Below are 57,671 nucleotides of genomic sequence, written 5' to 3'. Positions count from 1 at the left end.
TGTTCGCGGTGGGCCTGGGCCTGCTGCCGGCCGGGGGGCACGCCTCGCTGTTCGACGCGCCGGACCTGGCGGTGCAGTACCTGGCGCTGCCGGCGCTGTGCCTGGCGCTGCCGAGCGCGGCGATCCTGGCCCGCTACCTGCAGGACGGGCTGGAGCGGGCGCTCGGCGAGGACTACGTGCGCACCGCGACGGCGCTGGGCGTGCCGCGCCGCCGGATCCTGTGGCGGCACGCGCTGCCGAACGCGCTGCCGCCCGCCGTGACGGTGCTGGGCCTGCAGATCGGGCAGCTGATCGCGGGCGCGGTGGTGGTGGAACGGATCTTCGCCTGGCCGGGTCTCGGCCAGCTGATCGAGCAGGGCGTCTCGCGCCGCGACTACCCGGTGGTGCAGGACCTGCTGCTGCTGGTGGTGGCCGGCTACGTGGCCGTGCAACTGCTCACCGACCTGCTGTACTCCTGGCTCGACCCGCGCGTGCGGTGGGAGTGACGACACGATGACCACGATCTCCTTTCCCCTGGTTGCCCGTTCGCGCAACCGCTACGTGGCCGGGCTGCTGACCTGGCGGGGCGTCACCGGGCTGGTGCTGGTCGGGACGGTGGCGCTGGCCGGGCTGCTGGCGCCCTGGCTGACCGACGCCGACCCCGACGCGCAGGGCCCGCAGGCGTTGGCCGGCCCGAGCGGGGTGCACCCGCTGGGCACCGACGACATCGGGCGGGACCTGCTCAGCCGGATCCTGCACGGCATCCTCACCGACCTGTCGATCATCCTGACGGCCGTCCCGGCGGGCGCGCTGGCCGGTGCGGCGCTGGCCCTGCTGGCGGCCACCTCGCGGGCCGCCGACCTGGTGGTGCAGCGGCTGTTCGACCTGGTGCTGTCCTTTCCCGGGCTGATCCTCGGCCTGGCGGTGACGGCGATCCTCGGACCGGGCCGCTGGCCGGTGGTGATCATCATCGCGCTGGCCGAAGTGCCGTACTTCGGGCGGCAGTTGCGGGCCGGCGTGCTGGTGCAGCGGGAGCGCGAGTACGCGCTGGCCGCCCGGGTCGGCGGTGCGGGCCGGGCCCGGGTGCTGCTGCGGCACGTGCTGCCGAACGCGGTGGACCCGCTGATCGTGCAGGGCGCGGTCGCCCTGTCGGTGGGCGTGTTCATCGAGGGCGCGCTCAGCTTCCTCGGCCTGGGCGTCCGCCCGCCGGAGCCCACCCTGGGCAGCCTGATCAGCGGCTCGGTCGCCTACCTGGACACGAACCCGCTGCTGGCCGCCGCCCCGCTCGCCGTCACCACCGCACTCGTCCTCGGCTTCACCCTGCTGGCCGAGGCGCTGAACCGGGGAGCGCGCGCATGAGCACCGGAACCCGATCCGAGCCGGAGGGCAGCACGATGACCGAACTGATCGACCGTCCTCCACTGGAGGAGCAACCCCCCTCCCCCACCGCCGAGTTGCTGCGGGTGCGCGAGCTGCGCGTCTGCTTCGGGGAGCGGGCCGCGGTGCGCGGGGTGGACTTCGCGCTGGGCGCCGGGGAGAGCCTGGGGATCGTCGGCGAGTCCGGGTCCGGCAAGTCGACCACCGCGCTGGCGCTGCTGCGGATGCTGCCCGCCGGCGGCCGGATCACCGGCGGGGCGGTGGAGCTGGACGGGCAGGACCTGGCCGATCTGCCCGAGCAGGCGCTGCGGGCGGTGCGCGGCCGGCGGATCGCGATGATCTTCCAGGACCCGATGTCCTCGCTGAACCCGGTGCTCTCGGTCGGCCGCCAGCTGGACGAGGCGCTGCGGGCGCACGGCGGGCCCCGGGCGAAGGCCGAACGGGCGCTGCGGGCGGTGGAGTTGCTGGAGCTGGTGGGCGTGCCGAAGGCGGCGGACCGGCTGGGCGACTTCCCGCACCAGTTCTCCGGCGGCCAGCGCCAGCGCATCATGATCGCCCTGGCGCTGGCGCACGACGCCCAGGTGCTGGTCGCGGACGAGCCGACCACCGCGCTGGACCCGACCGTGCAGCGGCAGATCCTGCGCCTGCTGGCCCGGATCAACCGGGAGCGCGGCACCGCGCTGGTGGTGATCAGCCACGACCTGGGCGTGATCGCCGAGACCTGCTCCCGGCTGCTGGTGATGCGCGACGGCGAGGTGGTCGAACAGGGGCGCACCGAACGGCTGTTGACCGATCCCCGGCACGCCTACACCAAGTCCCTGCTGGCGGCGGTGCCCCGGCTGGACGCCCCGTCCCGGGCGGCCGCGAACAGCACCCCGGGCGCCGAACCGCTGCTGGTGGTACGGGGGTTGGCCAAGGGCTACGGCCCGCGCCGGCGGCGGACCGCCGCGCTGGAGTCGGTGGACCTCGAACTGCACCCGGGCGAGACGCTGGGCCTGGTCGGCGAGTCCGGCTCGGGCAAGTCGACGCTGGCCCGGGCCCTGGTGGGCGCGCACGCGCCCGACGCGGGCGGCATCACCTTCGCCGGGGAGCCGCTGGACGGCCGCCGGGCCCGGCGGGAGGTCCAGATGGTCTTCCAGGACCCGTACGCCTCGCTGAACCCGCGGCTGACGGTGGGCCGGATCATCGCCGAGCCGCTGATCGCGCACCGGATCGGCGACCGGGCGCAGCGGCAGGCCCGGGTGGCCGAACTGCTGGAGCAGGTGGGCCTGGAGGCGTCGGCGGCGGCCCGTTCGCCGCGCGAGTTCTCCGGCGGCCAGCGGCAGCGGATCGGCATCGCCCGGGCGCTGGCGCCGCAGCCGAGCGTGCTGGTCTGCGACGAGCCGGTGTCGGCGCTGGACGTGTCGATCCAGGCCCAGGTGATCGACCTGCTGGCGCGCCTGCAACGGGAGTTGGGCCTGGCGGTGCTGTTCATCGCGCACGACCTGGCGGTGGTCCGGCAGGTCAGCCACCGGATCGCGGTGCTGCACCGCGGCCGGATCGTGGAGAGCGGCCCGGCCGACCGGGTGATCACCGCTCCCGAACACCCTTACACGGCCGAGCTGTTGGCGGCCGTCCCGTCCCTTCCCACCACGACCCTTCCCACCACGACGTCCGGGAGCCTGCTGTGAGCGAGAGCGACGAGAGCGGCCGCACCCGCCGCGACCCGTACGAGGGCTTCCCCGGGCGGGTGGGGCGGACGTTCGGCGAGTCGGTGCCGTCCTGGCCGCGCCGGGTGCGGCCGCGCGCGGGGGCGCCGAACGTGGTGGTGGTGCTGGTGGACGACCTGGGCTACAGCGACATCGGGCCGTTCGGCTCGGAGGTGCCGACGCCGACCCTGGACTCGCTGGCCGAGCGGGGCGTGAAGCTCGCCAACTACCACACCATGCCGCTGTGCTCGCCGGCCCGGGCCGCGCTGCTGACCGGCCTGAACCCGCACCGGGTGGGGTACTCGTTCGTGGCCAACGCCGACCCCGGCTTCCCCGGGTACGGGATGGAGATCGCGGGCGATGTCCCCACCCTGGCGCAGACCCTGCACGACGCCGGGTACGCCACGTACGCGGTCGGCAAGTGGCACCTGACCCGGGACTCGGCCTCCTCGGCGGCCGACGACCGGGCCAACTGGCCGCTGCAGAAGGGCTTCGACCAGTACTACGGGGTGCTGGAGGGCCTGACCAGCCTGTTCCACCCGCACCAGCTGGTGCGGGACAACTCGCCGCTGGACATCGACGAGTTCCCGGACGGCTACTACTACACCGACGACATCACCGACCAGGCGATCGGCATGGTGAAGTCGCTGCGGGCGCACGACGCCGACAAGCCGTTCTTCCTCTACCTGGCGCACAACGCGGTGCACGGCCCGCTCCAGGCCAAGCCGGAGGACCTGGAACGGCACCGGGGCCGCTACGACGGCGGCTGGGACGAGCTGCGCGAGCGGCGCTTCGCCCGGCAGCTGGCGGCCGGGCACTTCCCGCCCGGCACCGAACTGCCGGAGCGCAACGGCGAGGCCGGGTACGAGGTCGGGGCCTGGGACGAACTCGACGAGGTGCAGCGGAAGTTGTACGCCCGCTACATGGAGGTGTACGCCGCGATGGTCGACAGCGTCGACCGGAACCTGGGCCGGCTGACCGACGTGCTGGAGCAGCTGGGCGAACTCGACAACACCATCGTGGTGTTCACCTCCGACAACGGCGGCACCGGCGAGGGCGGCGCGGAGGGCACCCGCAGCTACTTCAGCCGCTTCGTCCACCACCCGAACCTGCCCGCCGACTGGAACCCGGACGTGCAGCGGGAGATCGACCTGATCGGCGGCCCGCAGTCGCTGGTGCACTACCCGCGCGGCTGGGGCATGGCCTCCAACACGCCGTTCCGGCTGTACAAGGGCCAGACCTACGCGGGCGGCGTGCGCGTCCCGTTCGTGCTGTCCTGGCCGGCCGGGCTGCCGCGCGCGGCGGGCGACGACGGGGTGCGCGGCCAGTACCAGTACGTCACCGACCTGCTGCCCACGTTGCTCGAACTCGCGGGCGTGCAGCGGCCGGTGGAGCGCGGCGGGGTGCCGGTGCAGGAGCTGGACGGGGTGTCGTTCGCGTCCGTGCTGCGGGCCGCCGACGCGCCGTCCACCCACCGCGAGCAGTACTGCGAGATGACCGGCAACCGCTCGTACTACCGGGACGGCTGGAAGCTGGTGACCCTGCACCGGCCCGGCGCGCCCTACGACGACGGCGAGTGGGCGCTGTACGACCTGCGCACCGACCCGACCGAGATCCACGACCTGTCGGCCGAACACCCCGACCTGGTCAAGGAGTTGTCGCAGGCCTGGGAGGACGCGGCCTGGCGCAACGGGGTCTTCCCGCTGGCCGACGCCTCCGGCGGCTTCGTGCTGCGCAACCCGGAGGAGGAGGCGCTGCGCCGCCCGGTGACGCTGCTGGCCGGCACCCCGGAGTTGGAGCGCTACCGCTCCTCCCGGCTGGTGGCGTTCCGCTCCTTCACCGCGGAGGTCGCGCTCGACCGGCACGGCGCCGACGACCAGGGCGTGCTGCTCTCGCACGGCGACCAGGGCGGCGGCTACAGCCTGTACGTGGAGGACGGGCGGCTGCGGCTGGCGTACAACCAGTACGGCGAGCTGTTCGAGGCCGACGCGGGCGAACTGCCGCCCGGGGCGCACCTGGTGGCGCTGGAGGCGACGGCGGTGGCCGAGCTGAAGTGGACGTTCGAGGTGCGGGTGGACGGGGTGGTGACGGGCGCGCTCGGGCCGGTGCACCAGCTGATCGGGATGGCGCCGTTCCAGGGCATCAGCGTCGGCGTCGACCGCAAGTCCCCGGTGTCCTGGCCGGTCTGGGAGCGCCACCGCTCCTTCCGCTACACCGGCGGGCTGCGCTCGGTCACCTACCTGCCGGGCCCGGCCGCGCCGTACGACCCGGAGACGGTGGTGCGGGCGCTGCGCGAAGCGGCGGCGGCCTTCGAGTGAGGGCCCCGGAGCGCGGGGCGCCCGGCGGTCACCGGGTGCCCCGCCGCGGCCACCGGGCGCCCCGCCGCAGTCACGGGGCGCCCCGCCGGGGTCACGACGCGGGCCCGGCCGGGGCGTCCAGCGGCCTGGTCCAGCGGCGCCACTGGTCCTCCCGGCCGTAGCCGGCGGCCTTCCAGGCGGCCTGGCCGAGTTCGTTGTGCTCCAGGACCATCGCGTCGGACCGGCGGCCGCCGGCCTCGGCGAAACGGGCGTGGGCGGCGTCGAGCAGGGCGGTGCCGATGCCCCGGCGGCGGGCGGCGGGGTGGACGGCGAGGCGGTAGAGGTGGCAGCGCCAGCCGTCCCAGCCCGCGATGACGGTGCCGAGGATCGCGCCCGCGCGCTCGGCCAGGACCAGGGAGTGCGGGTCGCGCTCCAGCAGCCGGGCCACGCCCGCCCGGTCGTCGCTGATGCTGGTGCCCTCGGCGGCCTCGGCCCAGAACGCCAGCACCGCGTCGATGTCCTCGGGGCGCGCGGCCCGCAGTTCGTACTCGCTCATGCCACCGTTCCTATCACCCCAGCTCAGCGCCCTGCCAACGGGTTTACGCCCCCTCCCCGGCCCTGACGCGCCCCTCCCGGCGGCCCTCCCGACACCCTCCCGACGCCCTCCCGGCGGCCCCCTTGACGGCCCGGGCCCGGCCCGACAGGGTGTGGCGCACTCCCTCGCACCGCCCCCATCGACCTCCCCACCCTGGAGATGGCATGCGTGCACCCGTGCTCCGCCGACACCGGCCCCGCTCCCGCTCCCGCCGCGCGGGCGACGGCCTGCCGGTGGCCGCCGTGCTCGGCGCGGTCGCCCTGGCTGCCGCGACCACCCTCGGCCTCGGCGGTTCGGCGTCCGCCGAGCCGCCCCGGATCGAGGTGATCGGCGACGGCACCTTCACCGCGGCCCCGGCGCACACCGGCACCCCCGAGCACTGGCTCTGCCAGGACGACGTGTCCCTGCACGACGACCCGGCCGACGGGCGCCGGCTGGAGGGCAGCCCGACCCCGGACGACACCGCCTGGTGCGTCCAGCGGGTGACCGTACTGCCGAACTCGACGTACACGCTGAGCGCGAGCGTCCGCGGCTCGTACGTCTTCCTGGGCACCGAGGGCGGCGCGCCCGGCGAGACCGTGCAGAACTGGACGAACGGGCCGGACTGGAAGGTCCTCGGCCTCACCGTGACCACCGGGCCCGAGACCACCTCCCTGGTGGTGCGCCTGCACGGCTGGTACGGGCAGGCGCCCTACCAGGTCAGGTGGGTCTCGATGGTCGGCCCGGGCGTCCTGCCGTCCTGGTGCGTCCCGCCGTCCCCGATCGGCGTGCCGCTCAGCAGCGCGCCGCCCACCCGCACCAACACGGCCAGTCCCGGCAGCACCGAGAACGACACCGTCCCGCCGAGCCCCTCGCCGTCGTACCCCAGCTTCAGCCCCACCGGCCCGTGCCCCAGCCGGTACTGACCCGCCCCGTCTGACCGTTCGTCACCTTCCGGCCCGCACGCCTGCGGGGGCGGGCCGGAACCGGCCTTTACCAACCCTTGACGCGCGCCCGCGGCATCCCGCATGGTGAGGTCACTCCCGCGCACCGCCGCCCCGTTCACCTCCCCCACCCGGAGTTCCGGCATGCGTGCATCCCCACCCCGCCGCCGGCGCGGCGCCCTCGCCACGACCGTCCTGCCGCCCGGCTCGCGGCGGCAGAGCCCGGCGTTCGGCACCGCGCCGGTGCCGTCGGGCAGCGCGCCGACGCCCCGGCCGAGCGGGGCCTGACGCCGTGTCAGCCGCGCAGCGTCCACACCGTGGTGGCCTTCTCGGCCGCGTCCTCCAGGTCGGCGGCGACCGGGACGGTGTACTCGGCGAGCGCGGTGAAGCGCCCGCGCGGCAGGTAGGCCCGCCCGGGGTCGCCGACCACCACGGTCGCGCCCCGGGCCGCGGCCCGCTCCAGGAACGGCAGGAAGCGGGCCGCCATCGACCGCTCGTAGAACACGTCCCCCGCGAGCACCACCTCGTCCGGCCCGCCGTCCCCGTCCAGCACGTCGGCCAGTTCGGCCGCCACCGCGACGCCGTTCAGCTCCGCGTTCACCCCGATCGAGGCCACCGCGTACGCGTCGATCTCCGCCGCCCGGACGGCGGCCGCGCCGCTCAGCGCCGCCGCGACGGCCACCAGGCCGGAGCCCGCCGCCAGGTCCAGCACCCGGCGGCCCGCCACCAGTTCGGGGTGGTCCAGCACGTACCGGGCCACCGCCACGCCGCCCGCCCACGGGAACGCCCAGAACGGCGGCGGCAGCCCCTCCCGGCCGCGGGCCCGTTCGGTGGTCTCCCACAGCGCGATCGCGTCGTCCGCCATCCGCAGCCGCACCTCCGGCACGAACGGCACCGGCTCCGGCGAGGTGTGGGCGCGGACGAACTCGGTGTCGGCGGACCCGCTCTGACGCACGGCGGCCGTGTTGTTCCCCATGCGCCCAAGGGTAGGGGCAGCGGGCGGACGCCCCCTACCGCGACGCCGCCGCCACCGGGTCACCACGTGATCACGGACGACGTACCGTTTCGATACCGAAGCCGTTATGAGCTGCGGAAACGCTCGCCCCGCCGAGGGCCGCACGAGTACGATCCGGGCAGACGCCCCGTTCGAGGCACCCCACGGTGCCGGTCCGCGGGCGGCGGCTCCGCGCGGGCCCGCACCTGCCTCACCACGGTGGGAGGGACGACACCGCGCTCCACGGCACCGCGCGCCAGGGCAGTCGCGCGAAGCGGAAGGGCAGCGACTTGACGGACCGGCTCACCGGAGGGGACTCCTCACTGCTGCGGCGCATCAACGCGGCGGTCACCCTGCGGTCGTTGCGCGACGGGCAGGCCGTCACGCTCACCCAGCTCGTCGGCGACACCGGGCTGTCCCGGCCCACCGTCGAGGGCGTGATCGAGGGGCTGCTGGAGTCCGGACTGGTCGCCGAGGTCGAGCACGTCCAGGAGTCCGGCCGCCAACGCGGCCGCCCGGCCCGCTGGTTCCGCTTCCGCGCCGAGGCCGGGCACGTGCTGGGCATCGAGATCGGCGTCCACGACCTGCGGGTGGTGCTGGCCGACCTGGCCGGCGAGGTGCTGACCAGCCACGCCAAGGCGGTGGACGAGGCGCTGGAGGCCGAGGACCGCCTCACCCTGGTCCGCACCACCGTCGCCGAGGTGCTGCGCAAGGCCGGCGTCTCCCGCGACAGCCTGTGGGAGGTCGCCATCGGCACCCCCGGCATCGTCGACCGCGACGGCACCATCCGGCTCGGCACCGCGATGCCCGGCTGGACCGGCCTCGACCTCGGCACCCGGCTGCGGCGCTCCTTCCGCTGCCCGGTGGTGATCGAGAACGACGCCAACCTGGCCGCCATCGCCGAGCACTGGAAGGGCGCGGCCGTCGGCAAGGGCGACGTGGTGTTCGTGATGGCCGGGCTCAGCCCCGGCGCGGGCTCGCTGATCGGCGGCCGGCTGCACCGCGGCCACGGCGGCGCCGCCGGCGAGATCGGCGCGCTCCACCTGCTCGGCCAACAGGCCACCCCCGAGCGGCTGTTGTCCACCACCGGCAAGCCGCTCGACCCGCTGGACGAGGCCGCCGTGGCCCGGGTGCTGCGGCTGGCCCGGGAGGGCGACCAGGTCGCCCAGATCGCCATGGACCGCTTCCTGAGCCGGCTCGTCCACGACGTCACCGCGCTCGTCCTCGCCCTCGACCCGGAAATCGTCGTGGTCGGCGGCTGGGCCGCCGGTCTGGACGGCGTGCTGGAGCCGCTGCGCGAACAGCTCGCCCGCTACACGCTGCGCGCCCCCGAGGTCGCGCTCGCCGCGCTCGGCTCCGAGGTGGTCGCGATGGGCGCGCTGCGGGTCGCCCTCGACCACGTCGAGGAGCAACTGTTCGCCGTGGACCCGCCGACCGCGCGCTGAACGCGCGCGACCGGCGGGGGCCGGAAGCCGGGGGCTGCTACGGCTACGGCCATGGCTATGGCTATGACTAGGACGACGGCTACGGCAGGCAGAGCAGGTCGTACTCGCCCTTGAGCCGCCCCCGGGCGTGCGCCGCCATCCGGCTCGCGTACCGGGGGTCGTGCTTGAGCGAGTCGTAGCCCGGGCGGTCGTCGGGCGGCAGGACGCCCGCCGTCTCGGCGAGGTAGACGTCGAAGCCCGGGTACATCAGCACCGCGTAGGGCAGGTCGTCCACGTCGAGCGCGAACACCGGGTACTCGCCCAGTTCGTCGCGCTCGCCGTCCGGGCCGACCGAGAGGATCCGGCGCGAGTCGGAGCCGCCGGGCAGCAGGAAGCACTCGCCGAACAGCGCCGAGAACGGCTCGAAGCAGGAGCCCCAGCCCTCGCCGTACTCCTCGGTGGCTATCTCGCCCAGGGTGCGCGGCGCGAGCGCGCCGTGCTCGTCGAACCAGTCGTGCCGCTCCAGCATGCCGCTGTCGTACGCCAGCCAGGTGCGCAGGCTGGGCGGCAGCGGGTGGCCGCTCGGGAACGCCTCGACGTCCGGACGCGGGCGCAGCGGGCCCTCGACCCACGGGCCGGCGAACCGGTTGTAGCCGAGCACCGGACGGGACGGGTCCACCACGACCGCGGCGACCGCCCGGTCGACGAGCGCGCTGCCGTGCTCCGCCTCCGCCCGTTCCGGCGCCTGTTCCGACAGGTCGATCGAGTCCATCGCCGCTCCCCTGTTCACCGGTCGTCAGTGAGCAGGAGCGTAACCGGCGCCACCGACAACGGGCCTGACGGTCCGTCAGTCGATACGCCGGTCGATATGTCAGGCGGCCTGCCATAGCTGCCGGTGGTGGGCGGGTGACCGGTGGGTGACCGGGGACGGGCGAGCGACCGGGCGTGAGTGACCGGGGGCGGGCCGCCGGTCAGGAGACGGCGGCGGCCTTGACCCCGGCGGGGACCTGGACGGCCACGCCGGACTCGCCGAAGGTCAGCTTGCAGGTGTCGGCCCGGTAGGTGGAGACCGCGACCGCGGCCAGTCGACCGGCCGCCGCGTACTGGGTGGTGACCACCAGCACCGGGGTGCCCGGCGGGCGCTCCAGCAGCGCGGCCTCGGCGGACTCCGCGACGCCCAGCTCGACCGAGCGGGACTCGCCGTCGACGCCGACCCGCTCCAGCTGGCGCAGCACGCCGCGGGCCCGGTCGTTGCCGTCCACCACCACGGCCAGGTGCGGCAACGCGGCCGAGGGCACGTGCAGCGACTCGGCGGCGACCGTCACGCCCTGGACGACGCGCAGCCGACGCACGGTGTGCACCTGCTCGCCCTCGGCCAGGTTCAGGGTGCGGGCCAGCGCGGCGGAGGCCGGACCGGTGGTGCAGTCCACCACCTTCCACTCCTGCCCGCCGCGGACGGCGCCGGAGCGGCCGCCGTCCCGGCCCGCGACCGGGATGCCCACCCGCGGGGCGGCGACCAGCGTGCCGATCCCGCGGCGGCGCACCAGCCGGCCTTCCAGCTCCAGCTGGTCCAGGGCCTGCCGGAGGGTCGCCCGGGCGACCCCGAAGCGCGCCGAGAGCTCCCGCTCGTTGGGCAGCACCTGCCCGGTGGAGAACTCGGTGTCCATGGTGCGCAGCAGCACCGTGCGCAGGTGCCAGTACTTGGGCTCCGCGACCGCCGCGAGCGTTCCTTGCCCCACCGTGTCCTCCACCAGGAAAGGGACGACAGTCCACCGCGCACCCCCGTTTCGGCAGGTGGAGGAGGCGGGCTTTATCCGTCCTTCTTTATTAAAGGTCTTTGCAGTAAGCGACAGTAGGGGGTGGCGCCGGAGATGGTCAAGACCAATGGGGAAGCTTCCTTGCGGATCGCCCCCCGACCCGCTATGGCGCCCCGATTCGCCCGCAATGCCGCTTTTCCGCTCCGCCCGCCGACAAACCCCCGCCGACAAACCCCCGCCCACCCGGGCCGTCCGCAGACCCCCGCCCGGCCCTCGCCCGGCCCCGTACAGCCCCCGTACAGCCTCCGGCGAGGCCGGGGCCGGGGCGGTCCGGCTCCTCCGGGTGACACGGGTGGCTGCGGCGCCCGGAGGGCGGCCCGGTTCGGGTACCGTCGAGGGCTGCACGAGGCGCAGCCCCTCCGGGATGTCGCCGCAGCTCAAGGGGTACGATTGCGAACCGTCAGCACAGTCAACGTCAACGGGATCCGGGCAGCCGCCAAGAAGGGCTTCCTGGAGTGGATGGACGACACCAAGTCCGAGGTGGTCTGCCTCCAGGAGGTGCGCGCCGAGCCCGAGCAGTTCGCCGACGTGCTGGACCGCCTCGACGGGTGGCACGCCGTCTGGGCCCCCGCCGCCGCCAAGGGCCGGGCCGGGGTCGCCGTGCTCTCCCGACGCGCCCCCGACGCCACCCGGATCGGCTTCGGCTCCGCCGAGTTCGACGCCTCCGGCCGCTACGCCGAACTCGACCTGCCCGGCCTGACCGTCGCCTCGCTGTACCTCCCCTCCGGCGAGGTCGGCACCGAGCGGCAGGACGAGAAGGAACGCTTCATGGCCGAGTTCCTCATCCACCTCGGCGAGTTGCGCGCCCGCGCGGCCGCCGCCGGACGCGAGGTGCTGGTCTGCGGCGACTGGAACATCGCCCACCGCGAGGCCGACCTGCGCAACTGGAAGGCCAACCAGAAGAAGGCCGGCTTCCTCCCCGAGGAGCGCGCCTGGCTCTCCCGCGTCCTGGACGAGCACGGCTACGTCGACGTCCTGCGCCGCCACCACCCCGACCAGGACGGCCCCTACTCCTGGTGGTCCTACCGCGGCCGCGCCTTCGACAACGACGCGGGCTGGCGGATCGACTACCACATGGCCACCCCCGGCCTCGCCGCCCGCTGCACCGGCGCCCGGGTCGAGCGCGCCGCCACCCACGCGGAGCGGTGGAGCGACCACGCACCGGTCACCGCCGAGTTCGACGCGGAGTGACCCGGACCGGGCCGTCGCACCCCGGACCGCCGAAGTCCTCCCACACCCCGCCCCGACCGCCCGGAACACAACGGTGCGCCCACGACCGACCGTTGCGGCGCGGGCGAAGCGACGGCCCGATCCGCGCCGACACCGTTCCTGTACATTTCCCCCGCTAGGCGACTGAGGCGCCCAGTAAGTAGGATCGCTTGGCGAAGGATTGACTGAGTGTTGACTCCGGACACCGGAGCCTTCCTCCACCGGCCCTGCCGGGCGCACCGGGACGGGCCCGAATCCGGCCCTCCCCCGTGCGTCGCACGTCGTCCGACGCTGGTACCGAGAGAAGAGAGTTCGCTCGCGCGAACGCTGCCAAGGGGGATTGGCCTGTGTCGCTCATGCTGCCCGACAGCCTTGAGTGGGTCCTGGAGATGCTCGGCTTCGACTGGCCCAAGGCGGACGAGGACCGGATGCGCGAATGCGCGCAGGTCTGGCGGGACTTCGCGGACCAGGTCGACGAAGTCAACTACCAGGCGCTCGCCGCCGCGAACAGCGTCCGCTCCGCCAACGCGGGCGACGACGTCGACGCCTTCGGCAAGGCCTTCGACAAGTTCTCCACCGGCGGCGACGGCTACCTCGCCGACGCGGCCAGCGCCGCCCGGCTCATCGCCATGGCCTTCGACGCCGCCGCGATGATCGTGGTGGCCTGCAAGATCGCGGTGATCGCGCAGTTGGTGATCCTGGCCGCGGAAGTCATCGCGGCCCAGGCCGCCGCCCCCTTCACCTTCGGCCTCTCCGAGGTCGGCGCGCTCGGCGCCACCCAGGCCACCAAGATGATCGTGCGCCGCCTGCTGAAGGAGCTGCGCGAGGCACTCGTCGAGGCGATCCTCGAAACGCTGAAGGACCCGGTCGTTTCGGCCGTCCAGGGCATGATCAGCGACCTGATCTCGCAGACCGTCAACCAGAGCTTCGGCGCGCAGGACGGCTACGACCTGGGCCGCACCGCCAAGCGCGGCACCGACGACTTCAAGGACTCGGTCAAGAACGCCGGCCAGACCTTCACCGAGTCCCTCCGCGACGGCGTCGGCTCCCGCGCGGGCGGCCACGTCCGCAGCGGCCTCGACCACGCGGCCGGGCACGGCGGCAACGGCTCCGACAGCGGGTCCGGCTCCGGCTCCGGCTCCGGCAGCGGTAACGACAGCGGCAGCGGCAGCGGCAGCAACGGCGGCGAGAACGGGACCGGGAACGGTAGCCGCAGCGGCAGTGGCAGTTCCGACGGGAGCAGCACGAGCGGCAGGTCCAACGGGTCCAGCGGGACGGGGTCGACCGGCTCCACGGGATCGACCGGGTCCACCGAATCCACCGGGTCGACGCACTCCCCCAACTCGTCCGGTACGTCCGGTTCTTCGGGCAACTCGCACCCCTCGTCCACCGGGGACGGCGGCCCGTCCGGCCACCTCGCCTCGAACGGCAGCACCGGCGGCAACGGCTCCGACGGCACCGCGTCCGGCTCGCACCCGGACTCCGGCACCAGCGGCGGCAACGGTCCGACCCGTGCGGCGAGCGACAACGGCCGCTCCAACACCTCGCTGGACCCCTTCGGCACCCGGCTCACCACCGACCAGCCCCCCGCCCACACGGGCGACAACAGCGGTGCCGGCCAGCCGAGTTCGAACACCCCGCCCCACACGTCCACCGACAGCGCCCCCCGTCCGGACACCAGCACGGGCAACAACAGCAGCGCCAACAACGGTGCCGACCACCGCCCGCCGTCGCAGGACACCCCGCAGCACACGACTGGCGACAGCGCCCCCCGTCCGTCGCACGACGGCGCGGACACCCGCACCGACCACAGCACGACCACCGACAACGGCACCACCCGCCCGACCCACGACACCGCCGACCACCGGCCCCCGACCCACGACGGCGCCGACACCCGTACCGACGGCAGCAACCACCCCACCGGCGACAACAACAACGCCCGGCCGCCCCACGACGGGCCGCGCCACGACGGCGCCGAGACCCGCACCGACCACAGCACGGCCACCGACAACGGCACCACCCGCCCGACCCACGACGCCGCCGACCACCGGCCCCCGACCCACGACGGCGCGGACACCCGCCCGTCCCACGACGGGCCCCGGCACGATGGCGCCGCCGACCACCGAGCGCCGCACGAGGGTCCGCGGACGGCTCCCGACTCCGCGCCCGCCCCGACGCACGGCCCCGGTTCGGGTCACGACTCCGGTTCGGGCCACGGTCCCGACCGGCACGGGGACGGTTCCGGGTCCACGCCGTCGCACCACGGCGACGGGCAGGCTCCGCACCGGGGCGACGACTCTTCGCAGGGTGGGCCGGTGCCTCCGCAGCGGCACGAGTCGGGCGCCGAGAGTGCGCCGGACCAGCGGGGTCCGGTGGGCGGCGGCGGTGCGGTGCCGCACGGTGGCGGGGTGCCGCACGGCGGTGGCGGGGCGGAGCCGCGTCACGCGTCCGCCGGTACGCCTCCGCACGGGCCCGCTCCGGCCGCCGCGTCGCACCACGACCAGGACGACCGGGGGCCGGCCCGTCCGGCGTCCGTCGAGACCGCCTCGGTGGCCGTCGCCGACGCGCCGCCGAGCACGACGTCCCGGCCGTCCGGGCCCGACAGCGGCCCGGCCACCCCGACCGCCGGCCCCGCCTCGACCGGCCCGGTCTCCACCCCCGGTTTCGGTGGCGTCCCGACCGGCGGGGCCCACACCCCGGGCACCGGCAGCACCGGCACCGGCCCCCACACCGGGGGCACGACGCCGAACGCCGGCCGCCCGGCTGACGGGCCGTCGGGCAACCGCCCGAACGGCGTGCCGCCCCAGTCGACCGGCAACAACCGTCCGGACGCCCCGGTCCGGCTCGGCCAGCAGCCGTCCGGCGACCGCCCCACCCGGACGCCCGACGCCACCACCCGTCCCACCGCCGACCGTCCCGGCACGGACCGGCCCGGCACGGACCGGCCCGCCGCCGGACCGGCCCCCGTGCCGCACGCGGACCGTCAGACGCCCGACGCCGGGCCCGAGCACGGCAAGAACGACACGCCGTCGCGCCACGACGATCCGGCACGCCACGACGATCCGGCGCGCAACGAGAACCCGTCGCAGCACGAGAACCCGTCACACCACGAAGACGCGTCGCACCACGACACCCCGACGGACTCCGACACCCCGGAGAAGGGGGACGCGCCGGCCAAGGGCGACCACGACTCCTCCGTGCCGCCGCACGAGCGTCCGCTCTCGGAGAGCCGGCCGCACGACGTGCCCGGCGGTCTGGCCCCGGTCGACCCGCGGCACCAGCAGGACCTGGAGAGCCGGGTCCCGCGGAACCCGGACGGCACCCCGCAGCGGCACCCGGACCCGTACGGGGACTGGCCGGGCGCGGTCAACGGCGACGGCCACCGGGCGCCCGGGCGGGACAACAACTGCCTGGACGTGGCGCTCTCCAGCGCGGACACGTACAGCGGGCGCCCGACCGCGGCCGCCCCGCGCAGCGACGACGGCACCGGTGACGGCGAGCACGGCGGGCGGGCCCGGGCGGAGGACCGGTTGGGCGCGCCCTTCCGCGACCTCGGCAACGGGGACCAGGCGTTCCACCGGCTGGAGGACCAGCTCCGGCAGTCGGGGCACGGTTCGCAGGCGGTGATCGTCACCCAGGACGCCCACGGCCGGGCGCACGCCTGGAACGTGGTCAACCACAACGGCCGGATCACCTACCTGGACAACCAGACCGGTCAGCGCGGCGACCAGCCGCTGCACAACGGCGACCACGGCGTGTTCGCGGTCCCGCTCGACCGGGACCGCCGCCCGATCCCGTCCGACGGAACCACCGGGCCCGACGGGAGCACCCGGCCCGACGGCACCTCCTCCGACCGCGACACCGACCGCCGTCCCGCCGACCCCGCCGGCAAGCAGAAGAACGAGGCCGAGCACGAGGGCCCGGCCACCAAGAAGCAGAAGACCGACGACGACCCGACCGGGGACGGCTCCACCGGGAACCACCCGCCGCACCACACCTCTGACCCGGACGGCCCGGAGGGCTCCACGCCCTACGGCCAGGACCAGTCGAAGGACCACACCCACCGCAACATGCTCCCGGACGCGCAGCAGCAGGCGCTGCGCCAGCGGGAGAACGCCGAGGTCCGGCAGTGCGACCTCGACGTCGCGCACCAGTTCCTGCTGGACCGGGCCGAGGACAGGTCGCTCGGCGACTTCCTCCAGGAGACCGCGGACCGGGTCAACGCCAACGCCAAGCGCAAGCCGGACGAGCCGTTCCAGCTCGGCTTCGACCAGAAGGAGCTGTTCCAGAAGCTGCCCGGGCTGGAGCACCTGGACCGCGACCAGCGCGGCGCCGTCCTGGCCGAGCTCGGCCGGATCAGCATCGCCGTGCACCGGGACTACGCGGTGGGCGCCAGCCCGGAGCACGTCACCCACCCGTACGACCACGCCGACCCGAGCAAGAACGACACCCGCCACCTCGACGAGAAGTCGCGCGGCGTCGACCTGCACGAGCGGCACGACTTCTGGCGGAGCAACCGCGGCAACACGCACATCGAGAACCTGCCCGAGGGCACCAAGCTCCGGGAGCCAGACCCCGGCTACCTGGTGCGCGAGCACCTGATCGAGCAGCACACGGAAGAGCACGGGTCGACCGAGAACGAGGCCGCCAGGACCGTCCGCAAGGAGACCGTGAAGGCGGTCAAGGGCGACCACCGGCCCGACTTCTCGGGGAAGAACTTCGCCGTGATCGAGACCAGCGACGGCAACGGCAACGTCCGGTACGTGATCGACACCTCGATCCCGACCAACGGCTTCTCCTGGCCCTCGGCGCACTCCGAGCCGCACCTCGGCAACTGGATCGACCGGCTGAACGAGCGCCAGAACACCGGCGACTACACCATCTCCCACCTGTGGACCGAACGGGAGCCCTGCGGCGGCGGCCAGGGACACGGCCACTGCTCGGCGTACCTGACCTCCAACATGCCGGGCGTGGACGTGGGTTACGGTGTCGGGTACCGGAAGGGCGAGATGGCGCCCGGCCACCAGACGGAGGCCGAGCGGGAGGCCGCGGCGACGGGTCTGAAGCAGGACATGCAGGACCACCTCAACCGGGTCGGCGACCTCTGGTACGAGCTGGCCCGCACCGGCGAGCTGAGCCCGAACCGTCCGCGCAACCAGTACCAGCCGGCGATGGACCTGGACTGACCCGGGGGTGGAGGCCCGACCGGTGACACCACATCAATGACCCGATATCGATGACTGGCCATCGGTGACCCGACATCAAATGTCGCGTCACCGATGGCCAGTCATCGGTGACGCGACATCAGGGACGCGACATCGATGATCAAGCATCGGTGATCAGGCATCGATGACGCCACACCGGTGACACCACACTGGTGACGTCTCATCGATGGCACCACACCGGTGATGTCTCATCGGTGATGCCGCACCGATGACGCGACACCGATGACGCCCGACGCCACGCCCGACCAGCACCACGGAGAACGCCCATGACCACCGGACCCGAGCCGACCCCCAGGCCGGACCGCTCGTTCCTGCCCGCCGAGCTGCCCGCGCTGATCGAGGACCCGCTCTTCCTCGCCCAGGTCGACCGCACCCGGCTGCTCGCCGGCATGGCGGAGTGCTGGCCGGACGGGGTGCCGGCCGGCACGCTGGCCGAGGACGTCCACCACCTGGACCGCCTGGGGGTGCGCCCCCCGGCCGAGCGGCACGGTGAGTGGCTGTCCTGGCTGCACCTGCTGCTGGTCAGCCACGGCCGGGCGGACGACGCGGCGGTCCTCGCCGACGCGGGGTACCGGCTGCCGTGGCGCACCGTGTGGTCCCGCTGGGTGCCGCCGGGCGCGCGGGCGGCCCGCCCGACCGGCGGCGGGCGGGTCGTGGCGCTCCGGGTGGTGGAGCACGAGGACGCCCCGGTGGTGTCCGTCCACGAGCAGTACGTACTGGCCCGGTTGGACCGGATGGAGCCGGACGACGAGGACGGCTACTACGAGTACGCGGTCGACCTGGCGGACGGCGCCGTCCTGGCGGGGCCGCAGCTGTTCCGCCCGTTCGAGGCCGACGACCTCCCCGACCCGTACGAGCCCGTGCTGCCCGAGGACCTCCCCGAACTGGGGGAGGCGGTGCTGAACGGTCCGGACGGCTGGGACGACGAGACGGCCGGGCTGCCCGCCGCGCCCGAACAGGTCGAGCACGCCGTCCGGGTGGACCGGCTGGCCGTGTTCGGCGGCGGCTGGGGCTGCTACGCGGTCGAGCTGCACACGGGCGGCGACCCGGACGAGAGCGAGGGCGGAGACGAGGACCGGGACGAGGACACGGACGGGGACGGGAACGAGGGCGCGGCGACCGGGCCCTTCGTGGACGGGTCCGCCCCGGCGGTCACCGCGCTCGCGCCCGCCGGGCTCCCGCCGGAGGCCCGCGAGCCCGACCGGGAGTGGCTGGCCCGGTACTACGGCGCCGACGCGCTGTGGACGTCCGACCCGGCCGACCTCCCGGCGGGCCTGCGGCACGAGCCCACCCGGCGGTTCCTGACCGAGGTCGGCTTCCCCGCCGTGCGCCACCCGCTGCTCGACTTCAGCTCCGAGACGCTGGCGGAGAAGGGCCTGTCCGAACTCCGCACGGCCGACCTGCACTCCCCCGAGGACCCCGACTTCGCCGGGCTCGGCGAGCACGCCTACCTGATCGCCACCGACAACGACGGACTCACCCTGATCACCGTGGACGGCGAGAGCGGCCGGGTCTCCCGCTACTCCACCGAGCGCTGGGAGGGCGACTACTACGGCGGCGTCATGGCCTCCTCGGTCGAGCGGTTCGCCGCGCTGCTGCGCCTCTACGCGACGTACTACCGCGGCGCCGACGAAGCCGCGCTCGCCGACTCCGGTCGGCAACTGCGGGACTGGGCCCTGGAACTGGACCCGGTGGTGGCCCGCTCCGACTTCTGGACCGAGGTCTTCCAGGACCGGGAGGACTTCGTCTGACCACCGGGAACGGCGGCCGGACCGAGCACGGCGGGCGGGCACCAGCAGTGAGCGAGCGGGCACAGGAGCCGGAGCAGGGCGTGGACGGGAGCCCGGACGGGAACGGGCGCGCCGGGGCCTCGGTGCCGGACACCGTACGGAACGCCGCGCAGGACGCGGCACAGGACGCGGTGCGAAACGCCGTCCGGGACGCCGTCCGGGACGCGACCGACTGGCTGCGGGAGACCGGCCCCGGTCTGCTGTACGTGTGCGGCGCGGCGGGCAGCGGCAAGACGTCCGTGCTGGCGGCGCTGGCGGAGCGGTTCCCGGAGGCGTTGCTGGTGGACACGGCCGGGCGGAGCGGCGACGCGGTGGCCCGGGGGCTGATCGAGGGCGCCGGGGTGCGCAGCCGGGGCGCGCAGTTGGACTTCGGCGGCCTGGTCCGGGCGCTGCGCAAGGAGCGCAAGCCGCGCGTCGTGCTGCTCGCCAACCCCCAGCTGGCCGGTTCGCTGGCCTCGGGCGGGGAGCGGGAGCTGCTGCGGTGGATGGTCCGGTGGCTGTCGATCGGCGCCTCCGAGGGCCGGCTGCGGCTGGTGGTCGAGCAGGACCGGGTGCCGGTGTTCGCCGACCCGGAGCCGACGCGCTACCGCAGGACGGTGCTCACGCTGCCCGGCGGGGGCGCGGCGGCGGAGCTGCGGGCGTTCGAGGCGGCAGTGCCGGCCGGGGCCCGGGCGGCGCTGGTCGCGCTGGCGTGCGCCGAACACCACCGGGTGCCGGTCGAGGGCTGGGCGGCGCTCTGCCGGGCTGCCGGAGTGACGGACGTCGCGGATGGTCAACTGGCTTCCTGGGCCGAGGAGTTGCCCTGGCTGGTCGCGGACGGTACCGGGGTGGGTTTCGCCTCGCCCGCCCTCGCGGGGGCGCTGCGGGAGGCGGCGGGCGACCTGACGGCGCTGCACGGGCGGATGACCGACGCGCTGCTGGGCGCCGCCGGTACCGCCGCGCTGCCGGAGTGGGCGGCGCGGGCGCTGCCGGGGCACGCGGCGGCGGCCGGACGGTTCGACGCGCTGCTGGCCGACGCCCGGGCGCTGGCCCGAATCCCGCAGGACGCCCTGCTGGAGGGCGTCCGGGGCGGCTACCCGGACGGCGTCGCGCCGGGGACGGACGCGGCCGCGCTGCACCACCTGGGCGGCTACGGCCTGGCGGGCGTGCCGCACGGCCACTGGGTGGCGCACCTGGCGCTGGACGCGTTCACCCGGGGGCGCCCGGAGCGGGCCCGGCTGCTCGCCGAGTCCTGCCCGGAGCCGCTGCTGTTCCACCCGGTGTGGGCCGACTGGCGTCCCCCGGGCGACTACGACCGCCTGCCGGCCACCCGGCACGAGTCCGACCTGGAGAACCTCACGGCCGTCGAGGTGGACGGCCGACCGGCCGTGCTGCTGGAGGACGAGCGGGGGGTCCGCTTCGTCCGGGACGCCGGGACGGGCGAGGTGCTGGCCGGTCCGCTACCGGGGGACGCCGAGCCGGACACCGGCCCGGACGCCGGGCTGCGGACTGCCCCGGGAGCCGCCCTGGTGCTGCGTCAGAAGTGGCACCGCAGCGAGGTGCACGACGCCGACGGGAAGCCGCTGGGCGTGTTCCACCACCCCGAGGCGGGGTACGCCGTCGCGGTCGGCGGCCTGGTGGTGCTGGCCGACTCGCGGGGCGCGTACGCCGTCGAACTGGACGCCGGGCTGCTCCGCGCGGGGCCCGAACAGCGGCTGGTGCCGGTGATCGGCGGCCCGGGCCGGGTGCTCCCCCGGCCGTTCGACCCGGCGGCGGTCGCCGACCTGGCCGGGCTGCTGGCCCGGGCGTTCGGCCCCGGGCAGGTGCACCGGCTGCGGGCGGACGAGCTGCCGGCGGGGGTCGTCCACGGCCCGACCCGGCGGCTGCTCACCGAGGTGGGCGTGCCGTCCGTACCGGACCTGGTCGGCCTGTGCCTGGAGCCGACCGGCCCGGACGCCTTCGCACCGCACCCCTGGGAGTCCGTCCCGGAGAACGAGCAGCCCGCCGGGAGCGGTCCGTTCCTGTCCCTCGGCCGGTGGATGGGCGCCCGGCTGCTGCTGGACGGCGCCACCGGCCGGGTGCTGCGGATGCTGCCGGCCGGTTCGCCGGACCACGCCCACCCGCGTGCCCCGCTGGCGGGCAGCAGCCTGGGGTCCTTCCTGACCATGGTCGCCCTCCAGCAGCACTACCTCGCGGTGTACCGCACCGGCGGGCCCGATCGCCACGGCGTCCTCGGCGAACTGGAACTCCGGCTGGCCGGTGTCGACCCCGGGGCCGCCGGCGCCGACTGCTGGCAGTACGTGTCGGAGCCCTTCAACTGGTGACGGCCGCAGGACCGGTGAAGGTCCCACCGGGGAGCGCTGCGAGCCCTCCTCGGGTGGACGCGCCGGGGACCGGGCCCGGCGATCGGCCCCGGTCAGACCCAGTCAGGCCCGGGCCAGACCCGGTCAGACCCGGGTCATACCCGGTCGGCCGCGATCAGCACGTACTGGAACGAGCCGTCCTTGTAGGACTCGATGAAGGCCTCCTCGATGCCGGTGACCAGCGAGGAGGTGGCGCGCAGCTCCCAGTAGGGCAGCGTGTCGGGGGTCAGGTCGATCACGGCCTGCGGGACGAGCCGGTTGTCGGCCATCGCGCGCAGGTACTCGCGGCGGGAGTGGATGTTGCACTCGAAGTGCGCGTTGATCTGCGAGACCCACTTGGAGGGCTGGCCGTAGCGCGGGTTCCAGCAGCCGGTGATGGTGACGTAGCGGCCGCCGACCTTGAGCACCCGGGAGTGCTCGGCGAACAGGTCGTGCAGGTCGACGTACATGCTGGACTCGTTGTTCCACGAGCCGGACATCTGGCCGTTGGCGAACGGGGTGTCGAGCATGTTGCAGACCCGGGAGCGGACGTGGTCGGCGATGCCGAGCTCCTGGACGCGGCGGTTGCCGAACTCGGCCTGGGTGCTGGACAGGGTGACGCCCTCGACCTTGCAGCCGAAGCGCTGGTGCGCCATCACCATCGAGCCGCCGCGGCCGCAGCCCGCGTCCATCAGGGTGTCGCCGGGCGCGATCGGACCGAGGTGGTCGAGGAGCACCTCGGCCTGGGCGGACTCCAGCCGGTGCAGCTCGGCGATCAGCTTCTTCTCGTACTCGCTGTCCTCGGGGGTGCCGAGGGCCCCGGTGTCGATGGCGCCGATGCCGTAGTGGTGGTGGTAGAGCCCGTCGACGTCGCCCAGGCGCAGGTTGACCGGGCGGGCCTCGTTGTTCCAGTAGCGGGCGATGTCGCCCTGGTAGGCGGTCGCGGGCGCCGGAACGAACGCGGTGGCGGAGGTGCTGAGTTCGGTGCTGGTCATCTGCAGGTGTCCGTTTCTCACTGGGTACTGCTGGCTGTCACTGATCGGTGCGGGGTCTTGGCGGTCGCTGCCGGCCTGCCGACCGTCACCAGAAGTCGGGCAGGCTGTAGCGGTAGGTGTTGGTCTGGTGCCAGTGGTGGTTGCCGTCGACCCAGGCGGCCACGCCGCGCAGGAAGCGCAGCAGCGGCGGCGCCGGGCAGGAGGCGGCGAGGGCGGCGGCCTCGGTCTCGAAGGCGTGCATCAGCTCGTTGTGGACCTCGACGGCCTTCAGGTAGCCGTCCCGGTCGGAGCGGCCCTCGCGCTCGGAGATCACCACGGGCAGGTTGAGGTGCCGGCCGGGGCTGGCGAGCTCCTTGGTGTAGGAGTACAGGTCGTTGACGATGGTGGTCGCGTTGCCGGCGAGCGCGATGACCCGCTGAGTCTCGGGCATCGCGTGCAGGTCGGCCGGGAGTTCGTAGCCGCCGACGCTGTCGGTGATGGTCGGGCAGGGGCGGAAGTTGTTGAACTGGCGCATCGCCAGGTACTCCCAGACCTCGGGCACGTGGTCGGTCTCGGACCAGGCCGCCTCGGCCAGGTAACCCAGGTGCAGCCGCGCCATGTCGTGCCGGAACCGGTCGGCCTGGGACGCGCTGGCTGCCTCGGTGAAGTACCGCATCGCGGAACGGTAGGCGCGGCGCGGGGCGTCGGCGCCGAGCGACTCCGCCCAGCCCGGGGCGTACTCCGCCGTGGTGTGCAGCGGGTCGAGCGCGGTGTGCGCGAGCAGCAGCCGGCCGCCGAGGCCGACCGGGGAGCCGCCGTGGTCCTCGCAGTAGCAGTCGTCCACCGCGTTCTCGGCCACCATCAGGCGGGTCGCCAGCATCACGTGGTCGACGGTCGGGGCGTCCGGGTGGCAGGCGACCATGTAGCGCCCGACCGAGAAGCCGTCGAACTGGCCCTCCCACTCGTCGGGGAACAGGTCGACCTCGTCGACCGCCCACTCCTTGATCCGGCGGCTGACCTCCGCGACCCGGGCCGGGTCCGGCTCCGGGATCGGGTGGAAGTACAGCCCCGGCACCGGCACGCCCTCCACCGGCACGTCCACCACCGGGGCGGCGGCCTCGGCGACCGGCTCGGCGAGCCGCTCGACGAGCCCCTGAACGGCCTGCTCGACGGCGGCGGGCTGCGGCGGTTCGGTGACCAGGAACAGGCCCTTCGTCCCGAGCCCGCTGGGGCCGCGCAGGATCCGCTGCAACCCGGAACCGGACACCGCCACGGGTGCGGCCTCGACGATCTCGACCGGCGCGGAACTCGCCTCGGCGCTCTCGGCCGGTGCGGCACTCCCGGTGCTTCCGGCGCTCCCGGCAGCACTCCCGGCGGCCGCGGTGGCTGCGGCGAGCGCGGCGGTGAGGGCCGACGCGAAGGGGTCGGAGGGCGGGCCGGAGGGTGACGACGGAGCGGCGGCCGGTGCGGGCGGGGCCTGGAGCGGAGAGGAAAGCCCTGGGTCGGGCATCCGTGACTCCTTACTGGGAGGGGGCGGTCTGGTCAGGGCGGACGGACGCCGCCGGTCGGCCCGGGCGTGCGGGCGTGGTCGACCGACGTACTGGTGCGCTGGCGTGTTGGTGTGGTGGCGTATCGGTGGGTTGGCGTGCGAGCGAGGGCGAACGCTCCTCGGGGAACGAAAAGATGACGAATCGTCAGGACTCGTGAGCGACTCGGCCGGATCTTGAGGAACGCTAACGCTCCGTAGGCGCGCTGCGCCCGTGCGGCCGGGGGTATTTACCTCGATACGGTGATCTTGCGGATCGTGATGTTTACCCGGGCCGCCAGCGACATTTGAGTCAGCCGCCCCGAGTCGCCCCCGAACCACCGGCCCGCGGCACCACCGCGCACCCGCCGCCCCGACTTACCCGGCCGTTTCCGGCCACCCGTTCCGCTCCGCCGCATCCCCTTCCTCCCCCTCCAGCCGCGCGTCCACCGGCCCACGCGAACGCCCCCGCCCCCGCACGACGGCGGGGACGGGGGCGGGACGGAGACCGAGGACAGCGGCGGGGCGAGAGCCCGTCGGGCGGGTCAGGCGTTCGTGCAGGCGGTGCCGTTCAGCGTGAAGGCGGGCAGCGCGGCGGGGGTGCCGGTGGCCTGGAAGCCGAAGGACGCGGTACCGCCCGGGGCCAGCGTCCCGTTCCATCCGGCGTCGGTGACGGTCACGGCCGCACCGCTCTGGACCACCTGGGCGTTCCAGGCGTTGCTGATCACCTCGTTGCCCCGGTACGTCCAGCCCAGCTTCCAGCTGGAGACGGTACCGCTACCGGTGTTGCGCACCGTCACGTCGGCGGTGAACCCGGTGCCCCAACTGCTGCCCACCTTGTAGGTCACCGCGCACCCCGAGACCGGCTGCGGCGAGGCCGAACCCGAAGCGGACGGCGAGGGGGACGGCGACGGCGAGGAGGAGGCGGACGGAGACGGGGACGGGGACGGCGACGCGGAGGTCGAGGCCGAGGGGGAAGGCGACGGCGACGGCGACGAGCCGGTGCCGCTACCCGGTTCGGCGCCCCACTGCGGCACGCCCCCGTCCAGCAGCCGGATGTCGGGCGCGTCCACCGGCGTCGAGCCCGGGACCAGCGAGATGCCCTGGTACGACCAGTCGTTGGTGGGGTCCCAGGCGCCCGAGGAGGCGATCCGGAACTGCACCTCCTTGCGGTAGGCGGACTGCCCGGCCGGGGCGATCACGGTGTTGGAGCAGTCGACCGTGACGTAGTAGGTGGAGCCGGAGTACAGCGTGGGCCCGCTGACGGCGCCGCACTGGTTGTAGTTGGTGGTCAGGGTGATATGGCTCGGGCTGACCCCGGGCTCCAGGGTGAAGTAGTAGCGCAGCGAGGCGTTCTTGAGCGCACGGGCCGGCCAGGCCGACTTGTTGATCAGGTACGCCTTGATCTCGGTGAAGTTGGTACCGGCGGCGTTCACCGAGGCCTGGACGGACATCTCGGGGCCGTCCGGGGTCTCCTTCGGCGGGAAGACGGCGAGCGGGCTGCCGCCGTACTCGCCGTAGAGCCGGGCCAGCGCGCCGGTGAAGGCGGCGTTGTAGTCGGTGGCGACCTCGTTGTTGACGTAGTTGGAGCGGTCGTCGGTGTAGGAGTCGTCGGCCGAGCTGGGGCCGCCGACCAGGGCGCCGATCAGGGTGTGCCGGCTGTTGACGGGGCTGGTGAGCTGGTCGGTCCAGGAGCCGTGGGCGGTGCGGTGGTGCGGGTTCTTCGGGGAGTTGGCGCCGTAGCCGATCAGGTAGCTGGACTTGCGCGGGTTGTCGCCGAGCGCGTAGTCGATCTGCCGGACCGCGAAGTCGTGGTACCTGGCCTTGCGGGTGGGGTCGCCGGTGAGCGTGTCGGAGTAGACCAGCGCCACGAAGGAGGTGTTGGCGGCGTAGCGCAGCGAACCCCAGGAGTCGAGCACCGCCTCGCCGCCCGGCGAGTACTTGACCTGGCTGCCGTTGACGCCGACGGTCCACCAGTCGAGCCAGCGGTTGGCGTCGTCGACGTACTGCTGCTTGCCGGTGAGCTGGGCCAGCAGCACGTAGGCGCCGTAGGACTTGTCGTCCCAGGCGATCGTCCACTTGTAGGACTTCGTGGTGGACTGCGGCTCGGTGGAGAGGTTGGCGTAGTAGCTCTCCGCCTTGGCCAGGTAGCTGCTGTCGCCGGTGGCCTTGTAGAGCCAGATGGCGCCCCAGACCAGCTCGTCGTTGTAGCCGCTCCAGGAGTTGTAGTAGCCCTGGGCGTCCTTGATGCAGTCGCTGTACTTGCCCCGGTAGGTGTCGGCGAAGGTGTACAGCTGCTTGGCGTGGGTGAGCAGGGTCGCCGCGTACGTCGGGTCGCTGTCGGCGAAGACCATCGAGGAGGAGGCGAGCGCGGCGGCCGTCTCCCCCGCGAGGTCCGAACCCGGGCAGGAGGCGTCGATCTTGTACGCGGGACGCGCCATCGGCAGCACCTCCGCCGGCCCCCACCAGGCGTGGTCCGCCGAACCGCTGCCGACCTGCCCGTAGAGCACGTTGGGCGCGGGGTGCGCCTTGATCAGGTAGTCGTCGACGAAGCGCAGGTTGTTCTTCAGGTACGGCATCTGCCCGGAGGCGGTGTAGCCCTGCTTCTCGGCGATCCCGCCCCAGGCCAGCATGGTGGTCGACGCGGCCATTGGGAGGCCGAACTTGACGTGGTCCCCGGCGTCGTACCAGCCCCCGGTGAGGTCCAGTCCGACGTCCTTGCCGTCGTCCAACGCCGAATCGCCGCGCCAGCTCACCCGGTTGGTCGCGGGCAGGTGGCCGGACTGCTGCGCCTCGTAGAACAGCAGCGACTTCTGCAACGCCTCACCGTAGTTGAACGCGGGCGCGGCCACCGCGGTGTCGGCCGCCGCCACGTGCAACGGCAGCAGCGCCCCGGCGGCGAGCGCCCCCGCCGCGACCAGTCCGAGGACGGTACGGCGAACGGACCTCGACGGCCCGGGCCCGGACGAGGCGGGCACGGACCGGACGGGCACGGACCGGATGGGCGGGGGCGCGGGGGAACGGGACATGGCGTCCTTCCGGGGCGGCTGTGGGGGTGGGGGTGCCGATCGGATGGCCCGTGACCTGCTCGGGCGCTGTGGGAGCGCTCCCATATGCGATCGTCCGGGAACGGTGTCGACAGGCGGTGGGCGGCGTCCATGGTGTCCGCGCCGCCACATCCGTGTCAATGCGCAACTTGGAAGTTACAAGCGGGAGTTGACTTCACGACACTGAATGTCCCGACATGAATGCCGTGACACAGGTGACCCGACATGAATGCCGCGACACGGATGCCATGACATGAGTGCTACGGCACGGATGTCGCAACACGGGTGCCATGACATTGATGCTGCGACACAGGTGACGTGACACCGGTGTCGCAACACGGATGCCATGACACGAGCACCGTAGCCGGGACAGGCCCCGGAGGAGACGGCCTAACGGCAGACGAACCCCGCGTACCTGCGCCGCTCCCCCGTCGGATGCTCGACCACCAGGGCGTCCCGTTCCGTCCAGAACCGGCAGCCGGCCGGGATGAACACCGGGCGTTCCAGCACGAACCACCGCTCGATCCGCCGCGCGAGCAGCATGCGCGGGGCGACGGGGCGGTGCTCGGTGAGTTCCACGGGGCTGATCCTGCCAGCAGCGGATCAGGCCATCCGGAGCAGGGCGTGGAGGGCGGCGGTGTCGATGACGTGGGCCCGGGTGGGGAGGACCTTGCGGAGCAGGATGTCGTGGACTTCGGGGTCCGGGTCGGCGACGCCGTCGGACAGGACGTAGAGGCGGTAGTCGAGGTCGGCCGCGTCGAGGACGGTGGACAGGACGGCTCCGCCGGTGCTGAGGCCGGAGACGACCAGGGTGGTGATGCCGCGGGCGCGCAGCTGCCGGTCGAGGTCGGTGGTGGACATGGCGCCGAAGCGGGTCTTCCGGACGGTGATGTCGCCGTCCCGGGGGGCCAGTTGCTCGTGGGGGGCGGTGGCCGGGTCCTCGTGGTGCATGGCGCGGTGGCGGGCCAGCGGGGCGAAGGACTTGTTGGCGTCCGGGACCGCGTCCCAGTCGGCCTCGGTGAAGGCGGCGCGCACGTGGGCGATGGTGCCGCCGTGGGCGCGGACGTCGGCGACGGCCCCCGCCACCCGGCCGAGCAGGGAGTCGCGGTCCTCCCCCTCGGGCACGAAGGCGAGGGTCGCGGGCTGGTAGTCCAGGACGAGAAGCGCGGTGCGGATGGGGTCGGGGGCAGTGTCGGAAGCAGGGGCGGGGTTCACGCGGGGGTCCTCCTCGAACGGTGTGGGTGCCTGGTCGGCGCGGACGCGCACCGGCATACGGGTGACGGGTGACGGGTGACGGGTGGCAGGTGAATGGCGGCGGACGGCGGATGCCGGATGGCGAGTGCCGGATGGCGAGTGCCGGATGCCGGGTGGCAAGTCCCGGCGCCTCAAGCCCGGCTGCGGGACGGTTCCGGCTCGGGGTGCGGTGCGTGCTGGTGCCGGGTGTTGCGGGGCAGCAGGAGCGGGGTGGCCAGGATCAGTACGCCCGCGGCCGCGAGGGCGGTGCGCGGGCCGGTGAAGTGGGCGAGCAGGCCGCCGAGGGCGGTGAGGGTGGCGATGGCGGCCTGCTGGCCGACCGACCAGGCGGTCAGGGTGCGGGTGACCAGGTGGGCGGGGGTGTGTTCGAGCCGGTAGGTGGCGAGCACCGGGGTGTACAGGCTCATGTGGACGATGATCGCCAGCTCGACGGCCATCACGGTGACCAGGCCGGGAACGCCGGGCCGGACGAGGGCCAGGCCGGGCAGCCAGACGGCGCGCAGGGTGCCGACGGTGCGGAAGACGGCGCGTCGGCCGTACCGGGCCACCACTCGGGGCGCCAGCCGGGAGCCGAGCAGCCCGCCGAGGCAGGGCGCGGCGAAGGCGAGGGCGTACTGCCAGGCGGGGAAGCCGAGTTGGCGCAGCAGCAGGACGGCCAGCAGCGGTTCGGTGGCCATGATCAGGCCGGAGACCAGCAGGTTGTTGAGGTAGAGCGCACGCAGCACGGGGTGGCCCAGGATGTGCCGCCAGCCCTCCAGCAGCCCGTCCGCCCGGAGCGGGCTGCGGGCGGACGTCCGCGGTGCCTCCTCCCGGTCGCGGATCGCGGTGATGCCGAGCGCGGAGAGCAGGTAGCTGAGCGCGTCGGCGAGCACGGTGACCACCGGCCCGAGGACGCCGATCGCCGCCCCGCCGAGCGGCGGGCCGATCGCGATGGAGCTCCAGTTGGTGGATTCGAAGCGGGAGTTGGCCACCAGTAGGTCCTGCGCCGGGACGAGCGTTTTGAGGTAGGCGCCGCTGGCCGCGTTGAAGGCGATCTTGGCGGCGGCGACCACGGCCGAGACCACGAGCAACTGGACGAAGCCGAGCCGGCCGAGGGCGTACGCGGCCGGGACGGAGGCCATCGCCGCGCACCGGACCAGGTCCGCGCCGATCATCACCGGCCGTTTGCGGCGCGTCTCCGTCCGGGGCGCCAGCGGCAGTGCGATCAGCGCCCCCACCGCCGGGCCCACTGCCGAGAGCACCGCCACCTGGGCGGGCCCGGCGTGCAGCACCAGGACCGCGATCAGCGGCAGCGCCCCGAACCCCAGCCCGGACCCGTACGCGCTCACCGCGTACGAGGCCCACAGCCAGCCGAACGGACGGCCCAGCCGTCTCCTGCCCACCATGCTCGACGTGCTCCCCTCGAGGTGCCGCTCGGACAAACCGACGTTGACCGGTGAGAGGTAACCGGCCCGGATACCGGCAGGTCAAACAATCGACCTACCGGTGCGCCACAACCACTGGTTGTCCGTCGAGGCCGGTCGGGGTTGTCGAGCAGCAGGAGGAACCGTCGCGGACGGCGGGCTTCACGCCACGGAACCGCCGGGCGGACCACCGGGCGGATCGACGGGCGGACCACCGGGCGGATCGGCGGACGGACCACCGGACGGATCGGCGGACGGATCGGCGGGGCGGCCGGTGCCGCCCCAGGTGTCGCGGTCGCGGTGGTGGTCGAAGACCGGCAGCAGGGCGCCGAGGACGTCGAAGTGCGGCAGCGGGGACCACAGGCCGCGTTCGCCGATGACGTACAGGCGGCGTTTGGCGCGGCTCGCGGCGACGTTGAGCAGGTGCGGGGTGCGGGCGGCCCAGGCGCGGGCTCCGGGCAGGCCGGTGCCGAGGACGAGGATCACCACGTCGGCCTCCTTGCCCTGGGCGCGGTGGACGGTGGCGCAGCGTTCGTCGAGCTGTTCGGGCGTCCAGCCGCGGGTGCGGCAGACCCGGCGGCAGGCGTTGACGACCGCCCGGAACGGGGTGATGACGCGCAGGCGGTCGACGCCGACGCCGTGCTCCGCCAGCCGGTCGAGGACGAACTCGAAGGCGCGCTCGTCCCGTTCGCCCCAGGGGACGCCGGGCGGCCGGTCCGGGTCGGGGGTGTCGAGCCAGCGGCTGGGCAGCCGCCCGTCGTGCTGCCGGTCGGGGAAGGCGCCGGGGGCCGTGCCGTGGACCATCAGGCCGTCGTAGGCGACCGCGTTGCTGACACCGAACATCGGTTCCTCACAACGGCGGTGGACCCGCAGCGGGGAGCCCACCCAGACCGGGTCACCGCCGGGTTCGGGCGCGGGCAGGTAGGTGCCGTGGCGGTTGGTGCGGTCGGCGACGACCTGGGCGGAGGTGGTGGAGGGCAGCCAGCGCTCGTCCACGCCGTAGGCGCGCAGCAGTCGGCGTTGCAGGGCGAGCGGCATGGTGACGACCGGTTCGAGCTGGAGCGGGTCGCCGACCAGGACGGCGCGGCGGGCCCGCCACAGGGCGCCGACGGCGGCCTGCGGGGTGGCCTGGCCGGCCTCGTCGACCAGGACCCAGCCGAGGCTGCCCGCGCCGAGCCGGGCGAACATGCTGCCCACCGAGGAGAAGGTAGTGGAGACCACCGGGACGAGGAGGAAGAGCGTCTGCCAGGCCTGTTCGACCTGCTCGTCGGGGACGGGGCCGCTGGTGCCGGCCATCAGCTCCATCAGCACCTGCAGGTTGCCGAGGACGCGTTGGGCGGCTCCGGCGACGAACGCGCGGTGCAGGTCCAGGGCGCGCAGGAAGAGTTCGCTGCGGGCGGCCGACCAGTCGGGCCCGGACCAGGGGGCGCCGAGTTCCTGGGCGGCCTCGTCGAGCGCGGCCCAGCCCAGCGGCAGGGTGGGCAGCCCCTCGTCCGCGAGGGCGCGCAGCCGGGCGCGGCGGGTCTCCGCCGCGGCGGCGGCCTCGGCGTGCGCCCGGCGGGCGGAGGAGACGGCGGCGCTCGCGCGGTCCAGGGCGGCCGCGGCGTCGGCCGCGCGGGCCTCGGCCTGCTCCTGCCGGTGCCGGGCGGCGGCCAGTTCGGCGGCGACGGTCCGGGTGGCGTCGGCGGTGGCGTCGGCGGCGGCCAGTTCGTCGCGGGCCCGCCGGTCGTGGACCTCCACGGTGCGCAGCAGTTCGGCGGCGGCGGTGGTGACGGCCCGGGCGCCGGCGGCGTCCCGGTGGGCCCGTTCGACCTGCTCGGTGTGCCGGTGCGCCTCGGCCTCGGCCCGGTGGGCGGCTCCGGCGAGGACGGCCAGGCCGTGCAGGGCCTGCGGGGAGTCGGTGGCCGCGAGTTCGGCGGCCGTCGCGGCCCGTTCGCGGCGTAGCCGTTCGACCTCGGCGCGGGCGGTGCGGAACGCGGCGACGGCGTCCGGCCAGGACGGTACGGGTTGCGCCGGTTCGGCCGAACGCCTGCCCTGGACAGTGGACTTGGGCGGGATCCAGTCCCGCAGGACCGCCTGCATGCCGCGCAGCGGCGGCTGTCCGGCGCGGTCGCGGGCGGCGGTCTCGTCCTCGGGGAGCCGGCCCCACCAGAAGCGTTCGCCGAACTCCCGGCGGTTCTTCCGGTTGCCGAGCACCGCGGCGACCAGGCCCCAGGCGGGGGCGCCGCGGAGCAGTGCGGAGGCGAGGTCGGAGAAGTGGTCGGGGCCGTCGCGCCAGGTCTCGTCCAGGGCTTCCAGGGCCGGGAGTTCGGCGGTGACGTTCTCCACCGCGCCGTTGTTGGAGGAGGTCACCACGATCTCGAACCCGGTCAGCCGGGGGTCGAGCCTGGCGACGTAGCGGCGGTTGCGGCCCTCCCGGTCCAGGCCCTGCCAGGCGCGGCCGGTGAACGCCCGCCACGGCTGGTCGAACTCGGCCAGCACGGCGGCCCGTTCGACCACCAGCGCGGCGACCAGGTCGCGCAGCATGGTGGTCTTCCCGGTGCCGGGCGGGCCGTTGACGGAGAACATCCCGCCGTCGGTGCCCGCCCGGTCGGCCAGCATCCGGTTCACCGCGTACTGCTGGCTCAGCGCCAGCGGGTGGCGCGGGGTGGTCGGCCACCTGCCGTCCGGGACGAGTTCCGGGGCGACGCCGTCCAGGACGGCGGTGCGGTCCGCCCGCAGGTCGGTCCGGGCGGCCGGGTCGACCGCGTCCCACTCCGTCAGGTACGCCGTCAGGGCCGGGCCGCTCCCCTTGCCGTCGGCGGCGGCTAGAGCTGCGCGGACGCGTTCCAGGTCGGGCGGCAGCAGGCTGTTCAGGAACGGCGCGGGGACGGCGTTCCTGGTCCGGCCGGTCGGCCGGGGCACCAGCCTGCTGTACACCCGGATCGAGTCGGGACGCAGCAGCTCCCGCACCCCGCACAGGTGGGCGATCTGCGCGGTCAGCGCGACCAGGTCGGCGAGGCAGACCGGGCGGGCGGCGGCGCCTTCGGGCTCGTCCCCCGCCTCGGCCTCGGCCTCGGTAGCGGTTTCGGGTCCGGTCCCGGTCTCGGTTTCGGACCCGGTTCCGGGCCTGGTCCCGGGTCCGGTTTCGGGCCCGGGCCCGGGCCCGGGCCCGGGTCGGTCCGGTGCGGGGGCTGCACCGGCGGGGGCCCGTTCGGCGGCCCAGTCGGCGGCGCGGCGCAGCAGGGGTTCGGTCGCGCCCTGGACGGCGGCTCCGGCGACCTCGCCGAACAGCGCGCCGACGGCGCCGACCGCCGCGCCGCCGAGGATCTCGGCCAGCAACTGTCGCCAGCCGCCGCCCCCGGCCGCCGCAGTGGCGGCGGAAGCAGCGGCAGTGGTAGCGGCAGCGGCAGTGGCAGCGGCCGGGGCGTAGGGCACGGCGGTGGTGGTGAGGTCCGCGACCGCCGTGCCGAACGCGACGTCCAGGTCGGTGAAGCCGGTCAGCCAGTCCCGGGCGCCCGGGCCGGGGTCGAACAGTCGGCCGGTCGCCCAGGCGCAGGCGGAGACCACCGAGGTGTCCTCGACCGGTCGGCCGTCCTCGTCGAGGATCAGGGCGAACACGGCGCTCTCCCCCGGCAGCCGCAGTTCCTCCTCCGGTACGCCCGGGTCCGGGTCGGTGCCGGCGGGCAGGGCGGCCGCCATCGTCCGGCGCAGCAGGTCGAGCGCGAACACCCCGCCGTAGACCTCGTGGCGCCACATCCGGCCGCGCGGGGCCCGGGCGGCGCCGGTGTCGGGGTGGTCGGCGTCCCAGGGCAGGCGCGGGGCGGGCCGTCCGGCCGCCGGTGCGAGGTCGACCAGGTACTCCTCGGAGCGGCCGCTCCGGGCGGCGCGGCGGCGCGGTTTCTGCGGGATGCTCGGCGGGCTGAACAGTTCGATCGCCCGCCAGCACTCCAACAGCGCCTGCTGCCGGGCCCGTTGCGCGTGTCCGCTGCCCATCGACCGCCCCTCACCGGGCCTCGCCCCGAAACTTCGCACACCGATGGGTGCCCTCGGAATCTACCCGACCGCCGGTGCGGGGAACCGGCCCTCCGGCCGTTCCGGAGACCTCCCGGGAGAGCCTGCGGGGCCGTGCGGGAAGCGGCCGGGGGGCACCGGAGCAACGGGCGACGGGCGACGGGCGACGGATGGTGAACGGCGGGAGGCGGTGGACCAGCTGGTGGACCGGAAGGGCGCGGCCACCCGGTGGGTCGGCAGGGTGTCACGGCCCCGCCGACCCGTCCTACGGGTGAGGCTCCACGGTACGACGGCGCGGGGCGGCAGCAGCAGGGGCCGAACGTCCCTGGTCCGGGGAAGTCCGGCCGCACGGGAAGCGGCGCACCGACGGGGCCCGGAGCAGAAGCCGGAGCAGGGCCCGGGACAGGGTCGGAGCAGAGGCCGGAACAGAGGTCAGAGCAGGGGGCGGACGTGTTCGGCGAAGGTGTAGGCCTCCTCCAGGTGGGGGTAGCCGGAGAGGACGAACTCGTCGATGCCCGCGTCGCGGTACTCGGCGAGGCGGTCGGCGACCTCGCGGTGGCTGCCGACCAGCGCGGTGCCCGCTCCGCCACGGACCAGGCCGATGCCGGCCCACAGGTTGGGGGCGACCCAGAGGCGGTCGCGGCGGCCGCCGTGCAGGTCGAGCATCCGGCGCTGGCCGACGGATTCCAGGGTGCGCAGGCGCTGCTGGCCGGCGGTGATCGCGGCGTCGTCGAGGTGGGCGATCAACTGCTCGGCGTCCTCCCGGGCCCGGGCGGCGGTGGCCCGGCTGAGCACGTGCACGCGCAGCCCGAAGCGCGGGGAGCGGCCCCGGGCGGCGGCGAGCCGGCGGACCCGGTCGATCTTCTCGGCGACCTGCTCGACGGGTTCGCCCCAGGTCAGGTAGGTGTCGGCGTGCCGGGCGGCGACGGTGAGCGCGGGGTCGGAGGAGCCGCCGAAGTAGACCCGGGGCGCGGGCTCGGGCGGCTGCCGCAGGTGCCCGTCCTGGACCCGGTAGTACGGGCCGGCGTGGTCGTACGGGGTGCCGCGCCAGGCGGTGCGGACCACGTCGAGGAACTCGCCGGCCCGGGCGTAGCGGGCGTCGTGGCCGAGCCGGTCGCCGTAGCCGCGCTGTTCGGCGTCGCTGCCGCCGGCCACCACGTTGAGCAGCAGTCGTCCGGCGGAGAGGCGTTGGAAGGTGGCGGCGGTCTGCGCGGCGAGCGCGGGTTCGACCAGGCCGGGGCGGAAGGCGACCAGGAACTTGAGTCGGCTGGTGGCGGCGATCAGCGCGGCGGTGGTGATCCAGGCGTCCTCGCAGTGCGCGCCGGTCGGGGTGAGGACCGCCTCGTATCCCAACTGGTCTGCTGCCTGCGCGAGTTGGGTGAGGTAGCCGAGGGTGGCCGGACGATCGGAGCGGGCGTCGGGGCGGTCGGAGCGGGTGGCGGGGCGGTCGGAGCGGGCGGTGGCGGACGCGTTGCCGATGCCGGTGCCGTGCGCCGCGCCGCCCAGGTCGCGGGCGTCGCCGCCGGTCGGCAGGAACCAGTGGAAGGCGGTGGTCATCGCGCTGTCCCTCCGTCCGGTACGAGCCGCGCTGCCGGTTCCGCCCCGGGCTCCGCTGCGGTCTCCGCGGCGATCTCCGCTGCGGTCTTCGCCGACGGCCCGGGCGCGGGCTCCGCCGGGGTGCGGACCAGCAGGAACGCGGTGTGGCGGCGCAGCGTGAAGCCGAGCGACTCGTACAGGCCGATCGCCCGGGTGTTGTCGGCGGCGGTGTGCAGGAACGGGGTGTCGCCGCGCTGTTCGATGCCGTGCGCGACGGCGCGCACCAGGCGGGTGGCGTGGCCCCGGCCGCGGTGGTCGGGGTCGGTGCAGACGGCGCTGATCTCGGTCCAGCCGGGCAGGCGCAGGCGTTCACCGGCCATCGCGACCAGGCGGCCGCCCCGGCGCAGACCGAGGTAGCGGCCCAGCAGGACGGTCCGGGGCAGGAACGGGCCCGGGCGGGTGCGGGCGACCAGGTCGAGGATCTCGGGGACGTCGTCGGGGCCCAACTCGACGGCCTCGGGGTCGGGTTCGGTCTGCAGCCCGGTGGCGACCAGCTGGGTGCCGTGGCCGCGCTCCAGGACGTCCCAGCCCTCGGGGGCGGTGTCGGTGGCGGTGACGGGGGTGGTGCTGCCGGGCGGTCCGGCCAGCGCGGCGAGGTCGCGCCAGGCCTGCGGGTCGGCGGGGTCGGCGAGCGCGGTGAACGGCGAGACGTCGACGGGGTAGCGGGCGGCGCGGCCGAGGCGTTCGGCGAGGTGGGCGTGCGGGCCGGTGAGGGCGGCCCAGGCCGGGTTGTCGAGGACGTCGGCAGGAACCGCGGCGGCGGACAGGCCGGTGGCGGACAGACCGGTGAGGGGCGGAGTGGCGTCGGGCAGGGCGGTGGCGGGCAGGGCGGTGCGCTGGCTCATGGCGGTGCGGCTCCTGTGCGGGGCGGGTGAACGTCGGCGCTACGGGTTCAGCCGGCCGGACAGAGCGCGCTGCTGACGCGCTGGAGGTCGACGGGCCGATCGAGGTACACCGCGCGCTGGAGTGCCCGCACCGTCGTCCACCTCCCGGATCGTCCCGTCGCGGTCAAGTTAGGCCGCTCCCGAACGGAATGTCAACGGCCTTCCGGGGGGCCCGGATCGGCGGTTCGTTACCGCTGGATGAACAGCGTTGTGCCCGGCCCCGGAACGGGGTTACGGTGCGAGGAAGGCGGCATCCGGGCGGCACCCGGGCAGGGCCGCAGGACGTGAGCGCGAACGTGGACGCGGACGTGAACGGGGAGGTGGCGGCGGTGCGGGCACTGGAGCGCGAGGTGTACCTCGACCGGCCGGTCGACCTGCTGCGGGTGAGCACCGCACTCTGTCCGTCCTGCCCGAGCTGCCCTACCGGTCCGGCCTGCACGACCCACACGGCCCACACGGCCCACTGAACCGACCCGCAGCCGCTCTCGCCCCTCTCCCTCTTCCCGTCCTCCCGCCCTCCCCGTCGCCGCGTCCCGGCGGCCGCGCCCCGGTGCGCCCCCCGACGCGTTCGCACGCCACCTCCCGTGAACAGGAACCGGTCCGCCATGCCCGCATCCCCGGCAGCATCCCCGTCCTCCCCCGCCGCCTCCCCCCTGCACCTGGCCGTCGCGCTGGACGGCGCCGGCTGGCACCCCGCCGCGTGGCGGGAGCCGGACGCCCGGCCGAAGGAGCTGTTCACCGCCCGGTACTGGGCGGACCTGGCGGCGGAGGCCGAGCGCGGCCTGCTCGACCTGCTGACCATCGAGGACGGGCTGAGCCTGCAATCGGAGCACCCGTTCGAGCCGGACGCGCGGACCGACCGGGTCCGGGGCCGACTGGACGCGGTGCTGGTGGCGGCCCGGATCGCGCCGCTGACCACGCACATCGGGCTGGTGCCGACGGCGATAGCGACCCACACCGAGCCGTTCCACCTGTCGAAGGCGGTGGCGACCCTGGACTTCGTCAGCGAGGGCCGGGCCGGGCTGCGGGTGAAGGTGTCGGGCCGGGTCGACGAGGTCGCGCACTTCGGCCGCCGCGAGCCGCGCACGCTGCGGCTGGAGGAGCTGGACACCCCGGCCGGGCTGGCCGCGCTGGCCGAGTCGTTCGGCGAGGCCGAGGACTACGTGGAGGTGCTGCGGCGGCTGTGGGACAGCTGGGAGGACGACGCGGAGATCCGGGACGCGGCGACCGGCCGATTCATCGACCGGGAGAAGCTGCACTACATCGACTTCGAGGGGCCCCGGTTCTCGGTGCGCGGCCCGTCCATCACGCCCCGCCCGCCGCAGGGCCAGCCGCTGGTCGCGGCGCTCGCCCACCGGGGCGAGCCGTTCCGACTGGCGGGCCGGGCCGCCGACTTGGCGTTCGTGACGCCGCGGGACGCGGACGACGCCCGGACGATCCTGGCCGAGATCCGGTCCGCCCAGCGGGAGGCCGGGCGCGCGGCCGAGACGGTGCACGTCTTCGCCGACCTGGTGGTGTTCCTGGCGGAGCAACCGGGCGCGGCGGCCGAGCGCCTGGAGCGGCTGGACGCGGCAGCGGGCGCCGAATACACCAGTGACGCCCGGGTGTTCGCCGGTACACCCGCCGAACTGGCCGACCTGCTGACCGAGTTCGCGGCGGCCGGGCTGACGGGCTTCCGGCTGCGGCCGGGCGCGCTGCCGTACGACCTGGAGCAGATCACCCGCGGCCTGGTGCCGGAGTTGCAGCGCCGGGGGCTGTTCCGCACCGCCTACGAGGCGTCCACCCTGCGCGGGCTGCTCGGCCTGCCGCGCCCCGCCAACCGCTACGCCGCCGAGACCACCGCCGCCACGACCACCGCTGCCGCTGCCACCGTCGCCGTCGCCGCCGTCGGCGCCTGAATTCCGACGAACTCCGACGAACTTCGACGACCCCCGACGGCCTCCGACGGCCTCCGACGGCCTCCGACGAACTCCGAGGGAAAGCAAGCGACATGAGCAACGAGAGCAGCAGCGGCAAGCCGCTCAAGCAGATCCACCTGGCGGCGCACTTCCCGGGCGTGAACAACACCACGGTGTGGAGCGACCCGCAGGCGGGCAGCCAGATCGAGTTCAGCTCCTTCGCGCACCTGGCGCGGACCGCCGAGCGCGCCAAGTTCGATTTCCTGTTCCTGGCCGAGGGCCTGCGGCTGCGCGAGCAGAACGGCCTGATCTACGACCTGGACGTGGTGGGCCGCCCGGACACCTTCACCGTGCTGGCGGCGCTGGCGGCGGTCACCGACCGGCTCGGTCTGGCCGGCACGATCAACTCGACGTTCAACGAACCGTACGAGGTGGCACGGCAGTTCGCCTCGCTGGACCACCTCTCGGCGGGCCGCTCGGCGTGGAACGTGGTGACCTCCTGGGACGCGTTCACCGGGGAGAACTTCCGACGCGGCGGCTTCCTGCGCGAGGAGGACCGGTACGCCCGGGCCCAGCAGTTCCTGGAGGCGTCCTGGCAGCTGTTCGACTCCTGGCGCGGGGACGAGGTGCTGGCCGACCGGGTGTCCGGGGCGTTCCTGGGCGACCCGGAGGCAGGCCGGTTCGCCTACCGCAGCAGCGAGTTCGACATCTCGGGCCGGTTCGACGTGCCGCGCTCCCCGCAGGGACGTCCGGTGATCTTCCAGGCGGGCGACTCCGAGCAGGGCCGCGAGTTCGCCGCCGCCTCGGCGGACGCGATCTTCTCCCGGCACGGGACGCTGGACGCGGGCAAGGCGTTCTACGCGGACGTGAAGGGCCGGCTGGCCCGGTACGGGCGCTCGCCCGACTCCCTGAAGATCCTGCCCGCGGTGACCTTCGTGCTGGGCGACACCGATGCGGAGGCGCACGAGAAGGCCGAGCTGGTGCGCCGCCAGCAGGTCAGCGGGCAGACCGCGATCCGGCTGCTGGAGCAGCTGTGGAACCGGGACCTGTCCCACCTCGACCCGGAGGGGCCGCTGCCGGAGGCGGACCCGCTGGTCGGCGAGCACACCGTGGCACGGGGGCGGGCCTCGGTCCGGATGAACCGGGACCCGCTGGCGGTGGCCCGCGAGTGGCGGGCGCTGGCCGAGGCGAAGAACCTCTCCATCCGGGACCTGGTGATCGAGGTGACCGGCCGCCAGTCCTTCATCGGCACCCCGGCCCGGATCGCCGAGGAGCTGAACCGCTTCGTCCAGGAGGACGCGAGCGACGGCTTCATCCTGGCCCCGCACCTGACCCCGGGCGGCCTGGACGAGTTCGCCGACACCGTGGTGCCGCTGCTCCAGGAACGCGGCGTGTTCCGCACCGAGTACGAGGGCAGCACCCTGCGCGAGCACCTCGACCTGCCGCCCCTCGTCCCCACTTCCACCCCCACCCCTGCCCGCACTCGCCCCCGCACGGAGGAAGCGATATGACGACCACTCAGGAACCCATCGACACCGTCGAGTTCACCCGCGAGTGGGAGGAGTGGCACACGGCGAGCCAGCGCGCGCTGGCCGATCCGCACGGTTTCCTCGCCGTCAGCTCCCTGCACTGGCTCAGCGACAAGCCGGCCCGCTTCCCGGACGCGCCGGGCGCCTGGTGGACCGGCCCGGACGGGGTGTGGGTCGAGCTGGACGAGGGCGAGGAGCTGGCCCTGGACGGCGAACCGGTGCGCGGCCGGCACCGCTTCGGCGTGCTGCCGGAGCGGGCCAGCCTGTACGCGACGGCGGGCGGGGCGGTGATCGAGGTCGCCAAGCGCGGCGGCCACGACATCGTCCGGCCCCGGCACCCCGACAACCCGCTGCTGCGCGACTTCACCCGCACCCCCGCGTACGCGCCGGACCCGCGCTGGGCGCTGACCGGCCGCTACCTGCCGTTCGCGGAGCCGCGCCCGGTGACCGTCGGCGCGGCCGTCGAGGGGCTGCAGCACGTGTACGACTCCCCCGGGGAGATCGAGTTCACGCTGCCGGACGACGGCGGCACGCACCGGCTGACCGCGTTCAACGGCCACCTGCCGGGCAGCCTGCAGGTGCTGTTCACCGACGCCACCTCGGGCGTGACCACGTACGCGGCCAACCGGGCGCTGACCGTCCCGGCGCCGGACGAGCAGGGCCGGGTCACGGTCGACTTCAACCGGGCCACCAACCTGCCCTGCGCCTACACCGACCTGGCGACCTGCCCGCTGCCGCCCGCCGAGAACCGGCTCCCGGCGGCGGTCGAGGCCGGCGAGCGGATTCCGCTGGAGCGCGGCGGCCAGCCGTGACGCGCCACCGGCGAGGGTGACGCACCGCGGCCGGGCGCAGCGGAAGCGTCCGGCCGCGGCGGACCGCCGGCCCCGAAGGGATTCCCTTCGGGGCCGGCGGTCCGTCCGGGCCCGGGCCGCCGCCGGGCCCGGGCCGTCAGGGTCGGTCCGGGCCCGGCGGTCGGGCCGGGCTCAGCGGTCGATGAACTGGTGGTCGGTCAGGACCAGCCCGGCCGGGTCGAGCTCGAGCAGGTCGGTGCCCGCCGAGACGCACGCGCCGCTCGCCGCCCGCACCATCTCCCAGCGCAGCCGGACCACCCCGTGGTGCCCGTCCGTGCCGGGCAGCAGGCGGAACGCGTGCCCGGTGTCGCGCACCCACGCCGCGTGGGCCAGGGCGATCCGCTCGGTGAGCGCCGCCCGGCCGTCCACCGCCGTCGTCGGGGTGCGGTGCGCGACCGCGGGCGCGAACAGCTCCGCCACGGCGGCGCGCCGCCGGTCCGGGTCGGGCTCGTTCCACAGCCGCACGTAGCGGCGGGCCAGTTCCTCGGGGTCGGGCCCGGCCGCCGCCCCCTGCGCCGGGGCGGTCACCGTCCGGCCGCCTTCCGGCCGGGCAGCGCCTGGACCACCAGGGCGAGCAGCGCGGTGGCGGCCAGCACGTACAGCAGGCAGGCGCGGAACGCGGCGGGGACGGCGTCGAGGCCGGGGGTGTCGGCGAGGACGCGGTAGAAGACCAGGCCGATCAGGGCGACGCCGAGGGCGTTGCCGACCTGGAGGCCGGTGGTCAGCACGCCGCCGGCCGAGCCCGCGCTCGCGGCCGGGACGCGGGCCAGCACGGTGGCGGTCAGCGGGGCGAAGGACAGGCCCATGCCGCAGCCGTCCAGCAGCAGGCCGGGCACCAGCCACCAGAGGCTGGTCGCGGTGTCGGCGACGGCCCACAGCTCCAGCAGCAGCCCGGCGGCGCGCAGCGCGCAGCCCGCCGTGATGGCGTGCCGGCCTATCCGGGCGGCCAGGTGCCGGGCGGTGGCGGAGGCGGCCACGTAGCCGACGCCGAGCACGCTGAACACCAGGCCGGAGGAGATCGGTGCCAGGTGGCGGCCCTGCTGGAGGTAGAGCGCGAACACCAGGAAGTACGAGGCCATCGACGCCCAGAAGATCAGCTGGGCGGCCAGGCCGGCCGTGAAGGCGCGCTCCCGGAACAGGGAGAGGTCGAGCGAGGGCGAGCCGCCGGTCCGGGCCAGGCGGCGCTGCTGGACGGCGAACGCGGCGAGCAGCGGCGGTCCGGCGGCCAGCAGCAGCCAGGTCCACAGCGGCCAGCCGCGTTCCCGGCCCTCGATCAGCGGCAGGCAGACGGCGGTCAGCGCGGCGGTCGCCAGCAGCAGCCCGAGCAGGTCGGGGCGCGACCGGCCGGGGGCCTTGGACTCCGGGAGCAGCCGGGCCGCGGCGACGGCGGCGGCCAGGCCGATCGGCAGGTTGACCAGGAAGCAGGCCCGCCAGCCCAGGCCCAGCACGTCGGTGCGGATCAGCACGCCGCCGATCAACTGGCCGAACACGGCGGCGATCCCGGCCGCGGCGGCGTACCAGCTCAGCGCCCTGGTGCGGGCCTGGCCCTGGTAGGAGGTGGTGATGATGCCGATCACCTGGGGGGCCATCAGGGCGGCGGCGGCGCCCTGGAGCACCCGTCCGGCGATCAGCAGTTCGGCGGTGGGGGCGGCGCCGGCGGCGGCGGAGGCGGCGGTGAACAGGGTCATGCCCAGCGCGAGGACGCGGCGGCGCCCGTACAGGTCGCCCAGCCGGCCGCCGGTGATCAGGCCGACGCCGTAGGCCAGCGCGTAGGCGGCGACGACGAGTTGGATCTGGGCGTCGGTGGCGTGCAGGTCGAGCCGGATGGCGGGGACGGCGACGTTGACGATGAAGAAGTCGAGTCCGGAGAGGAACACGCCGACCAGGACGATCGGCAGGGTGGCGGGGTGCGGCGCGCCCGGTGGCGCGGCGGCCTGGGCGGGGACGGGGGCGGGAGCGGAGGCAGAGGCGGCGGGCACGGTGGTGCTGTCGGTCATGGGAGGGCAGGCTCCTGCGGCTTGCGGGGAAGTGGGAGGCCCGCACCCGCCGCCCCGCCGGGGCGGCGGGCGCGGTGCGCGGTGCGCGGTGCGCGATCCACTCTCCCCGGGGCCGCCGGGTGCCTCAACTACCCGCCAGGTAGGTGCGCCCCGGACGGGAGTTCAGGAGGAGGAGGAGGAGGGGGCGGGCCGGTGAGGGCGTTCAGGTGGGCGGCGGTGCGGTCGTCGGCCGGGAAGAAGCTCTCGATGAGCAGTTCGGAGATGGTCACGTCCCGGGCGGTGCCGAAGGTGGCGAGGGTGGCGATGAAGGTCAGCACCTGGTCGCCGCAGCGCAGTTCGAGCGGGACCATGATGTCGTCCGGGCCGGGGACGTCGACCTCGGGCACCGGCTGGTCGCACGGGTAGCCCTGGAGTTCCTCGTAGAGCGGGCGGAGCCGTTCGTCGAGCGCCGCGCAGCGGGCGAGCCGGGTGAGCAGTTTGCCCCGCCACTGGCCGAGGTTGACCATCCGGGGGGCCATCCCGTCGGGGTGCAGGACCAGCCGCAGGGCGTTCACCGGCGGTTCCAGCAGGTGGGCGGCGACGCCCTCGGTGAACAGGTCGAACGCGGCGTTGGAGGCGACGATGTCCCACCGGCCGTCCACCGCCAGGGCCGGGTAGGGGTGGTGGCCGCGCAGCACCCGCCGCACCGCCTCCAGGACCGGCCGCATCGCCGGGTCGTCGAGCGGCTTCTCCCGGAACACGGGCGCGTACCCGGCCGCCATCAGCAGCGCGTTGCGCTCCCGCAGTGGCACCTCCAGGTGCTCGGCCAGCCGCAGCACCATCTCGCGGCTGGGCTGCGCGCGCCCGGTCTCCACGAAGCCGACGTGCCGCGCCGAGACGCCCGCCAGGTTGGCCAGCTCCAACTGGCTGACCCGCCTGCGCCGCCGCCACTGCGCCAACAGCGGCCCCACCCGGGCCGGTTCCTCCGTGCGCACCGCCATCGGAGCTCCCCCTTCGTCCGCCCCCAATCTACGGCACGGCACCGGCTCCGCTGCGGGGAAGCCGCTACAGCACCGGTGCGATATCCCGCCGGACGCGGCGCCCGGGGGCGTCCCCGGGCGCGGCGTCGGACGTGCGGCCGGACGTGCGGCCGGACGCGGGGCCGACCGCGGCGTCAGATGTCGCGGAAGACCTCGATCTGCGCGCCGACCGAGTTGAGGCGGGCGGCCAGGTCCTCGTAGCCGCGGTTGATCACGTAGACGTTGCGCAGGACGGAGGTGCCCTCGGCGGCCAGCATCGCCAGCAGCAGCACCATCGCAGGGCGCAGCGCGGGCGGGCACATCATCTCGGCGGCGCGCCAGCGGGTCGGGCCCTCGACCAGGACGCGGTGCGGGTCCATGAGTTGGACGTTGGCGCCGACCCGGCCGAGTTCGGTGAGGTAGACCGAGCGGTTCTCGTACACCCAGTCGTGGACCAGGGTGGTGCCGTGCGCGCAGGCGGCGATGGCGGCGAAGAACGGCAGGTTGTCGATGTTGATGCCGGGGAACGGCATCGGGTGGATCTTGTCGATCGGCGCGACCAGCTTGGAGGGCCGGACGGTCAGGTCGGTCAGCCGGGTGCGGCCGTTGGCGGCCGGGTACTCGGGGCCGCGCTCGCAGTCGAGGCCCATCTCGTCCAGGACGGCGAGCTCGATCTCGATGAACTCGATCGGCACCCGGCGGATGGTCAGTTCGGAGTCGGTGACGACGGCGGCGGTGAGCAGGCTCATCGCCTCGACCGGGTCCTCGGAGGGCGCGTAGTCGACGTCGGCGTCGATGACGGCCTTGCCGTGCACGGTGAGCGTGGTGGTGCCGATGCCCTCGACCCGGACGCCGAGCAGTTCCAGGAAGAAGCACAGGTCCTGGACCATGTAGTTGGCGCTGGCGTTGCGGATGACGGTGGTGCCGGGGTGGCGGGCGGCGGCCAGCAGCACGTTCTCGGTGACGGTGTCGCCGCGCTCGGTCAGCACGATGGGGCGCTGCGGGGAGACCTCGCGGTCGACGGTGGCCCGGTAGGTGCCGGTGGTGGCGCTGACGTGCAGTCCGAACTGGCGCAGCGCCGACAGGTGCGGCTGGACGGTGCGGGTGCCGAGGTCGCAGCCGCCCGCGTAGGGGATCTCGAAGTGGTCGGCGCGGTGCAGCAGCGGGCCGAGGAACATCAGGATGCTGCGGGTGCGCCGGGCGGCGTCCTCGTCCATGCCGGAGAGGTCGAGTTCGGCGGGCGGGGTGATCTCCAGGTCGGTGCCGCCGTTGGTCCAGCGGTGGCGCACGCCGATGCTGGCGAGGACCTCCAGCAGGCGGTAGACCTCCTCGATCCGGGCGGCCCGCCGCAGGGTGGTGCGGCCGGTGGTGAGCAGGGAGGCGGCGAGCAGCGCGACGCAGGCGTTCTTGCTGGTGCGGACCTCGATGCTGCCGGACAGCGGCCGGCCGCCGACCACCCGCAGGTTCATCGGGCCGGCCACGCCGAGCGAGACGATCTCGCTGTCGAGCGCCTCGCCGATCCGGGCGACCAGGTCCAGGCCGATGTTCTGGCCGCCGGACTCGATCCGGGCCACGGCGCTCTGGGTGGTGCCGAGGGCCGCGGCGAGCTGGCTCTGCGTCCAGCCCTTGTGGGTGCGGGCGGCGCGGACGAGCTTGCCGATGCGGGAGAGGTAGTCTTCGCTCACTGCGCGAACATATCTCACCTGTGCGATACGGCGCACCTTTGCCGCTCGACGGCGTGTCGCCCGGGCAAGAGTCCTCGCCGGACCGGGAGTCCTCGCCCGGGCCCGGGCCCCCCGTCAGGCGGTCAGCGGCCGCTCCCGCCGCGCGTCCCGCAGCACCGAACCCCACCAGTCCAGCTGGTCCAGCATCGACTTCGCCGCGGCCTCCGGCCCGGTGGGGTCGAGCAGGGTGCCGTCCGGGCCGAAGAGCAGGTAGTAGCGCGGGAAGGAGACGTAGTCGCGCACCGTGTGGGCCCGCAGCTCGTTGAAGACCTGGCGGAGTTGCTCGATGGCGAGCAGGCCGCCGCTGGCGCCGCTGTAGCCGACGAAGCCGATCGGCTTGGCCTGCCACTGGGTGTAGTGCCAGTCGATGGCGGCCTTCAGGGAGGCCGGGAAGCTGCGGTTGTAGTCGGGGGTGACGACCACCACCGCGTCGGCGGCGGCGAGGCGCCGGGCGAGGTGTTCCATCGCCTCGGAGCGGGTCGGGTCGGGGTTCAGGGCCGGTGGGACGGCGGGGAGTTCGAGCGGGATCGGGGTGTCGGCCAGGTCGATCAGGTCGACCGTGAAGCGGCCGTGCAGTTCGGCCTGCTCGGAGATCCAGCGGGCGACCACGGGGCCGAAGCGGCCCTCCCGGACGCTGCCGACGATCACGGCGAGGTTGAGCGGCTGACTGGTCATCAGGGGACTCCCGTCCTGGTGGCGGCGCCCCCGGTCGGGGCGGCACTCCTCCAGGTTGGCGGGCCGCGGCGGGGCGGGGGAGGCCGCACCGAGACTGGTAGTGCGGGGGCCACCCTCCGTACGGGGTCCGGCTGTTAGGTTCGGCGGGTGAGCGACAACGAGTTGGGACTGTTCCTGCGCACCCGCCGGGAGGCCGTCACCCCGGCCGAGGTGGGCCTGCCGGCCGGGCCGCGCCGCCGGACGCCCGGTCTGCGGCGGGCGGAGCTGGCGACGCTGGCGGGGGTGAGCGTCGAGTACGTGACCCGGCTGGAGCAGGGGCGCGACCGCCACCCGTCCGCGCCGGTGCTCTCCGCGCTGGCCGACGCGCTGCGCCTGGGCACGGCGGAGCGGGTCCACCTGCACCGGCTGAGCAAGGCGCTGGACGGGAGGTTCAGCTGCACCGGCGGCGCGGCGCCGAACCGGTCCGTGCGCCCCACCGTGCGGGCGCTGCTGGAGCACCTGGAGCCCGCACCGGCGCTGGTGCTCAACCGGATCGGCGAGGTCCTCGCCTGCACCCCGGCCTACCGGCGGCTGGCCGGGCCGATCGGCCTGCTGGACGGCGAGTGGCCGAACCTGGTCCGCTACGTCTTCACCGACCCGCGGGCCCGGAACGCCTACCCGGACTGGTCGCGGACGGCCGACCAGCAGGTGGCCGCGCTCAAGCAGGGCCCGGGCCGTTCGGACGTCCAAGTGGCGGCGCTGATGGACGAGTTGGAGGTCTCGGCGGGGGCGGAGTTCACCGACCGGCTGGCGAGCCTGCCCGGCCTGCCGGACGCCACCGGCACCGAGCGGCTGCTCCACCCGGAGGCGGGCGAGCTACGGCTGTCCTACGAGACGCTCCAGCTGCCCGCCGACGACGACCAGCGCCTGCTGGTCCACCTGCCCGCCGACCCGGCGACCGCCGCCGCCCTCGACCGCCTGGCCGGCCGCCGACCGGGCGCCCTGCGGGTGGTCTCCGCCTAGGGACCTGTCCGGCCGGTCACGAGGCGCGTACTCATGGCGCGTACTCATGGCGCGTGATCGATCACGGCATTGCGCTGCCTCACCACCGTCTCCATGTCGTGCCCGCGGTCGTGGCGCCGGCCAGCCCGACGTGGTAGCGAGAGGTGTGGCTCGATCCGGACCGGTTCGAGAACCTCGACTACATCGTGCACGTGCTCTTCGACGACTTCTGCGATGCGAACGACCCTCGGTCCTGGCTGGGGCAGTCCCTTCGCAGCGAGGAGGAGGTCGAGCTGATGGCACGTCTCGGTACTGCCTGCAACGCGGTGCAGGACGCGGTCGGCGCCGCCGCCCGTGACGAGGTCCATCTGGACGCACCGGCCTGGTCGGCCGTAGTCGCCGCGGCAGCCCGGCTGGCCCAGGTGCTGGTGTCCAACGACCACGCCGCGTTGAGCGAGCTGCACGACGTCGGCCATCGTCGGCCGCTCGACGCCGGGCCGGTCACGTCCGTGACGGAAGGCCGGCGCGTCGGTTCATGACCGCAGCCGGACGGCCAGCGCCCCGGCGGTGACGGTGCCGAGGGGGGGCGTAGCCGCGCTTGTCGTGACGGATCGCCACGGCCCGGGCGTCCTTCAGCTTGTCGACGGCCCGTTCGACGGTGTTGCGTCTACCTCCCCCACGAAGGCCGGGACGAGCACGAGTTCAAGGCCACCGGCATCGCCCTGACCCCGCCCGGCGGCACCGCCCGCCCCGCCTTCCGCCGGGAGGGCGCCGGCCCCCGCACCGGCGAGGGCGTCTGCCTCCGCCCCGTGGCCGCCTGGCGGGGGGTCAGGACGGCGGGGCGCTCGGGGGCGGGGAGGCGGCCGGGGCGGTCGGGGCCGCCGGGGCGTCCGGGTCGGGGCGGACCGCGCCCAGGACGGGGAGCATGGCGACGGGGGCGAGCTTGACCACGGTGCCGGTGTGCGGGGCGTGGACGACGGTGCCGCCGCCCAGGTAGAGGGCGACGTGGCTGGCGTCGCCGTGGTAGATGACCAGGTCGCCGGGGCGCAGGTCGCGCAGGGCGACGTGGCGCAGGCCGGCCCACTGCTGCTGGCTGGTGCGCGGGATCGGGACGCCGGCCGCCTGCCAGGCCTGCGAGGTGAGGCCGGAGCAGTCGTAGGCGTCCGGGCCGGTGCCGCCCCACAGGTACGGTCTGCCGCGCTGGGCGAGCGCGAAGTCGATGGCCTTGCGCCCGGCCGCGGAGGCCCCGCCGCCGGGGCCGACGGCGAGCAGCTGCCGGGCGGCGCCGTCGGCGAGGGCGTTCTCGCGCTGCTCCAGCCGGCCGAGCTGTTCGGCGGTGGCGGCGGCGAGCAGCTGCTCGGTGCGGGCGACGCCGTCCTTGGCCCGCTCCAGGGAGCGCTGGGCCTCCTGCGCGGCGTCGGACGCCGACTGCTCGGCCTGCGCGGCCTGTTCGGCGAACAGCACCATCCGGTTGCGGGCCTCGCGCAGGTCGCGCAGCACGGTGGCGGCGCTGCGCGAGTCGGCGGTGGCGTGCTGCTGGCGGTCGAGGAAGTCCTCGGGGCCGTCGGAGAGGAACAGCCGGGCGAGCGGGCCGAGTCCGCCGCTGCGGTACTGCTCGGAGACCAGCCGGGCGGCTTCCGACTCGGCCTCGTCGAGCCGGGCGCGCTGGTCGCCGACCTGCCGGGCGGCGTCCGTCGAGAGCTGCCTGCGCCGCGCCGACTCCGCGGCCGCGGCGGTGTAGTGCTGCTCGGCGGCTTCGGCCGCGTGCCGGGCCTCGTCGACGTCCCTGGCCAGTTGGTCGAACCCCGCGTCCACCCCGGCGCCGACCCCGGCCCCGACCCCCGCGTCGGCCCCCGCACCGGCCCCGGCCCCCGCACCGACCCCGGCGGGGGGTGCCGGGGCGGGCTCGGCGGCGGCCGGAACCCCCGGTACCAGCAGGAGCGTTGCCACCAGCAGGGCCGCGGCCCGCCAGGATCGGGGTGTGCCACGGGACACCGACGTCCACCGCCCTCGGTCTGATGATCGTAAGCCACGGCCACTGTGGCACCCGGCGCCGCCCGGCCCGGGCATCCGACCCACCGGGCCCCGCGACACTCACCCGACCGGCCCAGCCCGGCGGAGGGTGCCTTGGGCCGGGCGATCCGGGTTAGACGGCGGCCGTGCTGAGATTCCTGTGGGTGGCCTGGTGGGTGTGCGGGGCGGCGGCGGCCGCGGTGGTGGCGGCGCAGTCGCCGTCCTGGTGGTTGCCGGCGGTGCCGCTGCTGGCGCTGGCGGCATTGGCGGTGTGGGACGTGCTCCAGCGGCGGCACTCGGTGCTGCGCAACTACCCGCTGCTGGGCCACCTGCGGTTCGCCCTGGAGGCCGTCCGGCCCGAGGTGCAGCAGTACTTCGTGGAGCGCGACGTGGACGGCCGCCCGTTCGACCGGGACACCCGGAGCATCGTCTACCAGCGGGCCAAGGGCACCGACGCCGAGGAGCCGTTCGGCACCGAGCTGGACGTGTACGAGCCCGGCCGCGAGTTCCTCGTCCCGTCGCTGGCCCCGGTCGCGGTGCCCGAGCGGGCGCCCCGGGTGCGGATCGGCGGACCGGACTGCACCAAGCCGTACGACATGGCGCTGCTGAACGTCTCGGCGATGAGCTTCGGCTCGCTGTCGGCCAACGCGGTGCTGGCCCTGAACGCGGGCGCGGCGCGGGGCGGTTTCGCCCACGACACCGGCGAGGGCGGCCTGTCGGAGTACCACCTGCGGCCGGGCGGCGACCTGGTCTGGGAGCTGGGCACCGGCTACTTCGGCTGCCGGACCAGGGACGGCGGCTTCGACCCGGCGCAGTTCGCCGAGAAGGCCGCCCACCCGCAGGTGAAGTGCCTGTCGCTGAAGCTCGGCCAGGGCGCCAAGCCCGGCATCGGCGGGGTGCTGCCCGGTCCGAAGGTGAACGCCGAGATCGCGAAGGTGCGCGGCGTGCCGCAGGGCGAGACGGTGATCTCGCCGCCGTACCACCGGGTCTTCTCCACGCCGCGCGAACTGGTGCTGTTCCTGGCCCGGATGCGGGAGTTGGCGGACGGCAAACCGGTCGGGTTCAAGCTGTGCGTGGGCTCGCGGCGGCAGTTCCTCGCGGTGTGCAAGGCGATGCTCGCGGAGGGCGTCACCCCGGACTTCATCGTGGTGGACGGCGCGGAGGGCGGCACCGGCGCGGCCCCGCTGGAGTTCGCCGACCACGTCGGGACGCCGCTGACCGAGGGCCTGCTGACGGTGCGCGACGCGCTGTTGGGCACGGGGCTGCGGGAGCGGATCAGGATCGGCGCCAGCGGCAAGGTCGCCACCGGCGGCGACCTGGTGAAGCGGCTGGTGCAGGGCGCCGACTACACCAACGCGGCGCGCGCCATGATGTTCGCGCTCGGCTGCATCCAGGCGCAGCGCTGCCACACCAACACCTGCCCGGTCGGCGTGACCACCCAGGACCCGCGCCGGGCCCGGGCGCTGCACGTGGGCGACAAGTCGCTGCGGGTGGCCCGCTACCAGGAGGCGACGGTCAAGAGCGCCCTGCAGATCATGGCGGCGATGGGCGTGGACGACCCGGCCCGCCTGCACCCGGAGATGCTGCGCCGCCGCCTGGACCAGCAGGCCGTGCGCTCCTACGCGGAGTTGCACCCGCCGATGGCGCCGGGGCGCCTGCTGGACGAGCCGCCGGAGTCCTGGGCGCGCGACTGGCACGAGGCCGACCCCGACCGCTTCACCGTCTGAACCACCCTCACCCGTAAAGGAGTTGCCCCGTGGCACGTACCGTGGCCCGCGTGATCGTCGACGCCCTGGTGGACTTGGAGGTCCGGCACGTCTTCGGCGTGGTCGGCGACGCCCTGAACCCGCTGACGGACGCCATTCGCACCACCGAGGGCGTCGAGTGGGTGGGCTGCCGGCACGAGGAGGCGGCGGCCTTCGCGGCGGGCGCCCAGTCGCAGCTGTCCGGGGGCCTGGGCGTGTGCATGGGCACCGTCGGCCCCGGCTCGGTGCACCTGCTGAACGGCCTGTACGACGCGGCGAAGAGCCGCACGCCGGTGCTGGCGATCGCCGGGCAGGTGCCGTCGGCGGAGATCGGCGGCGACTACTTCCAGGAGGTCGACAACGACCTGCTGTTCCGGGACGTCGCGGTGTTCCGGGCCACCGTCTCCTCCCCCGAGCAGCTGCCCCGGCTGCTGGAGGCGGCGGTGCGGGCGGCGCTGGCCGAGCGCGGGGTGGCGGTGCTGACCGTGCCGGGGGACCTGGGCGAGCGGGAGCTGCCCGACGACCGCCCGGCGCGCTTCCCGCGCACCCGCCCGGTGACCCGCCCCGACGACGAGGGCGTGCGGCGGGCCGCCGAGCTGATCAACGCCGGGGAGCGGGTGACGCTGCTGGTGGGCCGCGGCGCCCGGGAGGCCGGGGCGCGGGTGCGGGAGCTGGCCGAGCGGCTGGCGGCGCCGATGGTGCTGACCCTGAAGGCCAAGGAGGGCTTCGAGGACGACAACCCTTACCAGGTCGGCCAGACCGGCCTGATCGGCAACCCGGCCGCCGCGCACGCCCTGGACTCCTGCGACACCCTGGTGCTGCTCGGCACCGACTTCCCGTACCGCGACTGGTACCCGGAGGGCCGCCGGACGGTGCAGATCGACCTGGACGAGCGCCACCTCGGCCGCCGCACCCCGGTGGACGTCGGCCTGGCGGGCGACACCGGGGCCACCCTGGACGCGCTGCTGCCACTGCTGGACGCGGTCGGGGACCGCTCGCACCTGGAGGCGGCCCGGCGGCGGTTCGACGAGTGGCAGGAGGGCCAGCGCAAGCTGGCCGACCCCCGGCACGACCACCGCCTGCTGGGCCGGCTGCGCAGCGCGCTGGACAACCGGGGCGGCGACGTCCGCCCGGAGGCGCTCGCGGCGGCGGTGGACGCGGCGGCGGCCGACGACGCGGTGTTCACCTCCGACACCGGCATGGCCACGGTCTGGCTGTCGCGCTTCGTGACGATGCGCGGCGGGCGGCGGCTGCTGGGCTCCTACAACCTGGGCTCGATGGCCAACGCGATGCCGCAGGCGCTGGGCGCCCAACTGCACTACCCGGACCGGCAAGTGGTGGCGTTCTGCGGGGACGGCGGCCTGAGCATGCTGCTCGGCGACCTGATGACAATCAGGACGCACCGGCTGCCGGTGAAGCTGGTGGTGTTCGACAACCGGCGGCTCGGCATGGTCAAGCTGGAGCAGGAGCAGTCGGGGCTGCCGGAGTTCGGCACCGAGCTGGACAATCCGGACTTCGCGGCGGTGGCGACCGCGCTGGGCCTGACCGGCATCCGGGTCACCGGCCCGGACGAGCTGGCGGACGGCGTCCGGCGGGCCTTCGAGACGCCCGGGCCGGTGCTGCTGGACGTGCTGACCAACCCGCAGGAGATCGCCGTCCCGGCGAAGCCGACCGTGGGACAGGGCTGGGGCTTCGCGATCGCCAAGCTCCAGGAGACGCTGCGCAGCCATGGCGGGTGACCCCCGGTCCCGGGCGGCGGGCGGGCGCTCCCCCGGCCCGTCGGCCGCCGGGGGCCGGTCGGATGCGGCAGGGTGGGCGGCATGAGCGCACCCGAGGCGACGGACTACGCCGTCAGTTCCGAGTTCTACGACCTGCTGCAGGCGGAGGGCGACCGGCGGCGGGCGGAGCGCTGGTTCGCCGCGGCGGCGGGCCGGGCCCGGCACGGGATCGTGGACTTCGGCGCGGGCACCGGGATCGTCACCCGGGTGCTGCTGGAGTCCTCGGGCGCGCCGGTGCACGCCGTGGAGCCCGCGGCGGCGATGCGGACGGTGCTGATGTCCCGGGCGGCGGCGCTCGGCGCGGACCGGCGGATCCGGCTGACCGTCCACCCGGGCCGGGCCGAGGACGCCGGGCTGGAGGCGGTCGCCGACCTGGCGGTGGCCGCCAACGTGGTGGGCTGCCTGGAGCCGGCCGCCCGGCGCGCCCTGTGGCGGGCGGCGGCCCGGGCCCTGCGGCCCGGCGGGGTGCTGCTGTTCGACCCGCCGCCGGCCGGACTCCCGGACGGGGTCGAGGAGTTGCCGGGTCTCGGCCCGGTCCGGATGGGCGCGGACAGCTACCGGGCGGAGGTGACCCGGGTGCCCGACCGCGGGGTGCTGCGGATGGTCTACGAGTACCGGGTGGAGCGGGCGGGGCGGCCGGTGCGCAGCGCCCGGGAGGAGTTCCCGATCTGGCCGGCCGAGCCCGCCGCGCTGGTGGCGGAGGCCGCCGGGGCGGGCCTCGAACCGGTCGCGGCCCCGCACCCGGAGCTGCTGGCGGTCGGTCGGCCGCGTGGTTGAGCCGGAACGGGGCAGGATGGCGGCATGCTGACGATGGGTTCGGTGGTGCTGGGCGTGGCGGACGTGCCGCGGGCGGTGGCGTTCTGGACGGCCGCCCTGGGGTACGTGTCGCGCGGGGACGGCGACGAGCGGTGGGCGGTGCTGCTGCCCCCGCACGCGGGCGGGGTGCAGTTGGCGCTGGGGGCCAGCGCGAGCCCGGTCCAGGAGCACCCCCGGGTGCACCTGGACCTCTACGCGGGCGGCGCCGCCGAGCAGGCCGCCGAGGTGGAGCGGCTGGTGGCGCTGGGGGCCCGGCGGGTGGACTGGGACAGCTACCCGCCGGACCCGGACTTCGTGGTGCTGGCCGATCCGGACGGCAACCGCTTCTGCGTGATCGACACCGCGCACGGCTGACGCCCGGTCGGGGCCCGGTGCCGGGGCGTCAGCGCAGCGCGAACTTCTGGGCCGCGCTGCCGTTGCAGTCCCACAGCTGGAGCCGGGTGCCGTTGGCGGTGTTGCCGCTGGGCGCGTCCAGGCAGCGCCCGGACTGCGGGTTCAGCAGCGAGCCGTCGCCCTGCTGCACCCACTTCTGGGCGCCGCCGCCGTTGCAGTCCCACAGTTGCAGGACCGTGCCGTTGGCGGTGCCGTTGCCGGTGGCGTCCAGGCAGCGGCCCAGGGTGCGCAGCGAGGTGTCGGCGGGGTGCGTCCAGTGCTGGTCGAGGGCGTACGACTGGCAGTTCCAGAGCTGGACGGCGGAGCCGTTGGCGCCGGTGTCGTCGGCGGCGACGTCCACGCACTGCCCGCCGGGGGCCGCGACCGGGCCGCCGCCGTTGACGGTGAACTTCTGCGCGGCGGCGCCGTTGCAGTCCCACAGCTGGAGCCGGGTGCCGTTGGCGCTGTTGCCGTTGGGGTCGTCCAGGCAGCGGCCGGACTGCGGGTTGAGCAGCGAGCCGTCGGCCTGCTGGATCCACTTCTGGGCGCCGCCGCCGTTGCAGTCCCACAGTTGCAGCGGCGTGCCGTTGGCGGTGCCGTTGCCGGTGGCGTCCAGGCAGCGGCCGATGGTGCCGAGCGAGCCGTCGGCGTTGTGCGTCCAGTGCTGGTCCTCGGCGTACGTCTGGCAGTTCCACAGCTGGACGCCGGTGCCGTTGGTGCCGGTGTCGTCGGCGGCGACGTCCACGCACTGGCCGCCGGGGCCGGTGACGGTGCCCTGCGGGCCGTTGGGCAGGTCGGTGCGGCCGTTGTAGCCGACGGAGGTGACGTTGGCCTGGACGGCGTTCTCGGTGGCGTCGCTCGGGTAGCCGGAGACCATGGCGCCCTCGAAGAAGGTGCCGCGGTTCCAGTTGGAGTTGTCGCCGCCGATGCCCAGGATGATGCCGCCCTCCTGCTTCATCGGGCGGTAGCCGGAGCGGCTGGGCAGGGCGCCGTTCCACCAGGTGGTGAGCGCGCCGGACTGGGCGTTGCCGCCCTTGAGGGCGTAGGTGGTCTGGCCGTTGTTCTTCAGCACGGCGGTGACGAAGGGGCTGCTGTTGCCGAGGTTGGCGGTGTTGGAGCCGTTGTCGCCCTGGAACATGCCGTTCTCCAGGTCGGCCTCGATCCACGGGCCGCTGCCGCTGCACGGCGGGAAGTAGCAGGTGGTGGCGATGGAGACGGCGTCCATGTGGCCGTTGCCGGTGTCGGCGGGGGTGGATTCGGCGTTGCCGTAGTCGAAGCAGCAGTCGGCGCCGACGTGGGTGCCGGAGGCGACCATGTAGACGCCCTCGGGCTGGCCGTTCACGGCGACGCCGGAGGCCACGCCGGTGTAGCGGTAGCCGACGCCGGGCGAGATCCACACGCCGTAGACCTTGTGGCCCCCGGCGGTGACGGCGATCTCGGCGGCGTCGGCGCCGCGGTCGTTGCCCATGCCGGCGGTGCCGGCCGGGCCGGGGGTGAGGTCGTTGTGCCGGGCGGTCTGGTCGTAGATCCGGCTGATCCGGCAGCTGCTGCCGTTGCAGAACTGGTCCTGCGCCTGGGCGTTGGCGTAGCCGCCCGCCGCGAGCGGGCCGATGTCGGTACTGGCGCCGTCGGAGGCCCGGGTGACGCGGTACAGCGGGCCGTCGTAGGCGGCGAACAGGGCGCGGGTGGTGCTGTGCGCGGCGACGCAGGGGGTGCCGCCGGAGGCGTACAGGTCGCAGGGCTGGGCGGCGGCGGCGTGGCCGACGCCGGGCAGGCCGATCAGCGCGGCGATCAGCAGCGCCAGGACGGCGGCGGCCGCCCGGGCGTTGCGCCACGACCGGCGTACGGACAGCTGGACTTGGCTGGACAAGGTGCGCTCCTTCTAGGTGGGGGTGCGAGGGGGCGGTACCGGTCTCGGGGGCGGCCGGGGCGGGGCCCGGCTCCGGGGCGCGAGGTGCTGTCCGTTCATCGGCGACCTTGTATTCTCACGTTGTAGTAGCTGTAGGAGCGGCGTCGTGGCGAGGCCGGCCGCGCCCCCTCGCGCCGACCGGCGGGAGGAGGGTGCGGGCGTGTCCGTACCGGGTGGCGGCGCTGCGGCGCCGCGGTTGAAGGACGTGGCGGAGCTGGCCGGGGTCTCGGTGAAGACCGTCTCGAACGTGGTGAACGGGACGACGCCGGTCGCCGAGGCGACCCGCGAGCGGGTGCAGCGGGCCATCGACGCGCTCGGCTACCAGCCGAACGTGACGGCCCGTCGGCTGCGCACCGGCCGCAGCGGGGTGATCGCGCTGGCCTTCCCGGAGCTGCCCTCGCCGTACTTCGCGGAGCTGGCGGTGGAGGTGATCGCGGCGGCCCGCCGGGTGGGGATCACCGTGCTGATGGACGACACCGGCGGCGACCCGGCGGCGGAGCTGCGGATCGCCTCGGGCCTGGGCGACCCGATGATCGACGGGGTGATCCTCAGCCCGCTGGGCCTGGACCGGGCGGCGCTGCTGTCGCGCTCCCGGGAGATCCCGCTGGTGCTGCTCGGCGAGGCCGACCTGGGCCCGGTCGCGGACCGGGTGCACATCGACAACGTGGCGGGCGCCCGCGAGGTGACCCGGCACCTGCTGGACGAGGGCTACCGGCGGATCGCCGCGATCGGCTGGCAGGACCCGGCGCCGCGGGCCACCGCCGAACAGCGCCTGACCGGGTACCGGGAGGCGCTGGCGGACGCCGGGCTGGTGCCGGACCCGGAGCTGCTGCCGCCGGTGCGGGCGTACTTCCGCCCGGACGGGGCGTCCGCGATGCGGCGGCTGCTGCGGCTGCCGGAGCGGCCGGACGCGGTGTTCTGCTTCAACGACCTGCTGGCGCTGGGCGCGCTGCGGGCGGCGCACGAGGCGGGGCTGCGGGTACCGCAGGACCTGGCGATCGTCGGGTTCGACGACGTCGAGGAGGCGGCGTACGCGATCCCGTCGCTGACCACGGTGGCGCCCGACAAGCGGCTGATCGCCGAGTTGGCGGTGCGCTGCCTGGAGGAGCGGATCGAGCGGCGCTACACCGGGCCGGGGCTGCGGATCACGCCGGGCTTCCGGGTGGTGGTGCGGGAGAGCAGCACCGTGGCGCGCTGAGCGGCGGCCGGTCACCGCTGCTCCCCGGGCGGTGCGGCCAGGTGCGGGAAGCGGAACTCGGTGGTGCTGCGCCGGGGCGTGCCGGGGCGCAGCACGGTGTCGGGGTAGTCGGGGCGGTTGGGCGAGTCGGGGAAGTGCTGGGTCTCCAGGCACAGTCCGCCGTGCCGGGGGTGCGGGTCGCCGGCCAGGGCGTTGCCGGTGTAGACCTGGAGGCCGGGTTCGGTGGTCCAGACCTCCATCCGGCGGCGGCTGGCGGGGTCGTGCAGCCGGGCGGCGCGGCGCAGCGCGCCGGGGGCGGGGGGTGCGGTGAGCACGAAGCAGTGGTCGTAGCCGCCGGCCCGGCGCAGTTGGGGGTGCGGGTGGGCGAGGCGTTCGCCGAGCGGGTGCGGGGCGTGCAGGTCGAAGGGGGTGCCGGCGGTGGGGGCGGGGGCGCCGAGCGGGATGGCGGCGGGGTCGACGGGCAGGTAGGCGTCGGCGTCGACGGCGAGCCGGTGGTCGAGGACGCCGCGGCCGCCCGCTCCGGAGAGGTTGAAGTAGGCGTGCTGGGTGAGGTTGACGGGGGTGGGCCGGTCGGTGCGGGCGGTCCAGTCCAGCCGCAGGGTGCCGTGCCGGTCGAGGGTGTAGCGGGCGGTGACGTGCAGGGCGCCGGGGAAGCCCATGTCGCCGTGCGGGCTGTGCAGGTCCAGGCGCAGGGCGGCGCTGTCGCGGCCGGGCTGGGCGGTGGCGTGCCAGCGGCGGCGGTGGAAGCCGTCGGGTCCGCCGTGCAGGGCGTGGCCGCGGTCGGTGGCGGGGACGCGGTGGGTGCGGCCGTCGAGGTCGAAGCGGCCGTGGGCGATCCGGTTGGCGTAGCGGCCGATCAGGGCGCCGAGGTA

43 protein-coding genes (2 of these 43 only partly in view) are annotated in these 57,671 nt (G+C 74.8%); 22 read left to right on the top strand and 21 right to left on the bottom strand.

The genetic code is table 11. The features are described from left to right. The 4 genes in view from HUT16_RS33590 to HUT16_RS33575 are tightly spaced (at most 35 nt apart) and all read left to right on the top strand, a layout consistent with a single transcriptional unit that may run on beyond the window. Positions 1–485: the 3' portion of an ABC transporter permease gene (locus HUT16_RS33590; protein WP_176191775.1), read on the top strand. It extends 460 nt beyond the left edge of the window; the window shows 485 of its 945 coding nt (coding positions 461–945); its start codon lies beyond the left edge, outside the window; its stop codon occupies positions 483–485. Between the two features lie 7 nt (positions 486–492). After that, positions 493–1,338 (top strand): ABC transporter permease, encoded by an 846-nt coding sequence (locus HUT16_RS33585; protein ID WP_176191774.1) that lies wholly within the window; start codon positions 493–495, stop codon positions 1,336–1,338. A gap of 35 nt (positions 1,339–1,373) precedes the next feature. Next, positions 1,374–3,026 (top strand): ABC transporter ATP-binding protein, encoded by a 1,653-nt coding sequence (locus tag HUT16_RS33580; RefSeq protein WP_176193004.1) that lies wholly within the window; start codon positions 1,374–1,376, stop codon positions 3,024–3,026. Then, on the top strand, positions 3,023–5,362 hold the full coding sequence (locus tag HUT16_RS33575; protein ID WP_176191773.1) for an arylsulfatase: 2,340 nt from the start codon (positions 3,023–3,025) through the stop codon (positions 5,360–5,362). The genes HUT16_RS33580 and HUT16_RS33575 overlap by 4 nt, the downstream gene beginning before the upstream one ends. Before the next feature lie 91 nt (positions 5,363–5,453). Here HUT16_RS33575 and HUT16_RS33570 read toward each other — a convergent pair whose 3' ends face one another. Then, complete coding sequence (locus HUT16_RS33570) at positions 5,454–6,110, bottom strand: GNAT family N-acetyltransferase (RefSeq protein WP_303392119.1); 657 nt, start codon at positions 6,108–6,110, stop codon at positions 5,454–5,456. Here HUT16_RS33570 and HUT16_RS33565 point away from each other — a divergent pair. Both HUT16_RS33565 and HUT16_RS33560 read left to right on the top strand, forming a co-directional pair. Further along, positions 6,101–6,841, top strand: a complete 741-nt coding sequence (locus HUT16_RS33565) for a hypothetical protein (protein WP_176191772.1) — start codon at positions 6,101–6,103, stop codon at positions 6,839–6,841. The genes HUT16_RS33570 and HUT16_RS33565 overlap by 10 nt on opposite strands. A 162-nt stretch (positions 6,842–7,003) precedes the next feature. Further along, positions 7,004–7,147 carry a hypothetical protein gene (locus HUT16_RS33560; RefSeq protein ID WP_176191771.1) on the top strand — a complete coding sequence of 48 codons (144 nt, stop codon included), beginning with the start codon at positions 7,004–7,006 and terminating at the stop codon, positions 7,145–7,147. A gap of 7 nt (positions 7,148–7,154) precedes the next feature. Here HUT16_RS33560 and HUT16_RS33555 read toward each other — a convergent pair whose 3' ends face one another. After that, on the bottom strand, positions 7,155–7,835 hold the full coding sequence (locus HUT16_RS33555; protein ID WP_217712131.1) for a methyltransferase: 681 nt from the start codon (positions 7,833–7,835) through the stop codon (positions 7,155–7,157). A 308-nt stretch (positions 7,836–8,143) separates the two neighbouring features. Between HUT16_RS33555 and HUT16_RS33550 the strand changes: the two genes are divergently transcribed. Next, entirely contained in the window at positions 8,144–9,298 is a 1,155-nt protein-coding gene (locus HUT16_RS33550; RefSeq protein ID WP_176191770.1) for an ROK family protein, read from the top strand. A 79-nt stretch (positions 9,299–9,377) separates the two neighbouring features. Here the strand turns inward: HUT16_RS33550 and HUT16_RS33545 are convergent, their stop codons facing one another. Both HUT16_RS33545 and HUT16_RS33540 read right to left on the bottom strand, forming a co-directional pair. After that, a complete protein-coding gene (locus tag HUT16_RS33545) occupies positions 9,378–10,049 on the bottom strand; it encodes a hypothetical protein (RefSeq protein ID WP_176191769.1) in 672 nt (223 codons plus the stop codon). A 199-nt stretch (positions 10,050–10,248) separates the two neighbouring features. Then, on the bottom strand, positions 10,249–11,016 hold the full coding sequence (locus HUT16_RS33540) for a GntR family transcriptional regulator (protein ID WP_176191768.1): 768 nt from the start codon (positions 11,014–11,016) through the stop codon (positions 10,249–10,251). Positions 11,017–11,484: 468 nt separating this feature from the next. On the opposite strand from HUT16_RS33540, the gene HUT16_RS33535 reads away from it, so the two are divergent. The 4 genes from HUT16_RS33535 (at position 11,485) to HUT16_RS33520 (ending at position 21,621) form a co-directional block, all read left to right on the top strand. Next, positions 11,485–12,285, top strand: a complete 801-nt coding sequence (locus HUT16_RS33535; protein WP_176191767.1) for an exodeoxyribonuclease III — start codon at positions 11,485–11,487, stop codon at positions 12,283–12,285. 374 nt (positions 12,286–12,659) lie between these two features. Then, positions 12,660–17,489 carry a toxin glutamine deamidase domain-containing protein gene (locus HUT16_RS39500; RefSeq protein ID WP_303392149.1) on the top strand — a complete coding sequence of 1,610 codons (4,830 nt, stop codon included), beginning with the start codon at positions 12,660–12,662 and terminating at the stop codon, positions 17,487–17,489. Positions 17,490–17,794: 305 nt separating this feature from the next. Then, complete coding sequence (locus tag HUT16_RS33525) at positions 17,795–19,279, top strand: SUKH-4 family immunity protein (protein WP_176191765.1); 1,485 nt, start codon at positions 17,795–17,797, stop codon at positions 19,277–19,279. Positions 19,280–19,326: 47 nt separating this feature from the next. Beyond that, positions 19,327–21,621, top strand: a complete 2,295-nt coding sequence (locus HUT16_RS33520) for an SUKH-4 family immunity protein (RefSeq protein WP_176191764.1) — start codon at positions 19,327–19,329, stop codon at positions 21,619–21,621. A gap of 134 nt (positions 21,622–21,755) precedes the next feature. Here HUT16_RS33520 and HUT16_RS33515 read toward each other — a convergent pair whose 3' ends face one another. The 9 genes from HUT16_RS33515 to HUT16_RS33475 form a co-directional block, all read right to left on the bottom strand. Beyond that, positions 21,756–22,634: a geranyl diphosphate 2-C-methyltransferase gene (locus tag HUT16_RS33515; protein WP_176191763.1), complete on the bottom strand. Its 879-nt coding sequence runs from the start codon at positions 22,632–22,634 to the stop codon at positions 21,756–21,758. A gap of 85 nt (positions 22,635–22,719) precedes the next feature. After that, positions 22,720–24,123 (bottom strand): family 2 encapsulin nanocompartment cargo protein terpene cyclase, encoded by a 1,404-nt coding sequence (locus HUT16_RS33510; protein WP_176191762.1) that lies wholly within the window; start codon positions 24,121–24,123, stop codon positions 22,720–22,722. A gap of 560 nt (positions 24,124–24,683) precedes the next feature. Next, the gene (locus tag HUT16_RS33505; RefSeq protein ID WP_254898112.1) at positions 24,684–27,131 is read right to left on the bottom strand and encodes a glycoside hydrolase family 9 protein; all 2,448 of its coding nucleotides are present in this window, start codon (positions 27,129–27,131) and stop codon (positions 24,684–24,686) included. A gap of 444 nt (positions 27,132–27,575) precedes the next feature. Continuing rightward, positions 27,576–27,764: a hypothetical protein gene (locus HUT16_RS33500; RefSeq protein WP_176191761.1), complete on the bottom strand. Its 189-nt coding sequence runs from the start codon at positions 27,762–27,764 to the stop codon at positions 27,576–27,578. 24 nt (positions 27,765–27,788) lie between these two features. Continuing rightward, positions 27,789–28,400 (bottom strand): cysteine hydrolase family protein, encoded by a 612-nt coding sequence (locus HUT16_RS33495; RefSeq protein ID WP_254898111.1) that lies wholly within the window; start codon positions 28,398–28,400, stop codon positions 27,789–27,791. Between the two features lie 170 nt (positions 28,401–28,570). Continuing rightward, positions 28,571–29,824, bottom strand: a complete 1,254-nt coding sequence (locus HUT16_RS33490; protein ID WP_176191759.1) for an MFS transporter — start codon at positions 29,822–29,824, stop codon at positions 28,571–28,573. Positions 29,825–30,004: 180 nt separating this feature from the next. Beyond that, positions 30,005–33,817: a DEAD/DEAH box helicase gene (locus tag HUT16_RS39495; protein ID WP_176191758.1), complete on the bottom strand. Its 3,813-nt coding sequence runs from the start codon at positions 33,815–33,817 to the stop codon at positions 30,005–30,007. A 450-nt stretch (positions 33,818–34,267) separates the two neighbouring features. Beyond that, on the bottom strand, positions 34,268–35,392 hold the full coding sequence (locus HUT16_RS33480; protein WP_176191757.1) for an LLM class flavin-dependent oxidoreductase: 1,125 nt from the start codon (positions 35,390–35,392) through the stop codon (positions 34,268–34,270). Continuing rightward, positions 35,389–36,276, bottom strand: a complete 888-nt coding sequence (locus HUT16_RS33475) for a GNAT family N-acetyltransferase (RefSeq protein ID WP_176191756.1) — start codon at positions 36,274–36,276, stop codon at positions 35,389–35,391. The genes HUT16_RS33480 and HUT16_RS33475 overlap by 4 nt, the downstream gene beginning before the upstream one ends. A gap of 323 nt (positions 36,277–36,599) precedes the next feature. Here HUT16_RS33475 and HUT16_RS33470 point away from each other — a divergent pair, with 323 nt between their 5' ends. The 4 genes from HUT16_RS33470 (at position 36,600) to HUT16_RS33455 (ending at position 40,554) form a co-directional block, all read left to right on the top strand. Continuing rightward, positions 36,600–36,782, top strand: coding sequence for a hypothetical protein (locus HUT16_RS33470; RefSeq protein ID WP_176191755.1), 183 nt, complete (start codon positions 36,600–36,602; stop codon positions 36,780–36,782). A 138-nt stretch (positions 36,783–36,920) separates the two neighbouring features. After that, positions 36,921–38,213 carry an LLM class flavin-dependent oxidoreductase gene (locus HUT16_RS33465; protein WP_176191754.1) on the top strand — a complete coding sequence of 431 codons (1,293 nt, stop codon included), beginning with the start codon at positions 36,921–36,923 and terminating at the stop codon, positions 38,211–38,213. A gap of 92 nt (positions 38,214–38,305) precedes the next feature. Then, positions 38,306–39,724, top strand: a complete 1,419-nt coding sequence (locus HUT16_RS33460) for an NtaA/DmoA family FMN-dependent monooxygenase (RefSeq protein WP_176191753.1) — start codon at positions 38,306–38,308, stop codon at positions 39,722–39,724. Continuing rightward, positions 39,721–40,554 (top strand): DUF1684 domain-containing protein, encoded by an 834-nt coding sequence (locus HUT16_RS33455; protein ID WP_176191752.1) that lies wholly within the window; start codon positions 39,721–39,723, stop codon positions 40,552–40,554. The genes HUT16_RS33460 and HUT16_RS33455 overlap by 4 nt, the downstream gene beginning before the upstream one ends. A gap of 171 nt (positions 40,555–40,725) precedes the next feature. On the opposite strand, the gene HUT16_RS33450 is transcribed toward HUT16_RS33455, so the two are convergent. From HUT16_RS33450 to HUT16_RS33430, 5 genes are all read right to left on the bottom strand, one after another. Then, positions 40,726–41,121, bottom strand: a complete 396-nt coding sequence (locus tag HUT16_RS33450; RefSeq protein ID WP_176191751.1) for a nuclear transport factor 2 family protein — start codon at positions 41,119–41,121, stop codon at positions 40,726–40,728. Further along, positions 41,118–42,590, bottom strand: coding sequence for an MFS transporter (locus HUT16_RS33445; protein WP_176191750.1), 1,473 nt, complete (start codon positions 42,588–42,590; stop codon positions 41,118–41,120). The genes HUT16_RS33450 and HUT16_RS33445 overlap by 4 nt, the downstream gene beginning before the upstream one ends. A gap of 128 nt (positions 42,591–42,718) precedes the next feature. Then, a complete protein-coding gene (locus HUT16_RS33440; RefSeq protein WP_176191749.1) occupies positions 42,719–43,570 on the bottom strand; it encodes a helix-turn-helix domain-containing protein in 852 nt (283 codons plus the stop codon). Positions 43,571–43,743: 173 nt separating this feature from the next. After that, on the bottom strand, positions 43,744–45,273 hold the full coding sequence (locus HUT16_RS33435) for a UDP-N-acetylglucosamine 1-carboxyvinyltransferase (protein WP_176191748.1): 1,530 nt from the start codon (positions 45,271–45,273) through the stop codon (positions 43,744–43,746). A 114-nt stretch (positions 45,274–45,387) separates the two neighbouring features. After that, positions 45,388–45,987 (bottom strand): NADPH-dependent FMN reductase, encoded by a 600-nt coding sequence (locus tag HUT16_RS33430; RefSeq protein ID WP_176191747.1) that lies wholly within the window; start codon positions 45,985–45,987, stop codon positions 45,388–45,390. Between the two features lie 147 nt (positions 45,988–46,134). On the opposite strand from HUT16_RS33430, the gene HUT16_RS33425 reads away from it, so the two are divergent. After that, entirely contained in the window at positions 46,135–46,989 is an 855-nt protein-coding gene (locus HUT16_RS33425; RefSeq protein ID WP_176191746.1) for a helix-turn-helix transcriptional regulator, read from the top strand. A gap of 143 nt (positions 46,990–47,132) precedes the next feature. Then, complete coding sequence (locus HUT16_RS33420) at positions 47,133–47,507, top strand: hypothetical protein (RefSeq protein ID WP_176191745.1); 375 nt, start codon at positions 47,133–47,135, stop codon at positions 47,505–47,507. Between the two features lie 289 nt (positions 47,508–47,796). On the opposite strand, the gene HUT16_RS33415 is transcribed toward HUT16_RS33420, so the two are convergent. Further along, positions 47,797–48,963 carry a C40 family peptidase gene (locus HUT16_RS33415; protein ID WP_217712130.1) on the bottom strand — a complete coding sequence of 389 codons (1,167 nt, stop codon included), beginning with the start codon at positions 48,961–48,963 and terminating at the stop codon, positions 47,797–47,799. 221 nt (positions 48,964–49,184) lie between these two features. On the opposite strand from HUT16_RS33415, the gene HUT16_RS33410 reads away from it, so the two are divergent. The 4 genes from HUT16_RS33410 (at position 49,185) to HUT16_RS33395 (ending at position 53,674) form a co-directional block, all read left to right on the top strand. Continuing rightward, a complete protein-coding gene (locus tag HUT16_RS33410; protein ID WP_254898410.1) occupies positions 49,185–50,708 on the top strand; it encodes an FMN-binding glutamate synthase family protein in 1,524 nt (507 codons plus the stop codon). A 29-nt stretch (positions 50,709–50,737) separates the two neighbouring features. After that, on the top strand, positions 50,738–52,465 hold the full coding sequence (locus tag HUT16_RS33405; protein WP_176191743.1) for a thiamine pyrophosphate-dependent enzyme: 1,728 nt from the start codon (positions 50,738–50,740) through the stop codon (positions 52,463–52,465). Positions 52,466–52,546: 81 nt separating this feature from the next. After that, a complete protein-coding gene (locus HUT16_RS33400) occupies positions 52,547–53,281 on the top strand; it encodes a class I SAM-dependent methyltransferase (RefSeq protein ID WP_176191742.1) in 735 nt (244 codons plus the stop codon). A 24-nt stretch (positions 53,282–53,305) separates the two neighbouring features. Beyond that, positions 53,306–53,674 (top strand): VOC family protein, encoded by a 369-nt coding sequence (locus tag HUT16_RS33395; RefSeq protein ID WP_176191741.1) that lies wholly within the window; start codon positions 53,306–53,308, stop codon positions 53,672–53,674. A gap of 28 nt (positions 53,675–53,702) precedes the next feature. Here the strand turns inward: HUT16_RS33395 and HUT16_RS33390 are convergent, their stop codons facing one another. After that, positions 53,703–55,562 carry an arabinofuranosidase catalytic domain-containing protein gene (locus HUT16_RS33390; RefSeq protein WP_176191740.1) on the bottom strand — a complete coding sequence of 620 codons (1,860 nt, stop codon included), beginning with the start codon at positions 55,560–55,562 and terminating at the stop codon, positions 53,703–53,705. Positions 55,563–55,761: 199 nt separating this feature from the next. On the opposite strand from HUT16_RS33390, the gene HUT16_RS33385 reads away from it, so the two are divergent. After that, entirely contained in the window at positions 55,762–56,799 is a 1,038-nt protein-coding gene (locus HUT16_RS33385) for a LacI family DNA-binding transcriptional regulator (RefSeq protein ID WP_176191739.1), read from the top strand. Positions 56,800–56,810: 11 nt separating this feature from the next. On the opposite strand, the gene HUT16_RS33380 is transcribed toward HUT16_RS33385, so the two are convergent. Continuing rightward, positions 56,811–57,671 carry the 3' portion of an aldose epimerase family protein gene (locus tag HUT16_RS33380; RefSeq protein ID WP_254898110.1) on the bottom strand. 216 nt of this gene lie beyond the right edge of the window, so 861 of the gene's 1,077 nt are visible here — the last part of the coding sequence; the start codon falls outside the window, past its right edge — the gene reads right to left on this strand; its stop codon occupies positions 56,811–56,813.

It is taken from the genome of Kitasatospora sp. NA04385 (assembly GCF_013364235.1).
In the GTDB taxonomy this organism is placed as follows: Bacteria; Actinomycetota; Actinomycetes; order Streptomycetales; family Streptomycetaceae; genus Kitasatospora.
The sequence above is the reverse complement of the archived record's forward strand: the minus strand, read 5'-3'. Positions and strand labels throughout refer to the sequence as shown.

Bases quoted from the DNA above. Each gene is read 5' to 3' on its own strand.
- HUT16_RS33585 (WP_176191774.1), top strand. From the start codon at position 493: ATGACCACGATCTCCTTTCCCCTGGTTGCCCGTTCGCGCAACCGCTAC.
- HUT16_RS33580 (WP_176193004.1), top strand. From the start codon at position 1,374: ATGACCGAACTGATCGACCGTCCTCCACTGGAGGAGCAACCCCCCTCC.
- HUT16_RS33565 (WP_176191772.1), top strand. From the start codon at position 6,101: ATGCGTGCACCCGTGCTCCGCCGACACCGGCCCCGCTCCCGCTCCCGC.
- HUT16_RS33560 (WP_176191771.1), top strand. From the start codon at position 7,004: ATGCGTGCATCCCCACCCCGCCGCCGGCGCGGCGCCCTCGCCACGACC.
- HUT16_RS33555 (WP_217712131.1), bottom strand. From the start codon at position 7,835: ATGGGGAACAACACGGCCGCCGTGCGTCAGAGCGGGTCCGCCGACACC.
- HUT16_RS33545 (WP_176191769.1), bottom strand. From the start codon at position 10,049: ATGGACTCGATCGACCTGTCGGAACAGGCGCCGGAACGGGCGGAGGCG.
- HUT16_RS39500 (WP_303392149.1), top strand. From the start codon at position 12,660: ATGCTGCCCGACAGCCTTGAGTGGGTCCTGGAGATGCTCGGCTTCGAC.
- HUT16_RS33525 (WP_176191765.1), top strand. From the start codon at position 17,795: ATGACCACCGGACCCGAGCCGACCCCCAGGCCGGACCGCTCGTTCCTG.
- HUT16_RS33515 (WP_176191763.1), bottom strand. From the start codon at position 22,634: ATGACCAGCACCGAACTCAGCACCTCCGCCACCGCGTTCGTTCCGGCG.
- HUT16_RS33510 (WP_176191762.1), bottom strand. From the start codon at position 24,123: ATGCCCGACCCAGGGCTTTCCTCTCCGCTCCAGGCCCCGCCCGCACCG.
- HUT16_RS33490 (WP_176191759.1), bottom strand. From the start codon at position 29,824: ATGGTGGGCAGGAGACGGCTGGGCCGTCCGTTCGGCTGGCTGTGGGCC.
- HUT16_RS39495 (WP_176191758.1), bottom strand. From the start codon at position 33,817: ATGGGCAGCGGACACGCGCAACGGGCCCGGCAGCAGGCGCTGTTGGAG.
- HUT16_RS33480 (WP_176191757.1), bottom strand. From the start codon at position 35,392: ATGACCACCGCCTTCCACTGGTTCCTGCCGACCGGCGGCGACGCCCGC.
- HUT16_RS33475 (WP_176191756.1), bottom strand. From the start codon at position 36,276: ATGAGCCAGCGCACCGCCCTGCCCGCCACCGCCCTGCCCGACGCCACT.
- HUT16_RS33465 (WP_176191754.1), top strand. From the start codon at position 36,921: ATGCCCGCATCCCCGGCAGCATCCCCGTCCTCCCCCGCCGCCTCCCCC.
- HUT16_RS33460 (WP_176191753.1), top strand. From the start codon at position 38,306: ATGAGCAACGAGAGCAGCAGCGGCAAGCCGCTCAAGCAGATCCACCTG.
- HUT16_RS33455 (WP_176191752.1), top strand. From the start codon at position 39,721: ATGACGACCACTCAGGAACCCATCGACACCGTCGAGTTCACCCGCGAG.
- HUT16_RS33445 (WP_176191750.1), bottom strand. From the start codon at position 42,590: ATGACCGACAGCACCACCGTGCCCGCCGCCTCTGCCTCCGCTCCCGCC.
- HUT16_RS33440 (WP_176191749.1), bottom strand. From the start codon at position 43,570: ATGGCGGTGCGCACGGAGGAACCGGCCCGGGTGGGGCCGCTGTTGGCG.
- HUT16_RS33430 (WP_176191747.1), bottom strand. From the start codon at position 45,987: ATGACCAGTCAGCCGCTCAACCTCGCCGTGATCGTCGGCAGCGTCCGG.
- HUT16_RS33400 (WP_176191742.1), top strand. From the start codon at position 52,547: ATGAGCGCACCCGAGGCGACGGACTACGCCGTCAGTTCCGAGTTCTAC.
- HUT16_RS33395 (WP_176191741.1), top strand. From the start codon at position 53,306: ATGCTGACGATGGGTTCGGTGGTGCTGGGCGTGGCGGACGTGCCGCGG.